We start from the raw sequence: 57,671 nt of genomic DNA, 5'->3' as shown, positions 1-57,671 counted from the left end.
CCAGAGGATCATCAATATCAATCCCTGCATCCAACATTGACAGTGAATTAGCTTTGACAATAAAAGTCGAATTTTCGTTACGAATTAAAAATTCATTTAAATCCAGTGCTTGTTCAACATGATCTTGGGCAGGCGAAGGAAAACCAGCAGCAACACGTTCCGTTGCCAGCGGAATATGATAAATTCGGTCATTCTTAGCCTGCACATTTTGGATTTTCATCGAACTCGTTAAATCGGTACGCGCATCGGTTTTGACATTATTCAGTAACCAGTTTTTGATGAAATCAACTTGGGACTCAGGAACACGAATCACTTTGGTTGGCTCGCTGAATTTTGCCTTACGCCCTGCATTGCTTCTGGCACCGCCATGCTCAAATTCAGTTTTTTTAGACATAACTCCCCCTTACCCAAGTTTAAAGTACTTGCAAATAATTTAACTTGAAAAAGTTACAAATTCAAGTTGACGTACAATAAATTTTGCATAACAATAAATTCCATAGATCAGATTTTGACTTGTTTCACTTAGACACGGATGTAGGACAAACCAAAATTAATGTTTTAAATGAATAACTTATAGTTTTTAATGCAATATTTAAATGTTAAGTTGTTGATCTAATTCACTAATATATTTGATCTCTCAGCAGTTAGGTTTTATTCAAATATTTTTGATGTGGAGACATGAAAAATGAACAATCAACGTGATGCTATTCTAGGTTATGCTGACGAACAACATGCTTTCTTTATTCGCCTGATCGAGAACAACACTGTGCTAGGTGAAAGCTATGGTCTATTTTGCGACAACCAAAATAGTGAAGCAGCAGAGAGTATTATGACCACCCTTTTTCTAAAGAAATCTTTTTGGCTCAATGGTTCGGCATTTAATGACATTGTTAAAGGCTTGAATCCTATTCACTCGTGACAACATTGATAAATTTCATATGACGCTAGCGATATAAAGCGCTTGTATAACGACAATAAATCCGCAAGCTCTTTAGCATTTCTCTCCCACGCTAAATGTATTCTGCAAGTGTTTCTTAAATGATCCAAATAAAAAAACCCGCTTAGACATTCAGCATAAGTGGGTCTTTTTATCGCATTGAATAACAGGATTAAGTTCAAATAAATCTTTTATCATTCACAGGTGCAACTAATCTATATATTTTTCCATCTGCATTGCTTTCAAACAATAGGTCAATATTTGGAAAAATGATATTTCCTTCTACTTCAATATGTTCAACCCGTTTAAAAAAAGGAATATCTTGATCTTCTAAATCATTGAGCTGCGCAACGACAATCGATTCGTTTTCTTCTTGGTCCTTGACGATGACTGTAATCTTATCCATAACAGTTCTCCCAATATGTATAGTTCATAGGACTATGGGAAATTTTCAATAAATTGTCGACTAAATGGTTGTAACAAGAGTTATAAGTATTATCTTTTTATTTTTTAAATCACTAACCTATTGAAATTGACCTTGAAATTATAAATTTCGTTAATATTTAATTAACCAAGCAGTTACAGTTCACAGGTAAACGTATCAAAATGATTCATCTGGCATCTGTCTGAGTTCCAATATCTAGGAATTAATACATTGCTAAACTCTCAATGAAATTTTCAGCCATTTACAAGAGGCTCAGGACAAAATGAGCGCATCCGAATTCCAGCATTAAACCAAATATGACGACACAAGGCATGCTTATAACTGCCTGCCGCTGATCAACTCGGACTATCCTCAGTTTAATTTTGGCCTTTAAACTGCCACATAGTATTTAGAAATTTTTGTTCTGCACCCCAAGGGGTAATATGTGTTTCAAGCACCTGATGCAATAAGCTAAAATCGCTGCCAAGTCTCTGCACTAACTTTTCAACATTATAGCGCTCTACTGCTAAACCACTACATTGTGTTGGGCCATCTTCGGCAAACGTAGACAGAATCATCAATCCGCTTGGCTTCAAGGCATGCCGTACATTTTTTAGATATTGCGCTTGTTGCTCTTCTGTCACCATAAAATGAAATACAGCCCGATCATGCCATACATCGAAAAACTGAGCAGCCAGACCAACTGTACAAACATCTGCAACGAGCCAATGAATTTGACTGCTATCCAAATTCTTCTCAATTAATCTGGTTTGTGTTGTCTTCAAGGCTGTTTCGGATAAATCAAGCACATGTATATTTTTATAGCCTGCCTCGATCAGTTGATCAATTAATAGGGATGCCCCACTTCCAACATCAATAAGTTTTACATCAGGTAATAGATTCTGAGATCGGATCAGTGCTAGTGTTTTATGATCATATTGCTGATACCAACTAACCTGATCGGCTTGTTTAGATTGATATACCTCTTCCCAATAATTTGTGCTCATTTCAGTTCCTTTGCAATACTTCATCTTACAGTAAGTGGTTCACATCAAATAATTCTCCTCTTGTTTCATCATTATTCCAATTACCTATGGTGAACGGTAGCAATGCGATCAATTATTGCAATACCTCGAACATCGCTTATTTCTGTGTCATCACAGTAGGTGAGGCTTTCTGATTTTGAAATTTATCATCCAACTGCGCATAACTTTGTTCCATTTCAGTTTTTTGCTCCAGATATTGTCTGGCATCTTCCCTGCGGTGTATTCCACCCAGTTTTAACGCCTGTGTATCGACCTCATCATCAATATCTGCTTTTTTGGTAGACTGCTTAATCAGTGAATTCTTATTTTTTTCTAATCGTGGGTTTGTAGAAGTTAACTGTTCTCCACCCTTGTTTGCTCGCGTTTCATCTGCACAAACTGCCATGGAGACAATCAGAACAGACATCAAACTTAGTATTCTTCTCATGTCTCTGCCCTAACTATTTTTAATTTTAATGCATTATTTTTATACATTAGCTGAAACCTATAGCTTGAACTCTCCTTCAAAAATTTGCAGAGTGAACTTTATCCTCATAATCGCCAAGCTCAGTTAGCTTATTCTTGTCTACTAAAATATCGCGCTTTTAAGATTCTTGCAAAATAATTCACCTCCTCTAAATACCGCTGATCTGCGTAAATAATCCCCACATTTAAACTGATATTAAAATCGTTGACTGCTACAATTTCCAGATCTGGATTAAAGATAGCATGTTGATCAAAAAAAGGTTTGGGGAAAACTCCCAATCCATCACCATTTAAAATACTATTCAATTGAGCCTCTACCCCAAAAATTTCTTTATTTGCATATAGAGGTAATCTTTGCTCATTTAATTTTTTATTTAAACTTTCTCTAAAGCAACATCCTTCAGGATGTATCACCCAACCTTTTTTACTGCAACGTTCAAGACTGCTATGTTCTTTAACTCCACTCCTCATTGAGACAATCACTAGAGGCAAAGTCCCAATATTCATAAACAGTAACTCATTGGCAAAATGAATATTCGATGGAATCATGACAATGGCAAGTGCTAATTCATCTTCTGCCACTTGTTGAATCAAACTTCGTCCCCATCCACTTTGTATTTCTACTTCGGCCAGATAGTGATCGTTGTTATAATTTTTATAAACATATTCACATAGATCATCTACCAAGGTGACAGGAATTCCGATTTTAATCTTTTCTTGGAATGAAGCCTCTTCTTGTAAATGAAAGTGTTCTAACTGCTGCATCTGCTCAAGAATATAGCGTCCTTTAAAATATACTTTTTCACCCAATTGAGTCAGCTGTAAAGGGCGACTCTTACGATTGAATAGCTTTCCATTGAGTTTTTGTTCGATATTATTAATTCGTTTAGTCACAGTGGACTGATCAATACCGAGTTGTTCAGAGGTAATAGTTAAGGAAGAGTTCTCAACAGCATATACAAAAGTTTCTAGGTCTTTAATTTCTAACACTTTAACATCATTCCATTTCTTGTTTAGATCGCATCGAAATCAGCTCAATCTAACCTCATCGACCTTATACTGACCTCTGAAAGAGATGACACATGGATCATCCCTTACCAGTTTCCTCTGCGATGATTACTCACCCAACGATACATCCCCTGAATATTTGGCATTTTCATGCTACTGAAACCAATCCAGTTCTGAACATCGGAGCTAAATTTCACGTTACGATAAAGTTGATCCCATGACTGGCCTGCACGGACTAAATCCAGTACTTGTTGGTGTAAATCGATAATATAATGACGCAGTGCTATCTGATCGTCTCGCGTTGCAGGACTATAGTGTCCAACATCAATAAAATCGACATCTTGCTTGATCACCCAGTCCAAGGTGTCAATCCATCCCGTGTAGTAAAAGTCTAAGAAATCATTGTACGGCATACTTTTACTTTCACAGACATCGGTACATTGCAGTGCTTTATATTTGGGAAAAAGTACCATGACCATACTGTCAGAATGGCTTGGCGCGACGTAATGTAGTAGAACCTCGTCCCCTCCAAGACTAATTTTCATATCCTGATCAAAAACTCGATCAGGCAATGCTGTTGGCAACTTTTCTCCGACAATCGGTTCAATAGTACGTTGATTGGCAACAATGGTGGCACCATCCGCTTTAAATATCTGACCACCACTGATGTGATCAGCATGCGCATGGGTATAGATCACATATTTTACAGGTACACCAAAACGTTTTTTAATCTCATCTTTTAACCATGTTGATGTACAAGTCATCGCAGGGTCAATCACCAAAGCACCCTCTTTGGTAATCAGGACTAAACCACTGTGTACGGCTAAGCCTGCGCCAGTGGTATGTCGATATAGATTACCTTTAATTTGGGCCAAACTTGTTGGATTATCAGGACAGGAAGCCGCTGTAAAATCGCTTAAAACAGGACGATTCTGATATGGCGACTGATCTACAGAAATTCCATTATCTGTTGCAAAAGCAGAACCCACAGGCAATGATAGCAAGAATGCTACAAAAATTTTATTGCGCCAAAATGCGCTAATTCTTTGATTTTTAAATGTGCCCATCGATACGCCCTGTCTTGATTTTATGCAGATCAATCTAACAATTTCCCCCCTTAGACAAAACCCATAAAAATCACAATATACTGTCCTAAAATTAGCAACAATACGGACTGAAAGCGTCATGCAAAAACTGGATGATCTTTTGTTATTTGCTGAAGTTGTGGAACACACTGGTTTTTCTGCTGCTGCACGCAATCTCGGCATACAACGTTCCAAACTCAGTCGACATATTGCAAACCTTGAAAACAGAATTGGGGTGCGCCTTTTACATCGAAATACAAGAAATGTTGCACTTACACCAGCTGGTGAAGAAGTTTATATTCATGCAAAGGCCTTAAAACAGGCAGCACAAAATGCTTATGCTGTTGCAACGGATCTTGCGGGTGATCCTAAAGGCACATTAAGAATCGGCTGCTCCTCAACTTTTGCCCAAGAAGCGTTATTGCCTCTTCTTGATTTATTCCTGCATGAATACCCAAAGATACGTCTGATCATCAATACATCAGACCACAATATTGATTTGATCAATGCACAGGTCGACTTGGTTTTCCGAATCTCCTCCAAACTACTAAATGACTCCAGTCTCATTGTCCGTCCGATCTGTGATTTACCGATGGTGTTGGTTGCTAGTCAGAACTATATGAGTGACAAGCAAAAGCTTCATCACCCCGACCAGCTCAAGAACCTTAACTTTATCGCCCTTTCAGTTCAAAATAACTTGGTATCCAAAGTGTTTTTAAACGCAAATCATGATCTGCATATGGTTCAACTTGAGCCTTATATTGGTTGTGGCAATATGTCTGTACTTAAATCAGTCGTTCAACAAGGCATGGGGGTTGCTGTCTTGCCTTTGTATTTATGTATCGATGAATTGAAATCAGGTCAATTTGTCAATGTATTTGAAACACACTCAGGATGGTCCCCTCAAGATTCGCTTGTGAATGCACTTATTCCTACACGACAAAATGTATTACTGACAACCAAACTTTTTTTAGATTTTTCAATTCCTAGATTACGGCATAAGCTCGCTGAAGCAGTTCACAATTAAAGAACTTATTACAAACCAATGAATATCAATGTATTACTTTAAAAATCAATCTAGAATACAAATACACTCCCCAAACATATTATAAATAAAGTTAACTGGCGCATCTTCAGGATAAACATCATTATCTTTTAGATAGAAAATTTCCCCACAATCCAAGATGGTTAAAACCTGAGCTTTTCTTTTTAGTATCACCCCCTTTCTTATTATTTTATAGATTTCTTCTGCTTCAATTCTAAATTGATAAAAAAATACAATTTGTCCTGCTTTAAAAGCTTCTGGTTCAACGTTTTTATATTTTCCGCATGTTAAGCAAATCCATTTCTTCATTCTCGGTGCTCTATGCAAGCTCACCTTATTGTATAAAAAACAACCTCAGAAAAATTAACATCAAATATGCAAAAAATTATCATATCGTGAAAATTTCAGCCTTTAGAACTAAAAATTATGCCGTTCAAACAAAATACAGGTGGCTAACAATGCCACCTGTATTTCATTTGGAGCACTAAAGTCATCCGTCTGGGTTTAGAAGGTCTGGGAAATACTGAGTTTATAATCTCGACCTGTACCCGTCATATATTCACCTAAATACATTTTATAGTCTCGATTAAATAAGTTATCGATTGAAAGGTTCAATCTAGGCCCTTTTTCCCCTATAGGTTGCCAATCCGCATAAACACCATGTAGGGAATAACCTTTGGTCTTAGGTAAAGAAAAGGAAGATGCCGCAATCGATTTATCATTATCCGACAAACTCCGATCTTGTTTAGCCACAAAAATTCCGCGCCAGCCCATAGTGAGATGATGTTCAGGCACATTTACCCCCAGTGTTGCTGTTGCCTTTTTCGGTGGAATATCCGTCATCCATGTTTTTTGCTCAAACCATGGATTGACAGGTGAGTTATCACGTTGCCCCCGAATATACGAATAGGTTAAACCCGTGAACCAAGTGGGCTGATTATAGAAAATCTCAGCTTCATAAGCTTTAATGGTATAGTCGGTGACATTGCGGTAAAAACCGTGCTTATAATTTCCATTACAGTCATTGATACTGCCATTACCACCATTGGCATTATTTTCAGCTTGTGCTTTACAAAACGTTGACCGATTACGGAAAATTTCATCACCGCCACGATTGTGATGATAGGTCAAGCGAACTTGCAAATGATCTTCTGTCGAAAAAAGATCATCAAAGTTCATTTCATTCCCTAAACGGATCGCCAACATTTTTTCAGGTAATAAGTAACGACTGGTGGATGGCACCGAGGTCATAGCGGATTGCACATAATATTGCTCGTCTACACGAGGGGCACGCCAAGTTTTACTGATATTGGCAAACCAGGTGAGATAATCTGCCTGCTTCCATGCCAAGGCTAAACGCGGCGACCATCCCGTATAAGTTTTGCTTGAATAATCATGTCCTGCACTGGGGTCATTATAACGGGGTGCTCGGTTCGGATTACCGGTATTGGTAATATGGTCATAACGAAGTGATGGTGTAATCGTGAAATTGGCAACCTGATATTGATCTTCTACAAAGCCACTGAGCATTTGCTGTTTGCCTGAAGGCATATAGTTTGGCTCATAATAACCAAAATTATAATCAGGTTTTTTAGCATTATTCTTATCATAAATGAGCGAATTCTGCTCCATTTTTTGATATTGCGCCCCGACCTTTACTTTATGCATCCCATATTCAGTCGCAATATCACTGATATTACTGAGTTTAAATGCGGTATTGGTATAAGTCACCCAGCTTTCATTGCCCAGTGTTGCAGCCGAGCCACTTACACTTGGTAATCTTTGATCATGCTGGTCAGTCTTTGAATAAGAAACGACTGCTTTCAAATTCACATAGGGATTTGCTTCAGGGTTTAACTCATAGCCCACTGAATAGCTACTATCATTTTGATCACGATAAACCAAACGACGTTTCCATGCTTCCTCATAACCATATTTCTTGATATCTGCCTCAGTGGGCACCGCATCCTGATCTCGCATAGCAGCAAAAGGTTCCCACCCTGTATGCCCACTTTGCATCGCATTCAAACTGATTTTTTGACTGTCTGTCGGATGAAAATTCAGTTTGGCCAAATAGGTCTCTTGCTGTTGCGCTGAATATAAGAATTTAGAACCATCTGGACGTTTAACATCACCACTGTCCCGATTGGTGTAGTAAAACATCCCGTCAGCCCCACCGGCCTCAGTTTTTCCATAGACCGCACCCGTATAGGTATTTTGCCGATTATTGGAGAATCGTGAGTATTTTACAAAGGTACCCACCTTTTTATTCTCATCGAGCAGATCAGTCGCATCTTTAGTTTCTAAGGTCACCTTACCACCGAAGCCGCCATTACCGACTTCAACATTGTGAGGGCCTTTATCCACCGTAATTTTCTTTAAGAGTTCTGGTTCGATAAAAACTGAGCCTTGACGATATTTATCAAAACTTTTGACCGAATCATCCAAAGTAATTGGTACATCCTCAACCCCACCCATGCCGAGAATATTAATGGTTTGCCCGCCTGGTCGTGGTGAGCCTGCTGACCCCACACTCGGCATATGATCCAGCAATTGAGCCACATTGTTGGCTTGGTAACGATCAATGGCTTTTTGATTTAATACGCTCTGCCCAAACTGGATGGTATCTTCTTTCTCCGCTTGCACAACAATGGGGGTCATCTGATAGATTTGATTCTGTGCCTTGGTCTTGAACAATATTTCTTGTACGGTTTGTTCTTTTATCGTAGTACTCACCAAAGCCCCCCCTGTCCTACTATCGGCATAGGCAGATGTGGTCAATAAATTCATAGATAAAACCATAGCCATTACAAGTGGCTTTATTACCATTGTTTGAGAGAGGGATTGAGACATACATCTTCACCAAAAGATAAAAATTCATCAGCAGCCTAAACAGGCCACAAAACAACCAAAAAATTAAATAAAAAACAATAATGTAAAAAATTAACAGCAAAGCTTCGACTTAAAGATTGCAGTGGAGGCCCTCGCAGTCGGTATAAAGAGTGTCAAGCAAGCGTGATGGAAATGGGGTAAGAGAATTATTCATCATTCAATAGCATAAAAGCAATAAATGATATTAATTATCATTTACATTTTTGAATATGTAAATGGATATTGACAAAAAACAGGTTCTTTTTGACAGTTTTGTGTGTTCAGCCTCAACTGAAGCAGCGATTTATATTTCACTATAATGGCGCTTATGTTTCATTATCAAACTTGATAAAGCTTGAAAACTACTAAATCAAACCGTGACTAGAACTTGGTCAACCTCCTGCAACACAAATAAAATTATGAATGATGATTTAAGATTTTTTTCTTTCGATATTGTAAAGGACTCATCCCCGTCCACGCTTTGAATGCTCGGATAAATGAGGTTTGCTCTTGATAAGCCAACAGCATCGAAATATCAAGAATACTTAAATTCAGATCCGCAAGATAATCAAAAGCTAAATCTCGACGTACTTGGTTCAGCTTTTCTTTAAAGGTATAGCCTTGTTGCTTTAATTTTAACTGTAATATACGAGACGGCAAACCAATTTTATGTGCAACATAATCAACACTAATATTCCCCTTCTTTACCGCTTGAATCAGCGTTTTTTGGATCAACTCATCAAAAACATCAAGATGAGGGCGTTTAGAAAGTAATAAGTTTGCTTGCTTCAGTAAAATATCATTTAGTACTGGATCAGCATTGGATACTTTTAGATCAAGACTATTCATTGAGATGTAGATTGCAACTTCTTCACTTTCTAATACAACAGGACATCCAAAAAAATTTTCATAATTATAAAAATTTTTTGTTTTCTCTACACAAAAATCAACCTGATGTACTTCGATAATATTAGGATGAACTAATTGATTTAAAAATACATAGAAAACCCCCATTAGCACCTCATCTATCAGTGCATTATTTTTACTATAAGGATCTACCCCCCAGCTTATGACAATAAATTTATCAGAGACAGACATTTTTGCTGGTTTAGTCTCACAAAAAAGTCTTTGGTATTTTATAAAAAAATTTAACACCTCCAATATATTTTCACAAGACAACCCAATATAACCCAATATACCAAGATGCTTAGGCTGAGCATATTTTGATATTTCCAGCCCTAGTGTTGGCTTGGGATATTTTTGATTAATCTCATCTAACAATTCGGCCCACTCATCAAATGGGATCAACTGATTTGTTTTATATTCGCTCAAATACTTTGCATTTTTAAGATCATTTTTTACACAGAAATAAATCAATAAATTAAGCATCGCACTTGATACTAATTTAACTTGATTAGGATGACTCAACACCATACTACCTACTCTACATCATATCAAAAACCACACCTCCAAGAAGGAATCACAAAACCAATCATGTAAGTATATTATTTAATCAATTTAAAAAATTCACAGTACGTTGATCTTTTACCTCTTTGCATGCAAAACAAAAAAGTATTTTTTTGTGACTTTTGTCACAGATAATGCTAAGAATCTACTTGAAAACTCAATAAAAAAATTATCATTTCAATAAAAAAATTTATCATTTCAAGGAAGTTTTTGAGCACAGAGGGTGATGTCTACATAAAAATGACAGTTAAAGGATATTTGTATTCACATTTCTAATCTCAGTTTTTTAAAAATATTATTAAATCTTTATTTTAAAATTGATATTTTATCTTACCTCTTCATCGATTAAACAAAATTTTTATCATCAAATTGAAACATTGCAAAACCGATAGTAAAATTAAATCGGCATTATTTTTTATTCCCTAAATACACAAAAAATACAGTTACTAAATTTTATAGCTCTTTATTTAGGAAAAATAACTCTATTAGAAACATCATAAAAACCAAAAACAAAATTACAATAAAACTGAATATAAGAGAAAAGCCAACTAAAAAATAAAACTCACTTACTATTTCAAGAGCAAAATTTAAAAAATATAAGAACAAAGAACCATATCCAATATTGGTATTCCATAAACACATCATTAACAAAAAAACCAGATAACTTTTTAGGTAAAACTTACTCACTCCAACTTCATTTTCTCTATTTCTTTTCCGATATTCCGATACTATCGTTTTTTTATATACCACATCCAAACCTTAGTTATATATGATCAAAATAACCATAAACTTTTTCATTTGAAATTTATTAGCATTTTAGACAGTAAAATTGTCTATTTTTACACACAATATGATTTCTCTTCCTGACCTATCGTCCGCTCCTGACTCCCCCAATCTCAACGAACGAAGAATAAGCTTTAAGCCATCATCTCGATCATTGCGCTTCCGATAAACGCTTTTATGCCATCAATAGAGCTTCGCTTTGTTCAACAAATGTTTTATTGTCGTACTCTTGATACATCATAAAATTAGAACAATACGTTCCATTTCTTCTAGATGAAACTTAAAACCAATAAATTAAACTAAACTCAGTTAAAACAATGAATAAGGAGAATGATGATGTTTGATATACGTTTAGCTCATGAAAGAGGTGCCGCACATCATGGCTGGTTAAAGTCGCGCCACTCATTTTCATTTGCAGATTATTGGGATCCAAAACAAGTTGGCTTTTCTGATTTGCTGGTAATCAATGAAGATATCGTTGCCCCTTCTAAAGGCTTTGGGACACACCCTCACCGCAATATGGAAATTATTTCCTATGTATTAGAGGGTTCATTGGAGCACAAAGATTCAATGGGGACAGGGTCAGTCATTGTTCCTGGTGATATTCAATTGATGAGTGCAGGCCGTGGTGTAGCCCACAGTGAATACAACCACTCTGCACAAGAAGAGGTTCACTTCTTACAAATTTGGGTAGTACCCAATGAAGCGAATACTGAACAAAGCTATCAACAATTACATATTTCACCTGAAGATAAACGCGGCAAACTGCACTTGATGATTTCACCCAAAGGTGGTGATAAGACATTAACTATTAAACAGGATATCAATATTTATTCTGGTCTATTCGATGGTGATGAAAGTGCTGAATTCAATATTCCTGAAGGCCGCTATGTCTATCTTCATGTTGCTAAAGGTCACTTAGAGATCAATGGTCACACATTCAATGCAGGTGATGCAGCCCGTATCCGAGAAGGTGGAACCTTGTCTTTTCGCAACGGAGAGCATGCGGAAGTGCTGATCTTCGATATGCGCCCAGAAGAAGTTCCAACGATGCTATAGGAATAGCGGAATTCCTGTACTCCTCTAGTCCCCCTTAGCACTCAGGTTAAGGGGTGACTTATTTGTTATTTGTCTATTTATAAAGACAGAATTGCATCAAGCACAGTGCCTCATACACAAAACATGCATTATTCGCAGCGGATCAGTAATTTATGTTCATAATAGGACATAACGAGTTCCAGTTCGTTCCTTAACTGTTTCTCGGTGTATTCTTTGGATGCCAGTTTCAATAATGCAGGGATGTATTGCTTCTCAAATATCTCAGGATAATCATGGCACAAGACTTGTAACAGTTTTGCTCGCTCTGTCTGAGGGCTATCTAAGATATCCATGAGTGCATTGATTTTCTGATCAATCAAATCAAATTGTTTTCTCGCCTCTGAGTATTCTGCAATTTTATTCGGTTGCTCGCCACAGCCCACCCCTAAAAAAGTTGCTATAAAACATAGGCTTAATATTTTTAAATTCATAGCAATCTAATAAAAATGTTTGGAGAAGTATACTTGATTTTTATTACATTTTTACACTAAGCAACACGATTAATGCTTAGAATGATCTAAGCTAAATATTTTACAAAATCATATAAGATTTTTTCCAATCCATGAAAGTATCGAGTTTAATTTATCTAGCTGGATTAAATACAATTGATCATCTCCATCTCTACGGATCTTGGGACAAGTGATTTCAAAACAGCCATGCTGCTAAAGACAAAATGACGACTGGCCAAATAAACACTGGTACAATATCCCACTTTACCTGTGAAAAATTAGCAGCTTCCAAATATATTCTTTGCACCACCTTAATACCCAAATATAAAGGATTAGTATAAGTTGCTATTTCCGAATCATGCGGCATATTTTGAGATGGCATTAGTCCCCATCTTGATGCTAATCCAAGCACGTGTTCGGATATTAATGAAGGAAACTGCGCCTAAACTTTCCTGATTAAATTTTGAGTCAATATTATTGATACATGAACTAGCCATACCCACAGCTAAAGAATTGTGCCCATCTGAAATTATCTAACTGACTTGTTTAAATCGTCAAAAAAAAGCCACATCTGGAGAATGTGGCTAAAGTATTGCTTTGCTTGCTACGGTTAAACCGTAGTTTTAGATTAAAACACTTAGCTTAATTGAAACTGAATCGTTAGCGTATATATCCCTTTTTGATAAATTTTGAGAATGCATATTGGTAAACTTTTAAAATCCAACTCACCAAGTAATTTCCATATTTCTGCCAGATCGAGATGCCGACCAAATTGAGTAACAGTGCAAGCGTAAATGCCCCGATCATGTCCAAAGGATAATGAACCCCTAAATAAACACGAGACCACGCCACAAACCATGCAAGAATTAAGAAGATATAACCGATACGCTTTTGCTGAGAAAATAGATATGAGAAAGCGATGGTGCTAAAAAATAGCATATGATCACTTGGGAATGATCCACTCGGCGCATGTTCTATAATCGTCCGTCCAATCTCTGCAACAAAAGGACGATGATAATAAAAATAGTTCGAGATGAGCTGACTAACAATAAAAGCAATTAAAGTAAAAATTGTCGCTTTAACAATTTGCTTTTTAACAGCAAAACTCCCTTTTAGCCAAGCAATCAAAAAACCTAAAACCACTAAATATAACAAATCATTAGCAACAAATATCGCAAGCTTTATTGTAAATTCAGACGCGTTTTCAGAGGCATTTATAAAATGAAATAGGTTTAAATTACCTTGCTCTATATTCATATCAGCAACCCAAAAAATTGAAGTAATATAGCATATTGACTAAACAATACTGTTATATCCGCTAAACAATTTTCCAGAACTGATTATATTTCAAATAAATACATATAGTTAGCAGTGTATCGTTTCTGTGATCTTGATTTAATAAACAAATCTAAGAATCAGGAACCTAATAGTTGCCCTATTTCCAAGCTTGAATAACCTCGTTCTTTAAATATTAAAACGATGGCTTTTTTATAGGCTTCGGAGTGCGAACTTTTATATTTTGTGATCAGTTGAATTTCTGTATTCAGTTCAAGATCACTTTTTAAAGTCAATACTTCCGTAGAGATTGTGTCAAAAATCTTTAGATTAAACATACAGGTGCTCTTTAATTAAGTTGTAGCGGCCCGACTACAACAAACACCTGCCTAAGTTCAACTAGACACCCTTTGAACAAGGATTACAAATTTAAGAAATGTCTGCAAGACTCTGTAAAAGAAAAGTGTAAATATTATTCAAGACAAACTTATCAATAGATTGCACCATCAAGTAAATGCTCGCCCAAGCGATAAGAGCCAGCTTTATCTCAAAAAGGACGTTGCCTTGATCTTCTTGGGTGAAATCACTCGTTCCATTTTCGTAGAAAGAGCTCGCTAATGAGTTTTTAAAAAACAACTTTGCACAACAGATCCATTTATTTTTTTTTGTAATTCCAGTAAAAATCAATTTCTTTTATATGTGCTATTCCCGCTTATCTCAGTCCTTCATCTACAACTTATAAATAGATGAAGAGATAGATTATACAATTTCATGATTTTACTTAAAAATATCTTTATAAAATCTTAATCACCTATTCTGAATATGGATCGAATCCAAAATTTATGACCTTGAATATTAATTGCATCATTCATCCGCAGCATAAAAAGTAAACACACAAAATACACAAAGCAACAGATAGAAAAAACATAAAAAATATCCTGAAATTTAACTAGGAAATATTTATAAATCTTAAGCGACTGATAAATAAATACTTAATTAGAATAAGACAAAATAAATTGCTATACACAAGCAAGACAATACGTGATTTAAATCACATATTAAAATAAAAATGAGAAATACTTAACAATCAAATTATTTATGAAAAATATTCAGCCATTCCTTCCAACCAGTCTATTGTTTTTTTTAATTTCAAATCTTTCATATGCACACTCCACTGATTTATTAAGAGAAAAAGCAATTTCTCAGATTAAAAATGGACAAACAGCACAAGGTTTGACAACGCTTGAATTGCTATTACAGCAATATCCTGAACAACAGAAAATTCTAGCTGACTACCTCTTGTCAGCTTCGCAAATCCAAGGCATCCCCCAAACTACTTTGACCCATTTAACACAGCGGATTTTACCAAGCCAATTCCCAGAATATGCTCAGCTCGCAACAGTTAAACTTTTACGAGACCAAAAACAGTTTGCTGATGCATTGGTATTATTAGAAAAGTTTGAACCTTATCAAAAACATAATGAATTACAAGTTTCAATTCTAAAATCTGTATTATTTGCAGAAAATAAACAGCAGGCTGAAGCAGCGAAGATATTAAAAAATCTTGATGCCAAGCATATGAACGCTGAGCAACTTGCCCTCGTCGCATATGTATATCGCCTATTACAACAAAATACTTCTGCCTTACAAACCATTCAGTTGGCTTATGCCCAACAGCCAACAAATGAAACCATTCAAAATGAGTATTTAAATATTTTAATTGCACTTCGCAGTTATGAAATGGCGACCGCTTTTTCTCAAAAACATCATCTCACTGATAAAATTGAGAATCTAACTTGGCAAACTAGAGTTGGAAAATTCTCACAAAACATAAATGAGGCAATCAAACAGCAAAAATATTTATCTGCTCGTGCGGAAAGTGATCAAAAAAGTTTTGAACAACTCGATCAAGTTCTGAAAGAAGGCGAACAAATTGCACAGCAGATTCCAGCGAATCAAGCCATGTTCAATCGTTTCTATTATGACTACCTGTATGCATTGAGTTATCGTGGGGAAAAACAACAGCTGTTCAGCATCTTAAGGCAAGTTCCCTTACCCTCTATTGAGCAAATGCCGGCCTATACACGCCATGCCATTGCAGATACCTACCTTGCAAATAAACAACCAGCCGAAGCTGAGATGATCTACCGTACCTTATTAACTGAAAAAAACTACCCAGATATTAGCCTCTATACCTCCCTGTATTATTCATTGATCGAGCAAGAAAAATATCAGGATGCCAATGTACTCATTCGCTTGACTGATGAACTGCTTCCGACATATGAATACAGCGAAGCTAAAGGTGTCGATAAAAATGTACACCCAGATCGAAATGAATATCTATCTCTGCTTGCTCTAAATATGGCTTATAACAACCGCCTCGATTTATCTGAGCAATATCTCAATGCTACCGTTGCCAAAGCTCCAAATAATGCTCAGTTTTTAAATGACTTAGCCAAAATCCAACGTTGGCGTGACAATCCTCGCCAAGCTCAACTCAGTATTGACCGTTTAAATGGTTTAGAACCTCGCTCAAAATATACACGGATCAATGCCATGCAAAACACTCAAGCACTTGGCGATATCCAAGCTTGGCGTAAGCAAACTGAAGATCTCGTTGAAGATTATCCAAACGATAGCAGCGTCATAAAAAGTAGGCAGGAATTAGATGATCGCAATCACGCGATGATTACACATGAAAGTCGATTTTCACGTAGTCGTTCGGAGCAAAATCAACTCTTACAATCACTCAAGGGGACACGCGATCGCGAATCGAATACCTCCTTATATTCACCTTGGATTGCAGACAATTATCTTCTCTTTATTGAACATCAGAATATTTGGGGAAAATATGCCGATGGCAATCTACAAGAACAGCGCTTTGGTTTAGGCCTACACTGGCAAGACAAAGGTAAAAACTTGGCGCTTGTTGCCTCTCAAAATACTGAGGGTCAGCGCCAAGGCTTCAGAGCGGATTGGTCACATCAACTCAATGACAATTGGCAGTATGCATTATCCCTCAACACCCAAGCCAATATTCCATTACAAGCCATCAATCAAGGTGAAAATGGCGAATCTTATAGCGCTTCGATTCAATGGCAACAAAATGAATCCCGACAAGCCAATGCCGGATATGGCTACACCGATATTAGTGATGGAAATAAACGCCATGATTTTTTTGCAAACTATAATCAACGTATTTTTCAAACTGCCCATCACACCACACAAGCTGGTTTTTCCGCATTTTTAGGAAAAAATCGTTTAGATAACGTTGCTTATTTTAGTCCTAAACAAAGTTATAGCCTCGCTGTCAACTTGAGCCATGACTGGCTGACTTGGCGAAATTACGAACGTCACTTCAATCAAAATTTTTCGATCAATGCAGGGCTGTTCCAGCAACAAGATTACGGCTCTAAACCCATTTTTGATGCGCAATATCGACATGAGTGGCAATTGTCTCGGATCTGGGCACTGCATTATGGCATTGGTTGGAAGCAACATCCTTATGATGGCATCAATGAGAATCAAACCTATGCCCTGTTCGGTTTTGGAGGACGATTCTAATGAAATTTTCTAATATTTTTAAAATACTCTCAGCTTGTGTCATCCTCTTTCCAATCTATAGCTTTGCAGCAGACGAAGCAAAATTCGACACTCATCATTTTGTCAGCCTGACCTTTCATGATGTCCGTGACGATGTCTTGAAAACGGGTGACCGCGATATTTATGCCATTAATACCCAGAATTTAGTGCAGTTTTTTGAATGGCTGAAACGTTCTGAATGGACTCCAATCACCTTAAAACAAATTATGGCCTCTCGGGAACATGGTGTTCCCCTGCCTAAAAATGCAGTTTTGATTAGTTTTGATGACGGCGCCTTAAGCGGATATAGCCATGTCTATCCTTTGGTCAAGCAATATCAAATCCCTGTGGTATTTGCTTTGGTCACCAGCTGGACCGAAGGTAATACACAAGCTGCTTATGAAGCCTACGGTCAAAATAACTTGATGAGCTGGAAACAACTGCAAGAGATTCAAAAATCAGGTTTAGTCGAATTTGCCAGCCATAGTCATGATTTGCATAGGGGTGTACTGGCCAATAGACAGAAAAATGAAAAACCCGCTGCGCTGACTCGACAATATGATCTAAGCAATCAACGCTATGAAACTGAACAAGAATATAGTCAACGGATCTATAACGACTTGGTGAAATCAAAACAGGTGTTACAGCAAAAACTAGGAATAGATGCACTTGCAATCATTTGGCCCTATGGTGCGGTCAATCCACAAGTCACTCAAATTGCCAATCAAGCAGGCTTTCCTCTGTCTTTTAGTTTAGGGACGGAAAAATTAAATGATGCCAATGATGCAACCTTTCAACGCGGCATTGTTTCGAATAATCCAACGGCTGAAAATTTACGTGAACAACTCACGGGTTTTATGGAATATGGTCAACGACAAGAGTATGAACCCATGCGCGGCTTACAATTTGACCTGGCTCAATTTTCACAAGACGATGCCTTGTTTAATCAGCAATTAGGCAGCTTATTAAACAATCTAAGTGCGTTAAAAACCAATACCTTAATCGTTAATGCGTTAGCTAATGATAATAAGAGAAACGATAATCAAGCGTACTTCCCAACCACACATTTAAAACTGGCTCAGGATATTTTAAGTCGTACCCATTGGCAGGCACGAACACGGGTTTTTCATCGGGTGTATGCCCAGATACCGATTTATCCCGATCTGAAGCAGACTCATTTAACAGTCGATTTAAGTAAAGACCTGATTCAGAATAATCCCAATCTGGATGGCATTATTTTAAAAACAGACCAACTCCTTGCATGTCGTTATAGCACCGTTGTGGACTCAGCTTGTCTGGAAAAAGAAGCTCAAATCTTAAAGCTGACTCAGCAGGTACAAGCTGCGGTCACGCCTTATCTCAATCAAAGCAATCTCTTTCATTTAACACTACAACTTTCACTCTCTGATTTAACAGATCAGGGCTTAGAGCAAATTGTTAAAACCTATCTGCCCTTCGTGTCATTACTGAATATTGAGATCGACAGTCTAGATCACCTCCAAACCTATCAAAAATTTATAGCACAAGTTGATCATTTAACTGCCCCACAAAAAGCCAGATTGATGGTCACCTTAGTGAATCGAGACCAAACTTCCGCAAAAGAATTACAGGTCTTGCAACAACAGTTTTTAAACTTACAAAGACATGGAATCCAAAAACTGGTTTTAAGCAATTACCGCTTTGATAATGCAAAAGCGGTGCATGAACAATTATTTACGCCACTGAGCTTAAATGAGAGTCCAATCAGTTATCGCAATCCTTTTATTGATCAGCAGGTCCATGGAGCACAACCATGAGCTTAATGGAAATTCTCTTTTTATTTGCTTTTCTCTATCCATTGGTCATGGCATGGACATGGATGGTCGGTGGTCTATGGTTCTACTTTAAACGTGAATATCAACAAAACCACTTGCCCGAGATATCAGAACAGGGATGCAGCATTATCATTCCTTGTTTTAATGAACAAGCTCAAGTTCGAGAAACCATACGTTTTGCAATACAAACACAATATCCTCAATTTGAAGTTATCGCGGTCAATGACGGTAGCTCTGACAATACCGCAAATATTTTGGATGAGTTGGCGCTTAAACATCCAAGTTTAAGGGTTGTACATCTGGCAGAAAACCAAGGAAAAGCGTTTGCCTTACGTTCTGGCATGATGGTGAGCCAATACGAATATCTGATTTGTATTGATGGGGATGCTTTGCTGCATCCACATGCTGCGATTTGGATGATGCATCAACTGACGGCGTTCAATCAGGTCGGCGCAGTGACTGGTAATCCTCGAATTTTAAATCGTTCAAGTATCCTGGGAAAACTACAAGTCGGTGAGTTTTCATCCATTATTGGCTTAATTAAACGTGCGCAACGAACTTATGGACGTATTTTTACAGTTTCAGGTGTCATTGCCGGCTTTAGAAAAACAGCACTCATGCAAGTGGGCTTATGGTCAGAAGATAAGATCACTGAAGACATTGATATCTCTTGGAAACTCCAACTCGCTGGCTGGGATATTCACTATGTTCCAAATGCGCTGTGTTACATCTATATGCCTGAAACCTTTAAAGGGTTATGGAAACAAAGATTGCGCTGGGCTCAAGGTGGCGTTGAAGTCATCAAAACCTACCTTCCCAAACTTTTTAAAGTTTCAGCACTCAAAATGTGGCCTGTCGCGCTTGAAGCAATTACCAGTATGATTTGGGCATACGTCATTTTTCTGATCATTCTCCTGTTTTTCCTTGGATTAGTCGTTCCGCTGTCCCCAACATGGCAGATTAAATCCTTATTTCCACAGTGGTACGGCGTCATTTTAGCGGTCACCTGTCTGATTCAGTTTTTTGTCAGCTTATTCATCGACAAACGATATGACGCTAATCGTTTCTTGAGAAATTATTTCTGGGTGATTTGGTACCCACTATTTTTCTGGATACTCAGTGCAGCAACCACTGTTGTTGCTGTCCCAAAAGCCTTATTTACACCTAAAAAAAGAGCGAGATGTGTCAGCCCTGATCGTGGGTTTAGAGGAGAATCCGAATGAAGCCCCTCCATTCAAATATTGTTGTTGATGAATCACAACTCGATATTCCTGAATATATTGACCAACAGCAATATGTAAAAAACAAAGGCGCACACTATTTACTTCAAAGCATCGGTTGGGCACTCTGGACACTGCTGTTTTTACCCTTATTGGCAATATTTTTATGGCTATACCAAGGTAAATTAATTAAAAATTATATTTTTGCAGAACAGATCAGCGTACAGATCCATAATTTCTTCTGGTTAACACTGATCGTTGCGATGTGCTGTACCTCTTTATTGTTATGGGCCAGCTATAATTGGTTACGCTACCGCAAGACTGAAAAAACCACAATCAACAATGTTAGTCCATCTTTATTGGCAGAATGTTTTTTCATTCCAATGGATGATTTAGCAAAAATTCAGAATTCCAAAAATATTGTACTGCACTACGATCATAAAGGTCTGTTAGCTGATTACGAACTTAAATAAATCTTCATTCGTTATGAAATAAAAAAGAGGCAAATCATTGCCTCTTTTTTATACAATCCACGCTTCAATTTCAGCAATAAAGACCTGTTTCAAGCCTCACTCAATCATGCCAATAATTGATTCTGCTTGATTGGTACTTCCCTGCTCTACCATGCTTTTTATTATGCCACTGCGATGTGCCAACACAGGGACTTCCATTTTCATGGCTTCCATAATGGCCACCACTTGTCCTTCTGTAACCTGCTCACCCTGCGCAACTTTCCAAGCGCTAATTACCCCATGAATGGGTGCAAGTAAATGCTCAGCTCGTATTTCTGGCTCGGAAGATTGTGCTGGCGTTGTCGTTGTTACTGAACCTTGTGCAAACATACCTGCTGGTAAGCCTAAACGATGTAATTTTCCATCAATTTCAATATAACTGAGCAACATCGGTTGTTGATGGCTTGGAATACCACGCTTGCTTGGCTTTAACTCTTGTTTAAAGTCATTTTCGATCCAGCGGGTATGTACATTAAATTCATCTGTAAAGTCAGACTCATTGAGTACCGCACGATGAAAGTCTAGAACCGAAGCAACCCCTTCAATTTTAAATTGCTTTAAGGCACGTTTGGCACGAGCAATCGCAACCTCACGGGTTGGGCCAGTCACAATCAGTTTTGCCATGAGTGAGTCAAAATGACTGGAGACCAATGAACCCGTGCGAACGCCTGTATCGACTCGCACACCATGACCAAACGGTGCTTCAAACAAGCTCAATACCCCAAAAGCAGGAATAAAACCGCGTGCTGGGTCTTCGGCATTGATACGAAACTCAATGGCATGACCTTGAACTTTGGGTGTCGCTTTAATCGAAAGTTCATGGCCTTGTGCAACACGGATTTGTTCTACCACTAAATCCACCTTTGCGGTTTCTTCAGTAACAGGATGCTCAACCTGTAAACGGGTGTTTACTTCTAAAAATGACAGCTTGCCATCTCTGCTGAGTAAATATTCCACTGTGCCTGCGCCGACATAGTTGGCTGCCTGACAGATGTTTTTTGCCGAGCTTAAGATTTGTTGGTAAGTCTCATCACTAATGAATGGTGCAGGTGCTTCTTCGACTAACTTCTGGTTACGGCGTTGCAATGAACAATCACGTGTCCCCAGCACCACAATATTGCCATGTTGATCAGCAATCACTTGAGCTTCAACATGACGGGGTTGATTCAGATATTGCTCGACAAAACATTCACCACGACCAAAAGCAGCTTTGGCCTCACGTACCGCCGAATCATACAGCTCTTTGACTTCTTCAAGTTTCCAAGCCACTTTTAAACCTCGACCGCCACCACCAAATGCAGCTTTAATCGCAATCGGCAAACCAAACTGTTTGGCAAAATCCAAAGCTTCATCAGCATTGTTGAGCGGGTCTTGCGTCCCGTGAACCAAAGGTGCACCCACCGAAGCTGCTATTTTACGCGCTTCAATTTTATCACCCAGTTTTTCAATCGCGTTTGGTGAAGGCCCCACCCATTTTAAGCCTGCATCAAGCACCGCTTGGGCAAATTCGGCACGTTCAGATAAAAAGCCATAACCCGGATGCACCATCGTGGCTTGGGATTTTTTTGCAATCTCGATAATGGCCGCAATATTTAAATAGGTTTCACTGGCAGTCGCACCAGCCAAGCCCCAAGCCTCATCGGCAAGCTCGACATGCATGCTGCCAATATCGTCATCGGCATATAGCGCGACCGATGCAATGCCCATATCACGGCAAGCATGAATAATACGGACGGCAATTTCACCACGATTGGCGATCAATAATTTTTCAGTTTTCATCTTTTATTCTCAAAATCTGTCAATTCAGCAATTTTTTTAAATTTAATCCAGCAACCCGCAGGAATCTGTGCCACCAAATCCCAATGATGTTTTGCAACCGCAGCAATGACGGGATAGCCACCCGTTAAAGGGTGATCATTCATAAACAAGACGGGCTGACCACTGGGTGGAATCTGCAAAGCGCCAATACACGCACCTTCACTTTCCAGTTCATGGCTAATTTTGCGAGTTAAAGGTTCAGCACCTGACAGTCTAAGTCCAACGCGATTGCTTTCATTGGTCACCAGCCATTCCTGCTGACAGAGTAGGTCTATACTGTCTGGTTCAAACCAATTAGTGCGTGGGCCCATCACAATATCGAGCTCAACCAGATCACCGACTTTGGGCAGATTTAGTTGAGCCACTTCGTTAATGCTGATATTGGTGACTTTGACCCGCCCCTGATAAATGGTATCACCAAGTTTTAGCGGTTCTGGCCCTAACACAGCCAAACTATCAAATGAAGCACTGTCTAAAACAGGTTGAACCTCAATGCCACCACGAACGGCAAGATAGTTTCTCAGCCCCGCTGTAGGCGGCTGAATGTGAAACTCATCACCGTCATCCAGATCAATGAGCTGATAACTGGCAAAATCTGCAGTTTGACCATCGGCAAATTTCACGCGAATTTTTGAGATGGCGCCTGTCACTGCAATCACAGCAGCATGCTGCAGTTTGGCCTTTAAGCCACCATTTAAAACTTCAATCACGGGCGTATCAGTTGGATTACCTACAAGACGATTGGCACTGTGCATCGCAGATACGTCCATTGCCCCTGCAATACCCACCCCTAGCTTGGTCTGGTTAAAACGTCCTTCATCTTGAATCAGCATCTGTAAACTGGGCGCAGTGATGCTAAACAATGGCACCGACTGTTTTGGCTCAACTGTGCTCGTGATCTGCTGCGGTATATTCACCGTTGTCGGACGATGCGTGACATCTTTAAAATGTACCGTCATGCCCGGCAACAAGAGCGCTGGATTTTGACGCTCTAAATCCCACATTTTTTCTGAAGTAGTACCAATCAGTTGCCAGCCACCCGGACTGTCTTTCGGATAAATACCAGAATATCTCCCAGCCAAGCCTAACGAGCCTGCAGGTATTTTTTTACGCGGAACCGTTAAGCGTGGAATATCGGTAAAAGGTCGGTCAGGACTGCTCATATAAGCAAAGCCCGGCGCAAAACCAATAAAAGCAACATTCCACATGCTTTGCTGATGTTTTCTAATCACATCAACAACAGACAGCCCTTGCAACTCAGCCACCTGTGCAAGGTCTTCACCATCGTAACGAATCGGGACTATCACTTCTTGACCACTACGCTCAAATCCAGCATCAACTTTGAGGCTCTGAATTGAAGCAACCAGCGTCTTAAAGTTGGTTTCGATCTCGTTGAAAAAAACCAAAATTGTTTTGGCAGCAGGGACTAGGTCTTTAATTCCATTTAATGGCCTGTTTTGCAATGTATTGTACAAGGCCAAAGTTTCTTCTAGGCTTGTAAGCTCAATCAGAAAACAATCAACGTTAACTGATAAAAAACGCATTGGCTTATCCTTTTTAATGGTTGCTTAGTCCAATTAGCCCATCCACGCGCGGTCAGGAATGTCGGTAATCAACATATGGCCGGGTGCATGGCTAATTGCAAAAGGAATTTTAGAGTTCATGACTGCCGCTTGTGGAGTGACTCCACAGGCCCAAAACACGGGGATTTCACCTGCTTCGATCCGGGAGGCTTCACCAAAATCAGGCTGATTTAGATCCCGAATGCCCAAGCCTTCAGGATATCCAATATGTACGGGTGCGCCATGCACACTCGGCATACTCGCTGTAATTTTTACCGCTTCACTAATTTGATGTGACGGAATAGGTCGCATGGAAACCACCATATTGCCTGAAATACGCCCTGCGGGCTGGCACTGAATATTACTTAGATACATTGGCACATTGGTCTTATCCTGAATATGTCGTACCTCAATCCCCGCTTCTTGCAGAGCAGTTTCAAAAGAAAAACTACAACCAATCAAGAAAGTCACCAAATCAGGATGTGCATGATAAATCTCGCTCGCATCGGTCACTTCATCGACCATTTCGCCCTCTTTCCAAATGCGATAACGCGGGAAATCAGTTCTAATATCTGAGTCTGCAGCAAGCTTGGTTGCATAGATGCCTTCTTCGAGCACATCCAACACTGGACAGCTTTGCGGATTACGATGTGCATAGAGCAAAAAGTCATAGGCCCACGCTTTCGGTACCGAAATCATATTCACCTGCGTCATACCCGCAGCCATGCCTGCTGTCGGCTGATCAAAACCAGCACGGATTTTTAAGCGTGCATCTAAAGCGGCTTCAAGCTGAGCTGGGTCGACTTTAATATCCTTATACATGGTGCTCATCCTTATACTTTATTTACAAACGGGCGGATTTCAATCTTGTGTTTTAGTAGTTCGGCTTTAATCGCTGCTGACATTTCTAAAGCGCCATCGGTGTCACCATGTAGGCAAATGGTGTCAGCCTGAATGGGAGTAAATACACCATCAATTGACTCTACTCCACCATTTTTCAGCATGGACACCACACGACTGGCCACAAATGCTGAGTCGTGTAAAACTGCACCGTCTAAACGACGAGACACCAGTGAACCATCGCTGTTGTAAGCACGATCTGCAAATGCTTCCGACACCACTTTTAAACCCGCAGCACGTGCCTGCTCGACCAAGTTTGAACCTGCCAAAGCCACTAGAACCAGTTCAGGATGATACATTTTAATCGCATCAATCACTGCGGCTGCCTGAGCTTGATCATGGGCAATGGTGTTGTAGAGTGCACCATGCGGTTTAACATATTGCACTTTTGAACCTGCCACTTTTGCTAAACCATCCAGCGCTGAAATTTGGTACAGCACATCAGCAATCAATTCGTCACGTGACACATCCATATTACGGCGACCAAAACCAACTAGATCTGGATAAGACACATGTGCACCGATCGTGACACCCAGTTCAACGGCTTTACGCACTGTTTTTAAAATGCCAAGCGGGTCTCCTGCATGAAAACCACATGCAATATTGGCACTGGTCACCACAGGCAAAATCTGATCATCATTGCCCATTTTCCATGAACCAAAGCTTTCGCCCAAATCACTATTTAAATCTACAAACATGGCATCATTCCTTTATCAATTCACGATCATCTGGCTTACAGTTTAGTCAAATAGTTAAACACGGTTGTAAACGACATATAGCCCATCCACCACGTCAACACACAGGTTAACGCACCCAGAATAATTAACCATTTTGGATAATTATAATTGCCCATCAAGTCTCTACGGCAAGCCGCAACATAGACAAAAATGGTAAGTCCGATTGGTAGAACTAAACCATTAAACCCACCAACAAAAATCAATAGACCGGCTGGCGTTGCACCTAATACCACATACAGTAATAAGGCCAAGGCAATGAAGCTAATCGTGGTGTAATTGCTTTGCTTTGGCGTTAAGTTCTTTTTAAATGCAGTGAAGAATGAAACCGAGGTATAGGCTGCACCAATGGTGCTACTGATCCCTGCTGCCCAGAAGATCAGGCCAAATAATTTATAACCGAATGTCCCCGTAGCGTAATGGAATGCCTGTGCGGCAGGATTGGCATTATGACTGGCGAGATCAATACTTGCTCCACTGACCACCACACCCAAGAATGCTAGAAACAGCACATAGCGCATGATGCCAACCACCACAATACCTTTGGTTGCAGCTTTGGCCACTTCATCGATATTTTCGGGACCAACTGCGCCTTTATCCAGTAAACGATGTGCACCTGCATAGCAGATATACCCACCAACCGTGCCACCGACAATGGTGGTAATAATGGCAAAATCAATTTGGTCTGGTGCAAAGGTTTGCTGTACCGCTTGTCCAACAGGTGGCATTACAATCACAGCCACAATAATGATCAGGATGATTTTCAGCAATCCCAATACGATCATACTTTTATCCATCGCAAGCGTGGCTTTTCTTGAGGCAAAAATCAAAATCGCCAAGGCACCACTGAGGATACCGCCCCACTTGGTATCCAAACCAAATAGCGCATTGAGACCTAATGCCGCGCCTGCAATATTTCCGATGCTAAAGAAGAAACCGCCTAGAATCACCAGAAACGCGAGCAGATAACCACTGCCCGGTAAAGCCTTATTGGCAATATCGGATGCACGCATTTGCGTGAGGGTCACTACACGCCAAATGTTTTGTTGCACCACATAATCAATCAAAATTGAAACTAAAATGGCAAACCCAAATGCGGCACCTAACTTCACCGTAAATACAGCGGTTTGGGTTAAAAATCCAGGCCCCATTGCCGAAGTTGCCATCATAAATATTGAGGCGACGATGGCCCATTGGCGATCGGATAGAAAAGAAGACTTCAGTAAAGACATATTTATGCGTTCCTCATCCATTTGAGCTCAATAACGCGATTTTTAACTTGATCCAAGAGCATCATTTTATTTACAAACAATCTGCTTTAATCCTTTTAAATCAAAAAGATTCCCTGTTCTCCCACAACGCGATGGGTAATCAAATCTTCCATTTAGAATAAGAACATAAGCAAGCCAGCTGGACAATACGACTTTTTACAGAAAAAATTTAAAGTAAGAATATGAATTTATTAATTTTTTATTTTTAATATTGTTCAATATAAATTTTACTTATCACATTCCATAAGCTGCTTTTATGGCTTATCCAACAAATGACCTTGTTCTAGAGCAAAGCAATACACTGTAAAGTAAGTGAAGCAGCTTCTATTTTTTGATGTGTTGATTCAGCCTTTGCATCGCACTTTCCGAGACCATCACGGCGACATCGGTTAATTTCTCTTTTAAAGCAACATCACTGCCTTGAATATAAATCGAGGTAAAGTGAAAGGTCTTTAACTGAATTGGCGTATTTAATATTTCTAATCGACCATCGGTAATTTCTTTTAAAGCGGTTAAGGTCGGCACCACAGCGATTCCCAAACCTTGCTCAGCCAAACGTAACAGTGTGGCTAAAGAATAACTGGTGATCGAAAGCGGCTCATCCAGCCCCTGTTCCTTCATTTTGGCTTTCAGCTCTTTATAGGGATAGGTAATTTTTGGATAGGTTAAGATCGTATGCGACATCAGGGTTTTCAATGACATTTGAGCAATCCCTCCTTTAAATGAAGGTGAAGCCAAGAAGCTGAGTTCAAAATCACAAAGTGCCTGTTCAATACATTCAAAAGCTAGCGTCGGCCCGAGTAAAAAGGCCATGTCAAGATCGCCTGTGCGTACACCTTCTTGTAAATTCGGGGTCAGATCAACCACAATTTCCACCGAAACTTTGGGAAATTCTTGCTGAACTTTCTCGATATATTCGACCAACCATGTGTAGACAATAGTTTCCGAAACGCCTAAACGAATTATGCCAGTCAAATGCTGATTTTCAGTTAATTCTGCGATGAGTTCAGTTTCTAAACGCATCAATTTTTCAGCATATTTAAATAAGGTCATGCCCTTATGCGTGGGTTTCAGTTGGCGAAAACTTCGATCTAAAACTTTAAATCCAAGGTCATTTTCAATGGCAGTGATTTTTTGTGAAACTGCTGGCTGAGTGGTCTGTAATTTTGTCGCTGCCTTATTAAAACTATTCAGCGTCACCACCCAGTAAAATGCTTCCAGATTTTTTAAATTCACGTTTCATCCTGTCTTAAAAAACTCCTCTCTTTTATAGTATGAAAGGTATTTCCATAATTAAGCTAGCAACATCAGCAGTTTTTTATGCAAGCCGCCTAGCATCAGAGCAACAAATACTCATTTAATCGTTTGAAATAAAACAAAATATAATATTTATTTTTAATCAATTATTGCACCAGCGGTCATGTTTACAACCGTTGCGGTCATTGAGTTCGCATGTTCCGAGGCAAGGAAAGCAACGGTTTCTGCAACTTGTGAAAGTGTCGGTAGTCGCTTTAGCATGGTGCCCTGAGCAGCACCTTCAAGCCATTGCCCTATGCTGAGCCCCATGGCCTGTGCTTTAGACTCAAACAATTCACGTGTATAAGAACCCGCTTGAACCGCATCAACAATTGCATGCGAGCGCACACCGAGTACCCGTATATTTTTAGAACCTAACTCACTGGCAAGCGCCTTAATAAACGCTTCAATTCCAGCACAGCCCACAATATGTCCTAAATGTCCCGGTATTGCCATCCGAGCTGATGGTGCCACAATTGAAATGATGGTTCCGCCGCGCTTACCGCCCATATAAGGAACCACAGCTTTCGATATATTAAACTGCGTCGTTAGAAATGGATTTATTCCCCCAACGAACTCATCAAGGTTTAACTCCAAAAGTTCTTTACCCTGATTATGTATAAAACTGGTCGCATTAATGACGATATCGAGTCCATCCGTCGCTTGGGCAATTTGAGCAACTGCCTCACTGGTTACTTGGCTATCTAGCACATCAACACTAACGGTATGTACCACACCTTTATGTTTTTGCAGTTGTGTCGCAATGTTTTGTAGTTTATTTAAATCTCTTGCGCATAAATAAACATGTGCTCCTTCACGAAGAAAAACCCGCGCAATCGCAGTGCCAATTGCACCGCTGCCTCCAAAAATTACTGCTACTTTTCCCTTGAGCAACATACGGCATCCTCTTGTTATTGTGCGCCATAGTTAGGTTATGACACACAATAACAAGTGATGCAATTTTATACAGATTAAAGTTTGTATGGGTTTATGGGAGATGAACAAAAATAACGTCTAAATCTTGTTTTGGTACAAACTTGGTTTTGCTCATTTGAAATTGAGTCGGACTAATTTTGTTAACTTTGCCATCCCAACAAAATGAAACCAGTTCGTCTTTATCACGCTCAATCGTTAACTTAAAGTTTTCAATAGGCTTTGCCCAGTTAGCACCTGTCGTCAAAATATAACCTAACGCACTAAACGGCGAATGTTCTGCCTGTGCTTTTTTAAGGCCCTGCTTAAACTGTTTATCTATGCAAAATTGCTGGCTATCTTCGTCTGGTGTGAGACCCACAGACCCGCCCACCAAAGGTTGATATTGATGCTGAATTTTGGTCAATGCATTGGCTTTAAAGGTTTGCTTCCAACTATAAATCACTTGAGATGACCATGGAATTTCATCATCTTTTTTAAAATTCGCCAAAATTTTCTGCATTTTTGGCTGCTTACATTGCTTTAATTTATCTACATAATAGGCAGAGTCATCATTGTTGCGAACCCAGGGATTAAGCATCTCTATTTGGCTAAAACCACATTGTTTAAATAGATCTGTTGCATCAATCAGCGGCGACTTTTCATCCTTTTGGATAAAGGTGCGCACATGCATTTCTGGTTTTATATTTTTACCATCAACAATAATTTTAAAGCTTTTTAACAATGCTTCGGTATGGGCAAAATCCGCTTCAAAGAAGTTATCAATACGCGGTAAGGGAAATAAAATGGTTTCCGTCACATCTTGAGAACTTAAATTTTTATACAGATAATCCACCTTAATCAGCTTTTTACTAATAAATAGCTCTTCACTTTGCATCGCAATCTGCGCATTTTTAATATAGGACACTCCACCCGTACCGACATAACCGGTTGAGTCATTAGCGAGACTATAGCTTGGTAGCTGAATCAAAATAGCAGAAATAAATAAAATATTTTTCATTATTAAGTACTCAGTTTAATACTGTAATTATCAAGACAATGATAGCGGCTCAAGACTCCGGCTGTTAACTTATTCCACTTAATTTTGCATCGAAGTAAAATCATATTAAATCTTTGACTATGCATCATAAGCATTTAAAAAGAAAAAGTTTTCATGTAAAACCCTACCATTCAAAATCTATGATTTTATCGTAAATGGCTAACTGTACATTGAATATACATACTCTCATTTCACCACCCTTTTTTTCAATAACTCAAATTTGTTACCATTGCATCACTAGAAAGGCTTGAAGCCGCTTTATACTATGGATGCAATTCTCTACGTTTATTTAGTTGTCATCATTATTTGAGTGGCATCCATATTCACAAAAACTGAAATTGGTTCAATCACCAAAAGTAAATATTATTGATTTTTAAAGAGTTTAATACGCATGAATAGCGCTGAAATCATGACTGATCTTTCATCACATACGCCGATGATGCAGAAATACCTTTACATTGATTTATAAAACAATTTTTCACTAATTTCTAAAAACCTATACAACAACCTACACTTTTCCAAAATCATTAAAACAGCCTACACCGCAACCTACCCACCATTTTTTATGCCCATCAAATAAGCAATCAGATTGAATCATTAGATGAGCTGAATCATAAATTTATTTGACTCATTTAGTGAGTCGAATATACACTACAATCTACTCACTCCCATTCTTCACTCTTTCAGAGGATGACCAAATATGTATGATGACTGGATTTGGAAACAGCCTTACTGGACAAGCTTTACATGGAAAGATGAAAATATCCTTCCACTCACCAGACATATTCATCAAAAAATTGGAATCCTGATTGGACAAAGTCAGCATAATCCTGAAAAAGAATACCTTACCCTAGACAACCTGATTGCCAATCTTGTCTCATCCTCAGCAATTGAAAATGAAACTCTGAATGTTTATTCGCTGCGTTCATCTCTGGCAAAACGCCTAGGTGTATCACTGGAACAACCCTATCCAAGCTCAGAACGTTCAGATGGTCTAGCCAATATCATGTTGGATGCCTTAAATAATTTTGAACAAGACTTATCTGTTGAAAGATTATTCCAATGGCATCAATGGTTATTTAATGAAACTGACTGGACGATGCAACGTATTCGGATAGGACAATTACGTGGACATGAACCTATGCAGGTTGTATCAGGGCGCATGGATTACCCTACTGTACATTTTGAAGCTCCACCACGAGATGGTTTAGAGCAACGTGTAGATGAATTTATTCAGTGGTTTAACACAGGTAGAACCAATACCCTGCTTGACCCACTCATTCGGGCTGGCATTACTCACCTATGGTTTGTGACACTCCATCCTTTTGATGATGGTAATGGACGTATTACACGTACATTGACTGACTTGGCTTTAGCTCAGATGGATCAACAAAGTATCCGTCTATATGCTATGTCACCTGTCATCCTGAATAAGCGTAAGAGTTATTATGAAATTCTTGAAGCCACTCAAAAAGGTAATTCTGATATTACAGATTGGTTACTTTGGTTTCTAGAGGCACTCAATGAAAGCCTTGAGCAAACATTAAAGCGTATTGAAAGGACGCTTCGAAAAAGTACATTTTGGCAGGTTTTTTCGGAAGTGGATTTACAGGAGGGGCAGCGTAAAGTTTTAAACCGACTGCTTGATGGTGGGGAAAATGGCTTTGAGCATGGAATCAGTGCTTCACAATATCAGAAAGTGGCTAAAGTTAGCCGAGCAACAGCAACTCGCCATCTGACTGATTTATTGGAAAAAGGCTGTATCATAAAACTTGAAGGTGGTGGGAGAAATACAAGGTATCAAATCCAAAATTTAAGGGTTTAAGTAATTCTAAACCCTTACTACAGCCCCACATAAAACTTCTCAATCAACTGTCGTGTTTTCACTAACAAATTGGATAATACACTGTCCCGCTCAAAAAGCTTGATCTTGTAGTTTGGCAACTCTTTCATTTCTTCTTTTCTTGGTAAGCGTTTATTGAATTCATAATTATCTAACACTTGCTTCATTACTTCAGGCTTTATATTTTCTTGTTCACAAAAGTGCTGATAAGCTTGCTCTTTTTCCGCATCCCAAAACTGAGCAAAAGCCACTTGTACGCTTTGCCCATTGATCATTTTCGGCATGTTTTCTTCGATGAACTTTTGTATCAAGTCTTGCTTGTCATGCAAGCTAATATCACTGCCAATCAGGTCATGTACTTGGGCTTCGTATTTCTTACGCTGCTCATCTGTTTCAGCATTCACTGCCATCTGTAACAGTGTCAGGATATAACCCACATTGATACGATCACTGTGCAGCAAATCCAATTGAAAATCGACATCATCCAGCACCGAGACTTTTTCTTTCTTGGTGGTTTTTCGAATCGCACGACAGAGATCAGCATATTTAGATGCAAAATTCGCAAAGTGCTGTTTATCTAACTTTGTCAGGTCTTGATCGTACTCTATAAAAGTCTGCAATTGAGCGTTGTAACGCATGACCTCACGAAACGCTTTAATAAATTCAAGTTGTTCATCTTCTGTGACTAAGTCATCTACTGTTTGATAGTCAGGCGTAATACTGAGTAGCTTTTCAACGGCTTGCTCATAATCTTGTTTGATTTCATCAAAGCTAGGGACAAGAACGGTCTTCCGTGCTTCTTTATTTGAAAATAATGCTAATGCTTCATCTGTAGCACGTTTTAGGTTACGGAAGCTAATAATATTTCCAAATGGTTTTTTATCATTGTAAACACGGTTAGTCCGTGAAAAAGCCTGAATTAGACCATGATATTTAAGGTTCTTATCGACATACAAGGTATTCAAAGGCTTTGAGTCAAAGCCTGTGAGGAACATATTTACGACCAGTAAAATATCAATCTGCTTTTTCTTTACCCGATCTGCAATATCACGGTAATAAGCATAGAATCCATCACCAGAGTTATAATTTGTGCCGAACTGAGCATTATAATTGGCAATATAGCGATCCAATTTATCACGACTAGACTGATTTATTTGGTTCGGAGTATCCGTTGATTCTTCTTGAATCAATCCATTTTGGTCATTGTTCTCAACAGCTTCATTCGCACCGTAGGAGAAAATAGTCGCAATGGTGAGAGGTTTAAATAATCGACCTTGCGCCTCATCTTGTTGTTGCTTCTCAGCTTGTACCTTTTCAAACAGTTCATAATACTGCGTTAGGGTATCCACTGAACTGACACAGAACATCGCCGTAAACTCACGGTTCTTGGTTTTAGTGTCATGCGTATCAACGATATAACGAGCAATCATTTCTAATCGCTGCGGATTATCATAAAGCTCTTTGGTATCTATCCCTTCAACATCTTCATCATAGTCAAGGTTGTTCTGCATACCTTTAGCAGTATATTTGCCACGATAATCTATTTGGAACTGCAATACATTGCGGTCTCGAATCGCATCCACAATCACATATTGATGCAAACACTGATTGAATAAATAATCTGTGGTGAGTTTCAAACCTGCTTTGGATTGACTATTTTCCTCAAAGATCGGTGTTCCCGTGAATCCAAACATCTGTGCATTACTAAAGAACTTTTTTATGTTTTGATGGGTATCACCAAATTGACTACGGTGACATTCATCAAAAATGAATACGACTTTTTTGTCTTTTAGATAATTGATGTGTTCTAAATATCGGTCTGTGCTAATCGCACGATTCAGCTTTTGAATGGTGGTCACGATAAGCTTGTCATGGCGTTGATCGAGTTGCTTCACTAAAGTATGTGTGCTGTCTGTGCTATCCACACTCTCAGCTTTAAAGGCATTAAACTCGCGTGAAGTCTGGGTATCAAGGTCATTACGATCCACCACAAACAAGACCTTTTCTACATCAGGCATTTTCATGATGAGCTGACTGGCTTTAAATGATGTCAGTGTTTTACCTGAACCTGTGGTGTGCCAGATATAGCCGTTTTGCTCTGAATTCTGTACATGGGCAATAATCTTTTGCACGGCGTAAATTTGATATGGGCGTAACACCATCAAACTTTTACTGGTTTCCAGCATTACCATGTATTGAGTCAGCATGTCTGTAAGATGCTTATGATTTAAAAATGCATCAGCAAAATCGACAATTTCATTGATATGTTTATTGGCAACATCTGCCCACGGAAAGGCAAACTCTATCCCTGTCGTACCGTTTGAATAGTAGCGAGTATTTGCGCCGTTACTGATAATAAAGAGCTGAATAAAACCAAACAGCCCTTGCCCTGCCCAATACGCTTCACGAATATAGCGTTGCGTCTGATTGAAAGCTTCGGCAATTTCCATGCCTCGTTTTTTCAATTCAATTTGAACTAAAGGCAAACCATTGACCAAGAGCGTGACATCAAAACGGCTGGTTCGACCATTAAAATCACGATGATCTACCGTGATTTGATTGGTGACTTGGTATACGTTTTTGCTTGGGTTATCCGATAAAAAGAAAATGTGCTTACTTGAACCATCATCAAATTTAACAGGAAACTGGTCACGTAGATTTTTAGCTCTTTCAAATACAGTGCCTGTATTGAGAAAGCTAATGACCTGCTTCCACTCAGTTTCTGATAATGGTGCAAGTCCGTTGGCACGTTCAATTTGTGTTTTGAGATTTGACAGTAGTTGGCGTTCATCCTTGATGGTAACGGTTGCATACCCTAGCCCTTGCAATTGTGCAATCAGTTCATTTTCAAGTTGATATTCGCTTTGTACTGTCATTTCATCCTCTACTCTCTAAATTCTTATTCGATTTATATTCAATATACTGATTTATCTTAAATTTTTTTCAACTACATCTAACAAACTTGCTTTCTCCAAAATTAAATCTCGAATCGCTTCAAAATTATTTTCAGGTGCTCGCCAATAGATACATAACCAGCGTTCAGTACCACCTTTATATTTTTCAATTTTCCAGTTGAGGTAGCGTGAATCATCATTGCATTTCAAAATAGAAAATGCTTGTTCCTCTAATGCTTCAGGTAAATTCAAAATGTAAGTTGTCACATCAAATACTGTTTCACCTTGATGCTCTTTAATAAATAAAGTGGTATTTGTTAAGTTATTCCACGCATGGTTATAAAAACGAATTCCGCCCCATGTTTCATACTTGTTATAAGCATCATAATCCTCAATCGATTGATTAAGTAGTTGGCTAATATTGTCTACAACTTCTTTAATCGTATTGGTTTTAAGTTTTTGTAACTCTTGAATCTCTTGATAATGATCAAAAATAAATTGGATACGGTTCATATCTAGATTCTGTATACGATAATAACTTTCAAGATGCAGCAAAAACTCACGCGCAAACAAATTCCATTTATTCATGGGATTCGTCATCATTTGTTCTGCAAGGTAAGGTCGGATAGCATTCACCAATTGTTGGTAGGAAATACCGAGCCAATTTGGGGCTTCACTTTTACCAGAGATACTGAGTATCAAGCCAAGGATAGTTTTGCCTTTTGAGCGTGTTTGAGCATATTTCACATAGTCATCAAATGGATTGTTTTGATGATGATAAATTTTTGCTTCTACCAAAATGAGATGAGTATCGGTATCAATCATTAGGTCGATACGATTACTATTATGTGTAACGCATTCTCGCTCCAAATTTTCCACTTGACCTAAACTAGAATTCTCTAGGGTGCTGATTCCCTCAACAACATCACTAAAGCCTTTCCAGAACACCTCTCCTAACTCATGGGATTCTTGAGGGTTTAAGAAAAATTCAAGCAATTCAGTGGTGGGATTTTCGTAATGGTTACGAATCGCAGTATCGAAAAAAGTTTTTTCTCGTGGTGTCGCTTTAAACTTTTTTGCAGAATCTAAAAGTTGTGTGAAATGTTCAAAAGGTGAAGTTGCTAAATTCACTATGTCCCCCTACACAAACATCTGCTGCAACAAGCCTTTTTTCCACTGTTTAGCTTGTTCAATTTGTTGTGCAACGACTTCTATTTTTTGGTCGATGGCAGATAGGAAATTGGCGATTTTGGTCTGTTCCTTTAGAGATGGAACTTTTAACTCAATATTTCCAATGGAAGTCGTATTAAGACTAGGCACACCTGTAGCTTCGTTCAGATTTAACCAATTCACTAAAAGTAATTGTTGAAAGGCGAATTTAGGTAGTATTTTTTTACCTATTTCCGTATAAAACAATGTATCTACAGTCCAAAATTTACCTGATATAAATTGAGGTTTATCTATCGTACCTTTGCGACCAATCAGAATACTTTCCCCGTCATAAAGGTATGAGTCAACATAGCGCATAATGCCGCCAGTACCTAAAACAGGAATGTCACCATCATCTAATTTCTTGTGATCTTTACCATATTTAATTTTAATGACCTCTTTAAATTTTAATTCCTCCCACTCCCCAAACTCACTCCCATCATCCGCTTTAAAACGAACCTGTTGACTAAACAACTTCTGCATCATGCCTTGTTTATACTGGCTGAGTAATTCATGTTTTTGAGTCAGTTGGCTAATCTTTTCATCGACTGCGGAAAGAAAAGAGGCGATTTTGGTTTGTTCTTCTTTAGAAGGTTTATTAATTTTTAAATCTTTCAATTGAGAAGAATACAGGTGAACAACAGAGTTACCCTGAGCTAATTGAGCAATTTCTAATTTTTTTGCTGAACTCAAATAGTACGCGAGCCATTCACCATTTTCGTGATGACTTAAAATATTTAAATCACCACTGAGAATAATATCATCACGCAATACACATGATGCTGTTGCAATATCAATTTGGGTTTCACCTGATGCTGGAATAATTACATCACCAGCTTTGCTTAATACACATTCAGATTTTGATACATTGGTTTTAGATTGAATATGATCAATTACCTGACCATAAGTTGTATAAAGTTCACCATACCGAATACATAAATTAATACCATCTTCTGAGATATCAGCTTTAGATATTCCCTTACCTTTTGAAAAGGTAGCTAAATTCTTTAGGGTTTCTTGCTTCCAATCCCCATCAAACTCTTTAAATCTTAACTTCGGTGCAGCCATTACTTCACCTCCGCAAACGGCGAAGCAATCCCTAGCTCGGCGCAAAACTCACTAATCACCGCATCGGTCTTTTGGCTTTCAACTTCCAAAGCCTGCAAGGCTTGAGCAATTGCATCAAGGTCAATCTCATTCTCAGCTTCAAAAGTATCCACATAACGCGGAATATTCAGGTTAAAGTCGTTGTCTTTCACTTCTTTTAAAGTCGCCACATGCGCATACTTTTCAATATTCTGACGGTTTTCAAATGCCCCAATAATATTGTCCAAATGCTCAGGCAATAACTTGTTTTGATTCTTCTGCTTTTCAAACTCGTTGCTGGCATCAATAAACAAAATATTGTCTTTATGCTCACGGTTTTTCTTCAACACCAAAATACAGGTCGGAATAGACGTGCCATAGAAAATATTGGCAGGTAAACCAATAATGGTATCAATCACATTGAGCTGTTCAATCAAGTACTGACGAATTACACCCTCACTCGAACCACGGAATAAAACGCCATGTGGAAGCACTACCGCCATCGTGCCGTGCTCATCCAATTGATGCAGCATGTGCTGAACAAATGCCATATCCGCTTTAGAACTTGGCGCAAGTTTGCCATAAGCCGCAAAACGCTCATCCTGTAAAAATAACGGATCAGCAGACCATTTTGCCGAAAATGGCGGATTGGCAACCACCGCATCAAAACGCTTGTCCAAATGCTGCGGGCGAATCAAGGTATCTTCTTGCTTAATATCGAACTTGGCAAAATGCACATCATGCAAAATCATGTTCATACGTGCCAAGTTGTAGGTAGTACGGTTCATTTCCTGACCGTAAATCATGTCGACATCTTGCACTTCACGCTTTACACGTAGCAACAACGAACCAGAACCACAAGTCGGATCATAGACTGAACGTAAACGAGTTTTACCTTGAGTTACGATCTTCGCCAGTAAGGTTGATACCGTTTGTGGCGTATAGAATTCCCCTGCTTTTTTGCCTGCACCTGATGCGAACTCACCAATCAGGTATTCATAAGCATCACCTAAAATATCTGATTCAGTATTTGAAATATCAAAATCAATATCGTCTAAATGACTGAGAACCTTTGCCACAAGCTCATTACGATCACTCGCCGTATTTCCGAGCTTGGTCGAATTTAGATCAAGGTCTTCAAACAGATTGGCAAAGTCATCGGCAGAGTCTGAACCCAGCGTACTTTGTTCAATGGCTTTTAGCGTTGCAGCCAAATCATCTAAAATAAATTCGCCTTTACGACCACGTTCAGCAAGCGTATGGAATAGTTGCTTTGGTGTCAGCGCATAGCCGACTTCTTCAATGGCATTCTTTTTAATTTCTTCGATATATGGCACATGCTCAGCGTTATTCTCATCAAGCTCTAAAAAACCAATATCTTCGCCATCAAGTAATTCATTAGCGAAGCTAACTGCTTTTTCAGATAAATATTTAAAGAAGATAAACCCAAGAATATAGTCACGAAACTCATCTGCACCCATTTTGCCGCGTAAGGTATTGGCAATATTCCATAGTTGTTTTTGTAGCTGTTGCAGTTGTACTTGGGTCATTGTTATTAAAGTCCGAAGAGAAGAATGAAACGTGAATAGTTTACCGAAATTTAATTATTTTTCAGCAACATTTGAAAGGTGAAAGACATAATTTGTCGTGCTTACAATAAAGCTTTTATTCAAATCAAAAATCATGGTTTAAAGCTAATCCTCAAGTGATTGGCTAACAGATCTATCCATCAAAGATTTTGAATTATACTTTCTTAAAAGTAGATCAAAAAAGATAACCCCAATTTCTTCAACTTCTGATTATCTTAAAGAATATTGCCCTAAACCAAAGACACAACCTTTTCCTGTATGCAACCATTGCCCCAAATATAAATAATAATATAATTCATCAGATAAGCCTGTGAGTTCAATCGTTCCTCTTAAACCATCAAGATCCATCCGCTGTTTTTGACGATTCGAATAGCGAGACCATTTCACCCACTCAACATCAAACTTGCCATCAACCAATTGGATATCCTTAAAAATCTTTTGTTTCAGTACATCATTTACCGTTAAATCACTATAGATCTCTGCGATTGTCAAATAGCGTCTAAAAATGGCCCAGCAAAAGGTTTTTACATCAAAATTCTCAACTTTTAAAAAGTTGCCCTGATGTTGTAATCTCACATGAGTTACGAGACTAAGTCGACACGAAGATTGTGGTGCAATCAATAGTTTGGGGTGATCACAAATAGAAAAACTCTGGAATTCAGCCTGAATACCGCCATTTGATAGTTGTGTTCCAAAGCCAATTGCTAAAGCTCGCTGCCAAGCGAATTGAATCATCATCAATTGTTGATGAGCCATCTCCCCAATTAACACCATATAAAATCTTGCTACCTGCCCAGATTTTAATAAACCAGGCAGTCCATGTGCTTCTATGATAAAAGGTGGCGGGATATCCTGTACTCGCTCCTGTGTTTTTAGCTCACGTTTAGTTGGATCAAAAAGCTGTCTATATAAGCAGCTTTCTATAGGATTACATTTACATATACCTTTATTACGTTGGGCAGTAAGACAAGCTATACTCTTCAGTGCATGACCAAATGCTCCACGTAAAGTGGAACCTGCATAATCAGGTAACTGCATTGCTGTAAGAACTTTAAATTGGATTGTGTAACGTGTGATTTTAAGGGTGGACATATAAACTCTTTTTTAATGCAAAGCTTTGGTTACTTTCTCTAGAACAAAACTATATCCTTGCTTTTGCATAAAAATACGATGATGTGGATCTAGATCACACTCCCAAAGATTACGATCTTTGTACTGTTTTTCTTGCAATGGCTTAGGATCTAAAGACTTTAAAGCATGCTTACAATCATTTTCAGTATAAGAAGCTAACTCTGCAATACGCTCATTGATAATCTGTAATATTTGAGGCGATAGACTTTTGGTACTTACTTCAAAAGTATCTGCATAAATCACTCGCTCAGAAATGCTATCTAGTAGTTTTTGCTGATAAATTTGTTTATAACCACTGTGCCATAGTAACTCCCCCCATTCTGACAACACGACAGTTTGTTCATCAAGTTGAAACAGTAAACTATCTGGAATCTCTTTCCAGTCATTTCTTTGAACAGGTAAATCATTACTTAAACGGCGAAATACATATAAATGGCGATGAATGATATTTTCATCTAATAAAAACGGTAGCTTTGGGATATATAATAATTCCTGACTACTTTCAAATAGATAAAAAGTCTGATCGGCATAAATCGTCGATAACGCTTGGAGAAAACCATTTAACCCCTTAAAACCACCCGTTAAATTGAAATAGACCGCATAACCATTTGCCCTATATCCATCAAAAAGCTCTGCTAACTGTTTAACAAGGCTAGATAAGGACTGCCTAAATCCCTGTAAAGATGCAGTGTTAAGTCCATCTGAACTAATAACTTGTGTTTGACAGCCTCTTTGTTGCAGCCATAATGCAATACTTTCTGCTGTAAATTTCCCCAAATAAGTATCAGTTGCTAAGAGGTAATATATATCCTGACTATTTAGGATATGTTGAGATTGCCAGCTTAATAAGCTATTTAATTCAGCACTATTTTTCTGGGCGTTAGCTTCGTCAGCCTGTAAGAGTAATTGGCGGCGATGTTCAACATGCTTTTGTAAGTTTAAAAAAACATCAGGTTCAATATCCTGTTGTTTGTGATTACTATACTTACTAATTAAACGGCGAAGATCATCACTAATTCCGCCATTTGTAAGTAAGCTTGTGCCACAAGTGTTTAAAATTAAAGAAGGCATCATCATTCCTTATTGCGGTAGAGTCTGCCACAAATCTTTTGCCGCACCTTTTTTCTTACGATCAGCACCGACATGGTCATAAACTGATTGAGCAACTGCTCGTAATTTAGGGTAAGACTCAGGAGGCCATTGTACCGATTTTACAATAATATCTTTTAGTGCTTGACCTAAAGGGTTGCCACCAATCCCCCCTCCTTTGGGTGATTTTACAATCTTTTCTTTCAACTCATTAATAAGCTGGTCATATTCAGGTAAGTCTTTTTTCATCTGTTCCTGAATAAAATCATTCAATTGATTTACTAATTTTCTTTCTGCTTCTTTAAAATACCCATAACCGCTCGATGCTTTTGCCCCTAAACCATTCTGGAACAGCGCGTTTTCCAAGAGCTGTTTAGCGAAATCTACCCATTGCTTATCGCCCTCAATAGCAAAATAGAAACTCCCCTGAACTGCTACTTGTTGATTCGGTACTGGGCTATCAAAATCTGTGGCTTCCGTTTGTGCTCCTGTATAATACTCCTGATGATGCACCGTCACGATTTCTTTCACAAAAGGTTTCTGCACACTTGTTTTAGGAATCCACCATGCATCATGCCAAATTAAATAACCAGCAGTATCATTGAGCAGATTCCCTTCACCATCATGTAATGGATCGTCATCCCCATGACCAAATAAAATTGTTAAATATTTAGAATCTAGCCGTATTGCCTCAGCATATTGACGTACTGCACCTTTGATACTAGAACCTGCAATCATAGGGAGACCATAGGTATGATGAGTAATCACCCCCGTTTCAATACTTCCACCAATATTTAACCCTGTGAATAATCGTCCATCAACTGTTGCAACAGTCGTTGCAAAAGTACTTGATCTTGCTCCCGTAAATTTTAACCAGCGCTCAAATGCAAGTTCGTATAATTGTGACGGCTGTACACTTGTAATCGTATCAATCAATACACTTTTTAATGGTTTCTCACCAGAACCTTCGTATTTAGCCAATTTACGTTGCAATAATAAACCTGCATGTGAGGAATCAACTGTTATGTGATCAAATAGCTCTTTTAGTCTATCTCTCATTAATTTTGCCATAACATTACCCCTCCAATAATGCTTGTGTATAGCGTTTTAACCATGCTGAGGCATCTAAACTTTTACGTGTAAGGTATTGATATTCTGTTACCGTAGAGCCAATAACCTGCGTATGTAAAGAATCTGCATTTTCAATTTCTAATACATGCGCTAAATCTGCTAAATATTGTAGATGTTCGACTTTACCCTTGCCTTGTAAAAATCCCACCGCTTGCGCCAAACCTGCTTGCAAAATCATGGTCGGAAAAGTTAATGCTAATGTACGGTATTTCTTTTCAATTTCACGACCTTTAACATCATTAATTTTAGGATAAGCTCTAATTGCATATTGTTGTGTACGAATTGTCATTCCAAACTCCCCAATTTATTCTTGAACAGCATTTAAAAGAAAACGACACAAACCACGCCCTACCGTATGCTTACCACCAAGCTGTAAGGCTGTTTCACCGACTGGTAACAAATTTGACAAAGCTTTTGCATCTAAACCAGAACGATCACGAGCTTGGCTAATCCCCATGACTCCCCATAACACACTATCTGTTGGCAAATTTTCTTCTGTCCATAATGCGCCATCTTTCACAATACGAGTTTCTCGCTCAATACGAATTCGAGTACGAACTTCAGTTGCTGTGTCAGCTAAAAAGGAAAAAGTATCATCAGGTAAAATAACAAAGCGAGCTTTAAATGCTTGCTGCCAATCTGCACTATCAGGATATAAAGCTTGAGCTATTGCTTCTGCCCAACCATCTGCACTATTTGTTGTATCTGTTACATCAATATCCAAATCTTCTAATGCAACTTTATTACCAAGTTTTAATACAGTAGCCTGAGTCACAATTGCATTATTCGCTACAAGCACATCCAAAGCATTAAGCTGTAAATCTCGTTGATATTGCTTTAAAATAAAAGGACAGGTTGCATAAGCGACTGTACCTGCAAATGAGCGAATCGGTAAAATAAGAAGATGAGCATCACCAAAAGCAATTGCTCCTGCAAAACTCGCCTCTTGTTGATGGTACGGCCCAAATAAAGTATGAACTTTCTCTTTACCTAATGGTTTTTCCCATTCATCACGCAATACACCTTTTAACGATGAACCTGGAACTAGAGGCAGATTTGTTGCTTTAGAACGAGCGATCGGCAAATCGACTACCCCAACACCTTGCCCTGTTCCTACATGTAGTGCTGATAATGCTTGTAAATGAAAAATACGTGATTCCATAATCTATCCTTAATCTTAAAAATTATTGTGCTGACCATGCTGTGATCATCGTTAAACCAAAGCCATCTTTTTGATCTTGTAGATCATCTGTCAAATTTTTGAACCAGAAGTGATCAATATCTTGCTGTGTCAATGTGCCTGACAAGATTTCAAACCAATATACTGAACCTGCGGCAACCGCTTTACGCATTGCTTTAGGTTTCCATTGCTGTAAATCCCACCCCGAAACAGGTAACCAACGATCAACTGCAACTGCTTTTAAAGCCACTTGAATATGAGGACTATTTGGTAATGTTCCAATTAATGTCTCTTGATCGAGCCATGCTGGTAAATATCCATTTTGGAATATTGAAGGAGTAAGTAATGTGAGCTTAAAACCTTTTTGTAGCTGAACGTTCTGATGCAAATTTACATCCATATCTGGAAAGATAGCGTGTTCAACTTTTTTAAAGTGAGATAAACGTCGCTCCCCTCCAAATGTTGCTAATCCTTGTTGTAATTCGCACTCCGCACCAACCACAAAAACCAATCGTGAATTTGACCATATCGTGTTTGGTTCTGTTGTTATTTTTTGATGCCCTAAGTCTAAACCTGCTGTTTGAAATAAATATCCATCATCACTCGCTAATGAATCATTATTTAATGCAACATGAGTACGAATATCAACAGGAATATTTTTTAGTCCATTTTTCTGAATATCTCGAATATCTAAGGCATTATCATTTTGCCATTTAATCAAATCATCGAGTGACCAATATTTAATGCCAGACTCTGGCTTACCTTTAATATGATCTTGTTCCATTTGCACAGGGATTAATTTTTGATGCAAATCACTATCACAATCTTGATCAAATTGTTTTGGAATTAATCGAATAAGCTCTGTAGCTTGCGTATCTTTGTTCTTAAAGAATACTGCATCACTAGGTTTTGGCACTAAAAGCGTAATATGATGATTCTCATCTTGTTTCGCCAATAAAGCTCCCGCGCAAGCGATATCACGTAATTCTTTTACCTGATCATCTGCTAAGGTTGCTCGTTGCTCGTTATTTCCTTTAAAACCATTCTGATTTTGTTCAAGCTTCAAAGCTCGAATCAAACCCGCTGCACTTGAAGGCAAAGGAAATGTCGCATCATCTTGATAAGCCTGTGTTCCAAATGGCTTACCTGAACGAAATACCAATGGTGCAAGTGATTCAATGAAATAATAGTGTTTTGCCATTGTTATTCCTTAATTAAATCTTGATTGGTTTTGGCTGCTAACCAACGTGCAATAATCAACTCATTTGCTAATTGATTTAGATCTTTGACTTGCTGAACACGTTTTTCCAAATCTTGTTTAGGAATCGCCTGACCGTGTGCTGTTCTTGCTTTATCAAGCATTCTGTTAAATTCAGCTTGTTGAATCTGATGACCATATTGATCACTTAGAGCAAATTGTGTTTGTAAATGAATAGCTCGAGTATCATAAGCAATACGGCTTGGTAACTCCTTATTTTGATAAGCTTTAACCCAATTTTCTAAGGCCTGATGAGCTTGGTCTTCAATGCCCTCATCATCTGTCCAACGTAATCGTAAATCCGTGGTCGCACCTGAACGAACTGCTAAAGTTATTCCCAGCGCATTTCGTTGTTGATCCTGGGCTTCATCATTACCTTTTGCTACTTTTTCAGCACGTTTTGCCAACTCTCGAATGACACCTAAAGGTGTCATATGATGGACAATCGCCAAGCCAACAGAGAGTGTTGGTGTCTTAATCTTTTGATTGGGCTGAGCTTGTTGTAATTTATTAACAGCAATTTGCAACTCTTGATTAAATGTTTGACTAAGAGATTTGGCACATGCATAAGCTTTATATAAAGGTACGAATCCTAAAACATCATCTCCGCCTGCATAGATACAATGCCCATCATAATCACGCATTTTCGTAGAAACACTTTCTGCAAATATAGATAAGGCTTTGGTGATTTCTTTATGTTGTGTCTCATTCTGAGCAGTATCAAGTAACTCGCCCATACGATCGCCATCAGCCAGTAATAGCACACCATAAGAACATGGCTGACTACCATTTTTCCAAACATCAGCATTTTTTAGCGTTTGCTTAAATGTATTGAGCGCTTGAAAAGCCTCTTCAGCTTCAAAATCTTGTTTACGTTTTTTATCAGCTTGAAGGATTTCTGCATCTAAACGTGAAGGATAAAGCAGTTGAGCGTCAAAAGGTAAGTTTGCATATTTGCCATCATTCCCTGTCACTCGAGTTGCTAACTGTAATTTAATTAAGGGTTCATAAGCTTTGTTAATAATGCTTTTTTGATTCGCTGTTAACGCCTCAATCCATGCATGCGCGGCAACCCGAGTAAATGGTGTAAATTGTTCAGCGTCCCCACCTAAACGTTTGGCAACACCTGCACAGTCTAACTGTTCAGAATCAGACAAACCCAATTGACTACGTAAACGATAGCTCATGTTATTTTCTTCAGGGAGTACGGTTTCTCTAGCTCCATCCAAAGATGATTTTGGAATCATCAAACCATTCTCAAATGCATGACTTGCACTTGCTGTAAAATCACGAGTCGCTTTCCGAGCAGCTAAAACTTGTGCAGCCTTTTCACTGGCTTTTTTATAACCATTAGATCCTATTTTTGCCCAAGCAGCTTGTGTTTCAACATAGTCATCTATCTGTTTGTCCCATATTTTAGAACGTAATTGATGTCGATGTGATAATTTATCAAACGCTATTTCTGCAACCTCTTGGAAACACTGTTTCGCTTCTTCACTTGCTTTTTTAGCTAAATCAGCAACACTTTCTGAGTTTTCAGCATTTACAATGACTTGAATTTTATTTCCTACAGAAAATACACTTCCAGCTTTTAAATCTTTATGAGGTTGTTCAGTATAAGGAAAAATCATTTCTGCTTTCTGATCAGATAAGTACTTTGCAACTGCTTTAGACATTTCTGACAGTAACCAAGAACCACTCCATAAATCACGACTACGGCGAGCAACTGCAATAAACCCCTGTACAGGTCCAACGGAAATAATTAATACATAACGATCCATAGTTATTTCCTTAATTTCCAAAATAATTTAAAAATGCGCTTAAAGCATCTGTGCCATCTTGAGCATGGATCGGTCTTATATTTTCAGCCTGAGCTCGATCCCAGTACTCAACATTAAAGCTACGATTCCCCTGAATTAGCTTAAGCTGTAAATCATTAACATGTTGATGTGGTAAACGTAATGCTGCTGCTTGCCAACCCCGCCCATTAAAATAGGGTCTTAAAATAAGTGGGCTTGCCATTCTTTCTTCCAAACCACCATTTACAATAGGTTGTAATAAGCTTTGAGCGGGTTCATCCGTTCGACTATTTCCATCATCTTTAAATTTAAAAATAATTGGCAATCCAAAAGCCGCACGAGGAAAGTAGTCACCTTGTGTTACTCTTCGGGCATGTCGGTCTGAACGCTGATTAACTGTATTACGAATAGCATCAGGTTCAGACCAACGGCTACGTCCTGGCTGATGTGGTTCATCACCTTTATTTCGCCCAACCTCTATTTTCTGCACACCAACACTATGACCCTGACGAAAATCTTTTAATTGATCAACCGAGTCTTTCCATGCTGTATAAGAACTATTACTTTGTGGTCTTAATATAAGTTGACAGCCTATAGCTTGTGCTTCTACTGCTGTAATAGGGGTAATATGCTGACCAGTCACTTGAACCGCACCTAAACCGCGACGAGTTCTAGCTCCCAAACCGCCAAAGTTTGCCCACCAACGAATCGCTTCCCAAACTTGATGCGTTTGTTGTTCATTTATATTTTTGGCTAAAGCTAAATGTAATTGCCAAGTTAACCCAGCTTTAATCAATTCTTTAGGTTCTTCTTCAATTCGATCTGGTGATGTTTTTCCTTGTGCTGGAAATAATACATATGGCACATCTGCCCAATCCTTTGGATAAGGCAAACCCCTATATCTATTTGTATTCTGATTTCTTCTAAACTCAGCCCACTTTTCAGAATCAGATTTTGAAGTGTTCGTGACCTTTAAAAATACCAAACTCGCATGAACTTCATTTCCAGTCCCACCCCAAAGTCGAGATTCTGCTTGACGAATTGCACCGAGATCACCATTAAAACCCCAGTCTGCTTTATGCTTTGCCAACAATCGCCACCAAAAACGCAATTGCCCACGAATAGTACTAACACGAATAGGCATCTCTTTATCAATGGTTGCAGCTTTTACGCCTCCTCCATATAAAGGTGTGACGAGTTCACAGTGTAAAGTGTGCCAATGTAAAGCTCGCAATTGGTTTATTTGGTTTATATCTGGAACAGAAATGTTGCTATCCAGTGTTCTAATTTTCATAATGTTTATACCACTATTCCTTAAAATATAATTAATCTTTTAATACGATGGTAATATCCTTGGGAAATTCAAATAAATTTGAATTATTACTTTTTACAGGCATTATTCTATTTGCTAAAGCCAAACCTAGTTTTTCAACTAAGGTTTTATTTAACTTAGACTTTGTAATTTCAAAATATTCCTTATCTACAATTACGTCATCTTTGGCTTTTTGCTTTCCATAAAAGTGATTATATTCATCTGACCATTCCTGAAAAAAGGTAATTTGATCTTGTGTAGCAACTTCATCCCTATCACTCTTCGGTGCTTCAATGCCTATCTTTTGATTTATTTTTTTATCAGCAAACCAATGTAACATTGCAAAATACTGTGGTGATAATCTAATTAGCTCTTCATCATTAATTTGAAATTGACGCTTACCATTTTTGGTAAATAAAGTTAACTTAATTGGTTCAAATGACTTATTAATTTCATTGACAATATCGCTAAATTTTTTCCCATGTTCAGGGTTTAATTGATGTTTAGGTAATATTGCATCTCTCATTCGAACAAAAGGAATATTTGCTAACCATACTTTTGCATTAAAAGTATCTAATTCTAGTTCTTCTAGTATCTCAGTATCATTCTGAATTTTTTTAACAAAAGTCTTAATCTTTGTTTGTTCAGGTTGTTTGGCTGGATAATAAAAGCCTCGCAAAGTTTCATATTCAGAACTCACTAGGACATGGGACATTCGATCTTGTGGACGCCCATAAAGAGACAATGCATAACCAGCATAAAAGCCCATTGTTTTACGACCACCAGCGATTGATACATATACGCTAGTTGTATCAACCTGAGTCAACTCACGAATTTTTTTACAAATTGCATTTGCAGCATGTTCATTATCTGAAGGCGTTTTTAAATCACTTAATGGCAGGCCTTTATCATCAACTATAGTGAATAGCTTACTTTCATCAAACTGAATAAAAGGTAGTTGATATTCATGGCACATCTTCTGAAAAATACCTGTATTTCCCAATAGAGTTTCCTTAATTTTTTTAATACCATCTGTCGTTGTTAAGATTTGAACTTCATCAGGAATCCATTTTTCCTCATTATCAGGATCACATGCCAATGCCCATACTGTTTCAGTAATAATCTGGGGTGTCATACCTGTGACAAGAAATAATACATTTTTTGCCATTTTTTAAGTCTACCTAAATAAATTTATAAATTTTTTAAAAATCAAAGATTTCATGTAACAAGTGCAATGTTTTTAACATATTTTAACACTTGTTGAAATAACTGTGAGCTTGTTTGATTTGTATCAAAACATTGAATCTGAATGTTTTTTAATCCAAATTCATTTTTGCACTTAAAAAGCTGTGTGTATGCGTGCTTAGTCTGTTGTAAACGCTGAACTGTTTCATCATATAAACCATAATCACGTTGACGATTTTGGAGTCGTTGGCTAGCTGATTCCAATGAAATATCTAAATACAGCACTAGATCAGGCATAGGTACTGCATATTCTTGTGCCAAGATTTGCTGAATATAGCCATGAATATCGTGTTGATAAGACTGCCAACGAGTCACTATGCTGGTCAAAATACTTCGATCTCCTAGAACTAAAGGCTGATTAAAGTTCGTCTGCAAAGCATGATAATTCGCTCGTGCTGTATATAAAGCTGACATAAAATCATCATCATGTTGCCAGTCACTATAGGCTTGTTCCCACCATTCATTTTGAGGCATTGGGCGAGTCGGGTTAAAAGTAGAGAATTCAACTCCCTCTTTATTCAATTGTTGGCTTAACTGTGCCAGTAAAGTACTTTTACCCGCACCTTTAATCCCCTCAATCGCGATATACATAATGTCCAATACCTTTAGGTTAGTTTGATAACTTTGCACTAATTCGATTTGGAAAAAGCTGTATGACTTCAATATCAAAGTGACGTGAGCCTATCTTGACTTCTTCAGCAAGATCACCAATTTGTAAATGCATAATTTTTGTTGCAAGTGGTGCGTTATATGCTAAATGTCGCTGTGGGATATTGGTTTCATCAAAACCACGGATTTCCCAAAACTCATTTTGTACAGAATCATCAGCCAGATCATAACGACGTAAATGCACAATGCTACCAATCTCTACCTGATGGAGATTTCGCATAGCATCATTAATTTCAATGATTTTCATCATATCCAATCGATCAGTCAGCATTTTCATGGTGTGATTTAGATTAGCTTCCATTTGTTGCATACGATTAAACTCAGGGTTGTCATGCCACCCATCTCCAGAAAGCTCAAATGCAACTTGACGATGATCACGTACCTGATCGTATTCTTTTTGCTTTTCAGCAAGTTTATGCAGTAATTGTTGGTAACCCACTTGAGTCATATAAACAAGCATATCGGCTGATGTATTCATAAATTCCTCATTTATTCTGTGATCAATTATGTCGCTATTCTGCAAAATTAACGGGAACCGCAAGCTTGTAAAATTTGCATAAAATACTGATGGTATTGTTGCAAATCATGCCAAGTCGTTTTTGAAACTTCTGTTATCAAACCTTTTTTGAGCTCGTGGCGATGCTGTACGACAGGCTCAATAATTTGCTCTGGACAATGAATTCGACATACTACTTTCAAAACCTGATGTGGCTGGTGATTTGTTAAATCATAGCCCTGCTGTAATAACCACATCGTAACTAGGCGAAAGAGTTGGTCATAGGTATTGAGGTAATCTATTTCTCGTTGTTGCAAATACAATAGTCCTTGCTGCTCTTGCTGTAGTCGTTGCAACTGTTGTTTAGGCTGTACGACAGCAATGCGTCCTTGTTGTTGTAATTGTTGCAAAATAAGTTTATGCGGCATGGGCATAAGTCTCCGTATTAAGGTGAGATAAAAAATGCTGTAAAGATGTATGTAACTGGACCACATTAATCTTTGGTGGCTGAATATTCGGATCAATGCCTTGATGAATTGGAATAAGACGAGTTGTGCCTTGTTCAGTCGGTGCACTGCACATGATGGTGGCAACCAATTGATCGCCATGATTGATGATGCGATGCAATTGACCTTTTGGCATCAAATAGCTTTCACCTGCCTGATTGATACGGACATAGTCAAGCTTTAGGTGGTTTTGTCCTATCTCTTGTTTAAATGCGGCATCCTGTTTGTTTGCCGCATAGTACTCAAACTCTTGGAAAGGTTGCCCTTGAATATCATCTTTCCAAATTTCACTGGTCAACTGACCCGCTAGAATTAATGAGGAAAAGCTCCAGCGATGATCATGAATATTTTCTTCACAGGATTGACCTGCGAACCAAATATGTAGACGCAATTTATAACCACGATCGAGCAGCACAACTTTTAAAAAACCATTGCCATGTTGATATGAACGTGCAGCTATTTCATTTAAACTAGACTCATCTGCTAAAAGAGCCTGTAAAAATTGGCACAGTTGTTCTTTAGAAAAGTGAGCAGATAACCACTGATTTAAGGCAACAGTCGCATCTGCATGTTGTAGAAAATATTGGTCAAGCTGATTTTGATACTCTTGTAATAATTGTTGAGCTGTATTGTTTTGCATGACGCTTTACCTTTTTCTAGTTGGTAAAGCTATTAAATAATTTTTCTTATAATCACTTGTTATTTCACAAGCTTACATTTTTTATAATAAGCTTCCTCGAGCATGAATTAAGCTTACACCATCCAAAACCTTTTCTCCTACATATTTAGCAGTAACCAAAGCAGATGAGTAATACAAACGAAGATCATCTTCCGCTTTTATAATCTTTTTTAAACGCAAGCAAAGCTTCTCAAATTGCACTAAATTTAAATACAAATAAAAAACGGAATAGTTCAATGCAATACCTAACATAGATAAAATTTGGTGGACTTTCGCTAAGCGCTTTGGATCTCGAATGTCATAACAACAAATCCAATGATAGGTAGGCATATTCACCATAATTATGCTTGATCAATTGTTTTTGCCCATTGCTGGGTATTTAAACGGATATATTTTTTCCATACTCTAAACTGGCGCTCCCATACTGGGTAAAAAAGTGCTCGCCCCTGTTTATTTAAAGTACAAGGGTACTGTTCAGAATGAGAAAAATGCTGTGATTGCAATGTATCACTTAATACTAGATCTAATACCCACTTTTCAACATCCGTGCGGATGCGTTCAGTCAAATCACAGGCTAAAGAATGACGGCCATGTACAGGCTCATGGTAAAAACCAAGCATTGGGTCAAATGCATGAGCATATAAAGCTCGAGTACATTCGGCATAAATAAGACTGTAACTTAATGAAAGTAATACATTGATTGGATCGAGTGGCGGGCGACGATTACGACCTTTAAATTTACACCAATCAGGTGCAATCAACTGAACTGCATAAAATATTGTTTTTGCTGCCGCCCCCTCCAAACCACGAAGCTGATCCATACGGTTGCTTTGTGGTATCAATTGCATGATATTTTTAAATCTTAAAATGATTTGCTCAAACTCTTGATCCGTAAAATATTGCTGTTTATGCCAAAAGTGTAGTAGTTTGAATTGCTGAATACTCTGCGCATAAATCAGTTGTTTAGCATAACCCAGACGTCTTTCATCTTGATCAAGTATTTCAAACTGTTTTATTTTACGATGAACAATACCACTTGAAGGTGGAATATATTGGGCATGATGTTCACATGAGCGAGGGTCTAAGATAATGACTGCAATACCACGACTAGCACAAGCTAAAAGCAAGTGACTGCTTAAAATTGTTTTGGCGCTAATCACAATAGAGGATAAATACTGAAATGCAATCGACAAAGGTCGAGCTAGATGAGCACTATGAACTAGTATACGTTCACGATCGACTTCAATTTGTGTATCTTTCCGATCAATATATAATGTTTGCATGTCTGAGCCTTTTAAGTTTGATTAGCCAATGTATAAACAGTTTGATTGAACTATTCTTTTCGCCTGCCCAAAGAACACTGTATGTTTATGGTTTGGATATATTTTGATGAGAAGGATTCGTTTATTCTCTTGTACTGTTAAATCTTCTAACTGCCCCATAAGCTGTTGTTTTTGATCATGACTCAACCAACATTCAAATACTGATTTTTGTTGATGGATACCAAAAGCCAATAATGTTCTAAAAACTTTTGAACGGATTTTATCGCAACTGATATCGTACATTCCTAAATAATGGTGCATGATGTCTACTCATCGACCTTAATAAAAATAAAGTTAACCCCGTAATGGAAAACAATGATCAAAATGCAAGCTTATGATGTAAAACTCACCCACTCAATTTTGCTTTCTAGGCTTGAAAATAGAGTCTTAAACATATATCAAAAAAAATGTGAAATATTTACAAATACATCAACTTTACTGATACATAATTTGAAATATTTAACCCCTGTAAGCTTTTGCTTTACAACAAGAAAAATAAGCGCTAGAGTCTGAACAGACTTCCCTGTTGATAAGGGATTAAGACCTAATTTAACAGCTAATGCCGCTTGAGACAGTGTCTGAACAGACTTCCCTGTTGATAAGGGATTAAGACTTTGTAGCTCAACGCACCCAGAGCCAAGTTTCTCGTCTGAACAGACTTCCCTGTTGATAAGGGATTAAGACGTTGTGGTGAGCGAACTTCGAACGATATGTACCGTCTGAACAGACTTCCCTGTTGATAAGGGATTAAGACGCAATGTTTATACAATCTAATAACTGACTAACGTCTGAACAGACTTCCCTGTTGATAAGGGATTAAGACGTCTTTAATTCCGTGATACTTTTTACTACTTCCGTCTGAACAGACTTCCCTGTTGATAAGGGATTAAGACAAACACATAGTAAAGAATTACCATTAGTTTGAGTCTGAACAGACATCCCTGTTGATAAGGGATTAAGACTACAGCAGCATATGATGTTGCAGGGAATGACATGGTCTGAACAGACATCCCTGTTGATAAGGGATTAAGACGGTTTGTCAGCTTGGATTGCTTTAGCCACTTGTAGTCTGAACAGACATCCCTGTTGATAAGGGATTAAGACAATACTAAATTGTAAGTTTTATCGGCCTCTAACTGTCTGAACAGACTTCCCTGTTGATAAGGGATTAAGACTGAATCTAAGTTAAAGTCCATAGCAGTTTCCTCAGTCTGAACAGACTTCCCTGTTGATAACGGGTGAACAGCGTAAAAAAACGATGAATATCGTTTTAGCTGTGCAAGACGAGAGCTTTGCTCGAGTTAGACGATGATATAACGTGGTATCATTTACATGATGCTTCCCTGTTGATAAGGGATTAAGACGTATATTCATAAACCAAGGTTTAACCTCCTCATGCGTCTGAACAGACTTCCCTGTTGATAAGGGATTAAGACGTATACATAATCTAGTTCAGGGATCATCACATGTCTGAACAGACTTCCCTGTTGATAAGGGATTAAGACGAATAAAATTTCGTGATAAGCTGTTTCACCATTGTCTGAACAGACTTCCCTGTTGATAAGGGATTAAGACACCATATCATCACGCAATGGGCCTTCGAATTTGAAGTCTGAACAGACTTCCCTGTTGATAAGGGATTAAGACTTTATGATGATAAGCAAGAATTAACGGAGCTAAAGTCTGAACAGACTTCCCTGTTGATAAGGGATTAAGACTTATAAATCCATTCATCACAAACTATAATCTCAAATGTCTGAACAGACTTCCCTGTTGATAAGGGATTAAGACTAAAGATATCTTTGCGATCAATCCCGAAGAAGTCGTCTGAACAGACTTCCCTGTTGATAAGGGATTAAGACATTATCAAAGTTTTGTACTACTGGTTTTGATATAGTCTGAACAGACTTCCCTGTTGATAAGGGATTAAGACCGGTGGAATACCTATCCGTTAAAATCGATGGATATGTCTGAACAGACTACCTTGTTGATAAGGGATTAAGACCAAGAATATTGCTTAGATGAAATTTGCAGCATCGGTCTGAACAGACTACCCTGTTGATAACGGGTGAACAGCGTAAAAAACGATGAATATCGTTTTAGCTGTGCAAGACGAGAGCTTTGCTCAAGCTAGACAATGATATAACGTGGTATCATTTACATGATGCTTCCCTGTTGATAAGGGATTAATTTTGCAAGCTTGTATTACACGATGGGCAGAAAAAATTCACGTTAAATAAACCAATCTTTTTAGAAATAGATTGGTCTTATGCCTTATCGTCATTGTGATACCTTTATAGAACAAGCCTTAAATCAAATTACTGATACATCAGATTTTATGCAATTCTATAACGAAAATTTAACACTCTTTCGACATCACGTGCATGACAACTATTTAGTCCTTGCTGAGCGTCTAAAAAAAGGAACAGGCATTATCCAGTCTTCTAGCGACATATTAAGCTATATGGTCTTGTATGGAGGATTCTTATATCAATGCTTTGACCAAATAACACAACAATTATTCAATGAATACCATCCTTTAAAAAAAGATGCTTCTCCAATTCATATTGTCGATTATGCTTGTGGTCAAGGATCAGCTTCTTTAGTTTTGATTGACAAACTTATGGCGGAGAATAAAGCGATAAACAAGCTTCACATCACACTAATTGAACCATCTCATCACAGTATGGAACGAGCAAAAAAACTGATTCATGCAAAAGCAATGCATTATGGAATTACGCTCACTCTAAAATGCTATGTTTGTTCTTTTGATGCTCTAGATCAAGACTTCTTAGCACATGCTGCCCATCACCAGATTTTTCATTTATTTGCCAACATTTTAGACTTATATAGTTTTGGCGGTTTTAATCTAAATGCTTTAGTGACCAAAATGAAAGTGATTCCAGCTCAACACAGCTTAATTGCCATGAGCACAAGACATCCAAAATCATTTCAATCAAATGATACGCTAGGTTTTAATGAGCTACATCGTTTGATATCCCCAAGTAGTCTCCTCATAGCAAAAGAGTTATGTATACCAAATATTGTATTTTACAAACATAGCTCCAACTTTCGTCGAATGGTTACTGAGAGCAAAAACATGATCGTTTATGCATGCCAATGGACACATGAGGGATAAACATGGATGACCTATTTGCTGATGAAGTCGTTGCACCACTTTTTGGTCAATATAAAAGTTCTTTTCATCCTAGTGGACAAGGTTTCATTATTCATATTGAAAACGGACAATTAATCTATATTCCTCAATTTATTCCACAAAAAATCGCAAATAGAACCCTTGACGTTTTATTAGAGAATAATTTATACGCTTGGCAAACAACCCAATGGGCAAATATCAACGACCTTAAAAATATTGTGTGGAAAAATATCCAATGGAAACAAGATTCAATTAAAATCTACGGTAAGACTCATCTTTTACCACGCCTCACCGCTTGGTACGGAGAGGCAGGTAAAAGTTATACATACTCTGGAATTGAATCACATCCTCTCGCATGGAATAAACCGCTATTGTGGTTGAAACAACAACTTGAGGCTGTCAGCCAATCGTCCTTTAATAGTGTATTACTAAATTGGTATCGTGATGGCCAAGATCATTTAGCTTGGCATGATGATGCAGAGGCAGAGTTAGGAAACAATCCAACGATAGGTTCTTTAAATTTTGGAGCAAGTCGACGTTTTCTATTGCGCCGTAAGGACAATCATAACGATAAAATTGAACTTTTATTAGGTCATGGCGATTTGCTTATTATGGCAGGTGAATTACAACAATACTGGCAACATTGCGTCCCTAAACAGACAAAAGTTAAAAATAGCCGTATTAACCTAACTTTTAGATACATCCACCCATTATTGCCATGAAGTGTTTTTTGGATACCATCTATTCTGAAAAAATTTAAAATATGGGGCTTAGGAAGTTAAAGAGGGTTGTTACGGAGTAGTTTAAGCAAATCAAGGTATAAATTACCATGCCGATGATTGAATCGATATTCCGTTTCTTTAAGATGCAAATAAAACATCTTCTTGTCAATTCCATTAAATTTACTGAGCCGTTTTTTCGCATAGCCCCAAAAGGATTCTATACCGTTAATATGACGTTCCCCACAGGCAAATTCATTGTCCCCGTGATTTACTCTTAAGTGCTTATCAAAGCCAATATCAACTAAACCATCATACCCCCTCCATCCATCTGTATTGATGACTGAATCAAGTTCTATATGCCCACGGATAATCCCTTGCAGCGTAGCTTTTGAGCAATCCGGTACAATTTCCGTGTACACATTTCCGTCCCGTTTGAGCAACCCAAACACAATGGTTTTTCCTGATGCCCCACGACCTCGCTTACCACGAACACGGCGAGCACCAAAGTAAGATTCATCCAGTTCAACGATGCCATTGAAGGGAGATATTTCTTCACATTGGACAGCAATCTTTTTACGCAATTTGATATAAATTGTATTAATGGAGCGGACAGAAATATTGGTAAGTTTAGCAGTATCAGATGCAGTAAAATCTATGGCAAAAAAGCGAATGACTTGCCTGAATTTTGCTTCTGCGATTCTTGAACGGGAATAATATCTA

Annotated in this window: 52 protein-coding genes and 2 CRISPR repeat arrays (1 of these 54 running past the window's edge); of the genes, 10 read left to right on the top strand and 42 right to left on the bottom strand. The window is 38.3% G+C overall.

Annotated elements, in window-relative coordinates:
• Positions 1-394, bottom strand: the 5' portion of a protein-coding gene (locus Aba26S_RS09210; protein WP_005243105.1) for a LexA family transcriptional regulator. 218 nt of this gene lie to the left of the window's left edge; 394 of the gene's 612 nt are visible here — the first part of the coding sequence; its start codon is at positions 392-394; its stop codon lies off the left edge, out of view.
• Between the two features lie 291 nt (positions 395-685).
• On the opposite strand from Aba26S_RS09210, the gene Aba26S_RS09205 reads away from it, so the two are divergent.
• On the top strand, positions 686-919 hold the full coding sequence (locus tag Aba26S_RS09205; protein WP_005243107.1) for a hypothetical protein: 234 nt from the start codon (positions 686-688) through the stop codon (positions 917-919).
• Between the two features lie 196 nt (positions 920-1,115).
• Here the strand turns inward: Aba26S_RS09205 and Aba26S_RS09200 are convergent, their stop codons facing one another.
• From Aba26S_RS09200 to Aba26S_RS09180, 5 genes are all read right to left on the bottom strand, one after another.
• A complete protein-coding gene (locus Aba26S_RS09200; RefSeq protein WP_005243109.1) occupies positions 1,116-1,343 on the bottom strand; it encodes a hypothetical protein in 228 nt (75 codons plus the stop codon).
• 395 nt (positions 1,344-1,738) lie between these two features.
• Complete coding sequence (locus tag Aba26S_RS09195) at positions 1,739-2,368, bottom strand: class I SAM-dependent methyltransferase (protein WP_043971579.1); 630 nt, start codon at positions 2,366-2,368, stop codon at positions 1,739-1,741.
• 136 nt (positions 2,369-2,504) lie between these two features.
• Complete coding sequence (locus Aba26S_RS09190) at positions 2,505-2,834, bottom strand: hypothetical protein (RefSeq protein ID WP_005243114.1); 330 nt, start codon at positions 2,832-2,834, stop codon at positions 2,505-2,507.
• A gap of 128 nt (positions 2,835-2,962) precedes the next feature.
• A complete protein-coding gene (locus Aba26S_RS09185) occupies positions 2,963-3,862 on the bottom strand; it encodes a LysR family transcriptional regulator (protein ID WP_043971576.1) in 900 nt (299 codons plus the stop codon).
• 104 nt (positions 3,863-3,966) lie between these two features.
• Positions 3,967-4,947, bottom strand: coding sequence for an MBL fold metallo-hydrolase (locus tag Aba26S_RS09180; protein ID WP_043971574.1), 981 nt, complete (start codon positions 4,945-4,947; stop codon positions 3,967-3,969).
• 118 nt (positions 4,948-5,065) lie between these two features.
• Between Aba26S_RS09180 and Aba26S_RS09175 the strand changes: the two genes are divergently transcribed.
• Positions 5,066-5,992 carry a LysR family transcriptional regulator gene (locus tag Aba26S_RS09175; protein WP_043971571.1) on the top strand — a complete coding sequence of 309 codons (927 nt, stop codon included), beginning with the start codon at positions 5,066-5,068 and terminating at the stop codon, positions 5,990-5,992.
• Positions 5,993-6,037: 45 nt separating this feature from the next.
• Here the strand turns inward: Aba26S_RS09175 and Aba26S_RS09170 are convergent, their stop codons facing one another.
• From Aba26S_RS09170 to Aba26S_RS09160, 3 genes are all read right to left on the bottom strand, one after another.
• Positions 6,038-6,319 (bottom strand): hypothetical protein, encoded by a 282-nt coding sequence (locus Aba26S_RS09170; protein WP_005243123.1) that lies wholly within the window; start codon positions 6,317-6,319, stop codon positions 6,038-6,040.
• Between the two features lie 195 nt (positions 6,320-6,514).
• Positions 6,515-8,863 carry a TonB-dependent hemoglobin/transferrin/lactoferrin family receptor gene (locus Aba26S_RS09165; RefSeq protein WP_043971568.1) on the bottom strand — a complete coding sequence of 783 codons (2,349 nt, stop codon included), beginning with the start codon at positions 8,861-8,863 and terminating at the stop codon, positions 6,515-6,517.
• 435 nt (positions 8,864-9,298) lie between these two features.
• Positions 9,299-10,315, bottom strand: coding sequence for an AraC family transcriptional regulator (locus Aba26S_RS09160; RefSeq protein ID WP_043971566.1), 1,017 nt, complete (start codon positions 10,313-10,315; stop codon positions 9,299-9,301).
• 1,152 nt (positions 10,316-11,467) lie between these two features.
• On the opposite strand from Aba26S_RS09160, the gene Aba26S_RS09155 reads away from it, so the two are divergent.
• Positions 11,468-12,190, top strand: coding sequence for a pirin family protein (locus Aba26S_RS09155; protein WP_005243131.1), 723 nt, complete (start codon positions 11,468-11,470; stop codon positions 12,188-12,190).
• Between the two features lie 128 nt (positions 12,191-12,318).
• Here Aba26S_RS09155 and Aba26S_RS09150 read toward each other — a convergent pair whose 3' ends face one another.
• The 4 genes from Aba26S_RS09150 to Aba26S_RS21390 all read right to left on the bottom strand — a co-directional run bounded on the left by Aba26S_RS09150 (position 12,319) and on the right by Aba26S_RS21390 (position 14,291).
• A complete protein-coding gene (locus Aba26S_RS09150; protein ID WP_005243133.1) occupies positions 12,319-12,660 on the bottom strand; it encodes a hypothetical protein in 342 nt (113 codons plus the stop codon).
• Between the two features lie 214 nt (positions 12,661-12,874).
• Positions 12,875-13,060, bottom strand: coding sequence for a hypothetical protein (locus Aba26S_RS21395; RefSeq protein WP_043971564.1), 186 nt, complete (start codon positions 13,058-13,060; stop codon positions 12,875-12,877).
• Positions 13,061-13,338: 278 nt separating this feature from the next.
• On the bottom strand, positions 13,339-13,935 hold the full coding sequence (locus Aba26S_RS09140; protein ID WP_043971562.1) for a phosphatase PAP2 family protein: 597 nt from the start codon (positions 13,933-13,935) through the stop codon (positions 13,339-13,341).
• A 158-nt stretch (positions 13,936-14,093) separates the two neighbouring features.
• The gene (locus Aba26S_RS21390; RefSeq protein WP_005243137.1) at positions 14,094-14,291 is read right to left on the bottom strand and encodes a hypothetical protein; all 198 of its coding nucleotides are present in this window, start codon (positions 14,289-14,291) and stop codon (positions 14,094-14,096) included.
• Between the two features lie 760 nt (positions 14,292-15,051).
• Between Aba26S_RS21390 and pgaA the strand changes: the two genes are divergently transcribed.
• Genes pgaA through pgaD form a run of 4 tightly spaced genes read left to right on the top strand, consistent with a single transcriptional unit; the run spans position 15,052 to position 21,042 of the window.
• Positions 15,052-17,517 carry a poly-beta-1,6 N-acetyl-D-glucosamine export porin PgaA gene (pgaA, locus tag Aba26S_RS09130; protein ID WP_043971558.1) on the top strand — a complete coding sequence of 822 codons (2,466 nt, stop codon included), beginning with the start codon at positions 15,052-15,054 and terminating at the stop codon, positions 17,515-17,517.
• A complete protein-coding gene (gene pgaB, locus Aba26S_RS09125; protein WP_043971556.1) occupies positions 17,517-19,331 on the top strand; it encodes a poly-beta-1,6-N-acetyl-D-glucosamine N-deacetylase PgaB in 1,815 nt (604 codons plus the stop codon). The genes pgaA and pgaB overlap by 1 nt, the downstream gene beginning before the upstream one ends.
• Positions 19,328-20,572, top strand: coding sequence for a poly-beta-1,6-N-acetyl-D-glucosamine synthase (gene pgaC / locus Aba26S_RS09120; RefSeq protein ID WP_043971554.1), 1,245 nt, complete (start codon positions 19,328-19,330; stop codon positions 20,570-20,572). The genes pgaB and pgaC overlap by 4 nt, the downstream gene beginning before the upstream one ends.
• A complete protein-coding gene (gene pgaD, locus Aba26S_RS09115; protein ID WP_043971552.1) occupies positions 20,569-21,042 on the top strand; it encodes a poly-beta-1,6-N-acetyl-D-glucosamine biosynthesis protein PgaD in 474 nt (157 codons plus the stop codon). Before pgaC ends, pgaD begins: the two co-directional genes overlap by 4 nt.
• 96 nt (positions 21,043-21,138) lie before the next feature.
• Here pgaD and Aba26S_RS09110 read toward each other — a convergent pair whose 3' ends face one another.
• The 8 genes from Aba26S_RS09110 to Aba26S_RS09075 all read right to left on the bottom strand — a co-directional run bounded on the left by Aba26S_RS09110 (position 21,139) and on the right by Aba26S_RS09075 (position 30,595).
• Complete coding sequence (locus Aba26S_RS09110; RefSeq protein WP_043971550.1) at positions 21,139-22,860, bottom strand: biotin carboxylase N-terminal domain-containing protein; 1,722 nt, start codon at positions 22,858-22,860, stop codon at positions 21,139-21,141.
• A complete protein-coding gene (locus Aba26S_RS09105) occupies positions 22,857-24,443 on the bottom strand; it encodes an urea amidolyase family protein (RefSeq protein ID WP_043971548.1) in 1,587 nt (528 codons plus the stop codon). The genes Aba26S_RS09110 and Aba26S_RS09105 overlap by 4 nt, the downstream gene beginning before the upstream one ends.
• 33 nt (positions 24,444-24,476) lie before the next feature.
• Positions 24,477-25,292, bottom strand: coding sequence for a putative hydro-lyase (locus tag Aba26S_RS09100; RefSeq protein ID WP_096911453.1), 816 nt, complete (start codon positions 25,290-25,292; stop codon positions 24,477-24,479).
• A 2-nt stretch (positions 25,293-25,294) separates the two neighbouring features.
• Complete coding sequence (locus Aba26S_RS09095) at positions 25,295-26,059, bottom strand: LamB/YcsF family protein (RefSeq protein WP_043971542.1); 765 nt, start codon at positions 26,057-26,059, stop codon at positions 25,295-25,297.
• Positions 26,060-26,094: 35 nt separating this feature from the next.
• Positions 26,095-27,348 carry an NRAMP family divalent metal transporter gene (locus Aba26S_RS09090; RefSeq protein ID WP_096911452.1) on the bottom strand — a complete coding sequence of 418 codons (1,254 nt, stop codon included), beginning with the start codon at positions 27,346-27,348 and terminating at the stop codon, positions 26,095-26,097.
• A gap of 342 nt (positions 27,349-27,690) precedes the next feature.
• Positions 27,691-28,602, bottom strand: a complete 912-nt coding sequence (mumR, locus tag Aba26S_RS09085) for a LysR family transcriptional regulator MumR (protein WP_043971538.1) — start codon at positions 28,600-28,602, stop codon at positions 27,691-27,693.
• Positions 28,603-28,761: 159 nt separating this feature from the next.
• Positions 28,762-29,559 carry an SDR family NAD(P)-dependent oxidoreductase gene (locus Aba26S_RS09080; protein ID WP_043971535.1) on the bottom strand — a complete coding sequence of 266 codons (798 nt, stop codon included), beginning with the start codon at positions 29,557-29,559 and terminating at the stop codon, positions 28,762-28,764.
• Positions 29,560-29,650: 91 nt separating this feature from the next.
• A complete protein-coding gene (locus Aba26S_RS09075; RefSeq protein WP_043971534.1) occupies positions 29,651-30,595 on the bottom strand; it encodes a DUF4424 family protein in 945 nt (314 codons plus the stop codon).
• Between the two features lie 739 nt (positions 30,596-31,334).
• Here Aba26S_RS09075 and Aba26S_RS09070 point away from each other — a divergent pair.
• The gene (locus tag Aba26S_RS09070) at positions 31,335-32,459 is read left to right on the top strand and encodes a Fic family protein (RefSeq protein WP_043971532.1); all 1,125 of its coding nucleotides are present in this window, start codon (positions 31,335-31,337) and stop codon (positions 32,457-32,459) included.
• A 17-nt stretch (positions 32,460-32,476) separates the two neighbouring features.
• Here Aba26S_RS09070 and Aba26S_RS09065 read toward each other — a convergent pair whose 3' ends face one another.
• From Aba26S_RS09065 to cas2 (Aba26S_RS08970), 20 genes are all read right to left on the bottom strand, one after another.
• A complete protein-coding gene (locus Aba26S_RS09065) occupies positions 32,477-35,353 on the bottom strand; it encodes a type I restriction endonuclease subunit R (RefSeq protein WP_043971529.1) in 2,877 nt (958 codons plus the stop codon).
• A gap of 51 nt (positions 35,354-35,404) precedes the next feature.
• Complete coding sequence (locus tag Aba26S_RS09060) at positions 35,405-36,502, bottom strand: PD-(D/E)XK nuclease family protein (protein ID WP_043971527.1); 1,098 nt, start codon at positions 36,500-36,502, stop codon at positions 35,405-35,407.
• 9 nt (positions 36,503-36,511) lie between these two features.
• Positions 36,512-37,648, bottom strand: a complete 1,137-nt coding sequence (locus Aba26S_RS09055) for a restriction endonuclease subunit S (RefSeq protein WP_043971524.1) — start codon at positions 37,646-37,648, stop codon at positions 36,512-36,514.
• Positions 37,648-39,216, bottom strand: coding sequence for a type I restriction-modification system subunit M (locus Aba26S_RS09050; protein WP_043971521.1), 1,569 nt, complete (start codon positions 39,214-39,216; stop codon positions 37,648-37,650). The genes Aba26S_RS09055 and Aba26S_RS09050 overlap by 1 nt, the downstream gene beginning before the upstream one ends.
• A gap of 249 nt (positions 39,217-39,465) precedes the next feature.
• Positions 39,466-40,347, bottom strand: a complete 882-nt coding sequence (cas6, locus tag Aba26S_RS09045; RefSeq protein WP_043971519.1) for a CRISPR system precrRNA processing endoribonuclease RAMP protein Cas6 — start codon at positions 40,345-40,347, stop codon at positions 39,466-39,468.
• A 12-nt stretch (positions 40,348-40,359) separates the two neighbouring features.
• A complete protein-coding gene (locus Aba26S_RS09040) occupies positions 40,360-41,457 on the bottom strand; it encodes a putative CRISPR-associated protein (RefSeq protein WP_043971516.1) in 1,098 nt (365 codons plus the stop codon).
• A 9-nt stretch (positions 41,458-41,466) separates the two neighbouring features.
• Positions 41,467-42,546 carry a type III-B CRISPR module RAMP protein Cmr6 gene (gene cmr6, locus Aba26S_RS09035; RefSeq protein ID WP_052500218.1) on the bottom strand — a complete coding sequence of 360 codons (1,080 nt, stop codon included), beginning with the start codon at positions 42,544-42,546 and terminating at the stop codon, positions 41,467-41,469.
• A gap of 4 nt (positions 42,547-42,550) precedes the next feature.
• Positions 42,551-42,895, bottom strand: a complete 345-nt coding sequence (cmr5, locus tag Aba26S_RS09030) for a type III-B CRISPR module-associated protein Cmr5 (RefSeq protein WP_043971514.1) — start codon at positions 42,893-42,895, stop codon at positions 42,551-42,553.
• Between the two features lie 15 nt (positions 42,896-42,910).
• Entirely contained in the window at positions 42,911-43,768 is an 858-nt protein-coding gene (gene cmr4, locus Aba26S_RS09025; RefSeq protein WP_043971511.1) for a type III-B CRISPR module RAMP protein Cmr4, read from the bottom strand.
• 22 nt (positions 43,769-43,790) lie between these two features.
• Positions 43,791-44,987, bottom strand: a complete 1,197-nt coding sequence (locus Aba26S_RS09020) for a type III-B CRISPR module-associated Cmr3 family protein (RefSeq protein WP_043971510.1) — start codon at positions 44,985-44,987, stop codon at positions 43,791-43,793.
• Between the two features lie 2 nt (positions 44,988-44,989).
• Positions 44,990-46,825, bottom strand: a complete 1,836-nt coding sequence (gene cas10, locus Aba26S_RS09015; RefSeq protein WP_043971508.1) for a type III-B CRISPR-associated protein Cas10/Cmr2 — start codon at positions 46,823-46,825, stop codon at positions 44,990-44,992.
• 10 nt (positions 46,826-46,835) lie between these two features.
• On the bottom strand, positions 46,836-48,137 hold the full coding sequence (cmr1, locus tag Aba26S_RS09010; RefSeq protein WP_052500217.1) for a type III-B CRISPR module RAMP protein Cmr1: 1,302 nt from the start codon (positions 48,135-48,137) through the stop codon (positions 46,836-46,838).
• Between the two features lie 31 nt (positions 48,138-48,168).
• On the bottom strand, positions 48,169-49,323 hold the full coding sequence (gene csm6, locus Aba26S_RS09005; protein ID WP_052500216.1) for a CRISPR-associated ring nuclease Csm6: 1,155 nt from the start codon (positions 49,321-49,323) through the stop codon (positions 48,169-48,171).
• A gap of 50 nt (positions 49,324-49,373) precedes the next feature.
• Positions 49,374-49,991, bottom strand: coding sequence for a dTMP kinase (locus tag Aba26S_RS09000; RefSeq protein ID WP_043971506.1), 618 nt, complete (start codon positions 49,989-49,991; stop codon positions 49,374-49,376).
• 19 nt (positions 49,992-50,010) lie between these two features.
• Complete coding sequence (locus Aba26S_RS08995) at positions 50,011-50,547, bottom strand: hypothetical protein (RefSeq protein ID WP_043971504.1); 537 nt, start codon at positions 50,545-50,547, stop codon at positions 50,011-50,013.
• 47 nt (positions 50,548-50,594) lie between these two features.
• Positions 50,595-50,993, bottom strand: coding sequence for a hypothetical protein (locus tag Aba26S_RS08990; protein ID WP_043971501.1), 399 nt, complete (start codon positions 50,991-50,993; stop codon positions 50,595-50,597).
• On the bottom strand, positions 50,983-51,711 hold the full coding sequence (locus Aba26S_RS08985) for a hypothetical protein (RefSeq protein ID WP_043971499.1): 729 nt from the start codon (positions 51,709-51,711) through the stop codon (positions 50,983-50,985). Before Aba26S_RS08985 ends, Aba26S_RS08990 begins: the two co-directional genes overlap by 11 nt.
• A gap of 81 nt (positions 51,712-51,792) precedes the next feature.
• The gene (gene cas2 / locus Aba26S_RS08980; RefSeq protein WP_096911469.1) at positions 51,793-52,080 is read right to left on the bottom strand and encodes a CRISPR-associated endonuclease Cas2; all 288 of its coding nucleotides are present in this window, start codon (positions 52,078-52,080) and stop codon (positions 51,793-51,795) included.
• Positions 52,081-52,091: 11 nt separating this feature from the next.
• Positions 52,092-53,033: a CRISPR-associated endonuclease Cas1 gene (gene cas1 / locus Aba26S_RS08975; RefSeq protein WP_043971493.1), complete on the bottom strand. Its 942-nt coding sequence runs from the start codon at positions 53,031-53,033 to the stop codon at positions 52,092-52,094.
• A gap of 21 nt (positions 53,034-53,054) precedes the next feature.
• Entirely contained in the window at positions 53,055-53,333 is a 279-nt protein-coding gene (cas2, locus tag Aba26S_RS08970; RefSeq protein ID WP_043971491.1) for a CRISPR-associated endonuclease Cas2, read from the bottom strand.
• 246 nt (positions 53,334-53,579) lie between these two features.
• Positions 53,580-54,318: direct repeats of the CRISPR family, unit length 24 nt; unit sequence TCCCTGTTGATAAGGGATTAAGAC.
• A gap of 81 nt (positions 54,319-54,399) precedes the next feature.
• Positions 54,400-55,148: direct repeats of the CRISPR family, unit length 37 nt; unit sequence GTCTGAACAGACTTCCCTGTTGATAAGGGATTAAGAC.
• Between the two features lie 193 nt (positions 55,149-55,341).
• Here cas2 (Aba26S_RS08970) and Aba26S_RS08965 point away from each other — a divergent pair.
• Both Aba26S_RS08965 and Aba26S_RS08960 read left to right on the top strand, forming a co-directional pair.
• Positions 55,342-56,211, top strand: a complete 870-nt coding sequence (locus tag Aba26S_RS08965; protein WP_043971488.1) for a hypothetical protein — start codon at positions 55,342-55,344, stop codon at positions 56,209-56,211.
• Between the two features lie 2 nt (positions 56,212-56,213).
• Entirely contained in the window at positions 56,214-56,951 is a 738-nt protein-coding gene (locus Aba26S_RS08960; RefSeq protein WP_043971485.1) for an alpha-ketoglutarate-dependent dioxygenase AlkB, read from the top strand.
• 56 nt (positions 56,952-57,007) lie between these two features.
• Here the strand turns inward: Aba26S_RS08960 and Aba26S_RS08955 are convergent, their stop codons facing one another.
• A complete protein-coding gene (locus tag Aba26S_RS08955) occupies positions 57,008-57,649 on the bottom strand; it encodes an IS1595 family transposase (RefSeq protein WP_043971627.1) in 642 nt (213 codons plus the stop codon).
• Between the last annotated feature and the right edge of the window lie 22 nt (positions 57,650-57,671).

The sequence above is a fragment of the Acinetobacter sp. NBRC 110496 genome, from assembly GCF_000876115.1.
GTDB lineage: Bacteria > Pseudomonadota > Gammaproteobacteria > Pseudomonadales > Moraxellaceae > Acinetobacter.
The sequence above is the reverse complement of the archived record's forward strand: the minus strand, read 5'-3'. Positions and strand labels throughout refer to the sequence as shown.

Bases quoted from the DNA above. Each gene is read 5' to 3' on its own strand.
- Aba26S_RS09065 (WP_043971529.1), bottom strand. From the start codon at position 35,353: ATGACAGTACAAAGCGAATATCAACTTGAAAATGAACTGATTGCACAA.
- Aba26S_RS21395 (WP_043971564.1), bottom strand. From the start codon at position 13,060: ATGCCATCTCAAAATATGCCGCATGATTCGGAAATAGCAACTTATACT.
- Aba26S_RS21390 (WP_005243137.1), bottom strand. From the start codon at position 14,291: ATGTTTAATCTAAAGATTTTTGACACAATCTCTACGGAAGTATTGACT.
- Aba26S_RS09000 (WP_043971506.1), bottom strand. From the start codon at position 49,991: ATGTATATCGCGATTGAGGGGATTAAAGGTGCGGGTAAAAGTACTTTA.
- cmr5 (WP_043971514.1), bottom strand. From the start codon at position 42,895: ATGACAATTCGTACACAACAATATGCAATTAGAGCTTATCCTAAAATT.
- Aba26S_RS09105 (WP_043971548.1), bottom strand. From the start codon at position 24,443: ATGCGTTTTTTATCAGTTAACGTTGATTGTTTTCTGATTGAGCTTACA.
- Aba26S_RS08985 (WP_043971499.1), bottom strand. From the start codon at position 51,711: ATGCAAAACAATACAGCTCAACAATTATTACAAGAGTATCAAAATCAG.
- cas2 (WP_043971491.1), bottom strand. From the start codon at position 53,333: ATGCACCATTATTTAGGAATGTACGATATCAGTTGCGATAAAATCCGT.
- Aba26S_RS09190 (WP_005243114.1), bottom strand. From the start codon at position 2,834: ATGAGAAGAATACTAAGTTTGATGTCTGTTCTGATTGTCTCCATGGCA.
- Aba26S_RS09100 (WP_096911453.1), bottom strand. From the start codon at position 25,292: ATGAGCACCATGTATAAGGATATTAAAGTCGACCCAGCTCAGCTTGAA.
- Aba26S_RS09180 (WP_043971574.1), bottom strand. From the start codon at position 4,947: ATGGGCACATTTAAAAATCAAAGAATTAGCGCATTTTGGCGCAATAAA.
- cas1 (WP_043971493.1), bottom strand. From the start codon at position 53,033: ATGCAAACATTATATATTGATCGGAAAGATACACAAATTGAAGTCGAT.
- Aba26S_RS09050 (WP_043971521.1), bottom strand. From the start codon at position 39,216: ATGACCCAAGTACAACTGCAACAGCTACAAAAACAACTATGGAATATT.
- Aba26S_RS09090 (WP_096911452.1), bottom strand. From the start codon at position 27,348: ATGGATGAGGAACGCATAAATATGTCTTTACTGAAGTCTTCTTTTCTA.
- Aba26S_RS09110 (WP_043971550.1), bottom strand. From the start codon at position 22,860: ATGAAAACTGAAAAATTATTGATCGCCAATCGTGGTGAAATTGCCGTC.
- Aba26S_RS09020 (WP_043971510.1), bottom strand. From the start codon at position 44,987: ATGGCAAAACACTATTATTTCATTGAATCACTTGCACCATTGGTATTT.
- pgaA (WP_043971558.1), top strand. From the start codon at position 15,052: ATGAAAAATATTCAGCCATTCCTTCCAACCAGTCTATTGTTTTTTTTA.
- Aba26S_RS09055 (WP_043971524.1), bottom strand. From the start codon at position 37,648: ATGGCTGCACCGAAGTTAAGATTTAAAGAGTTTGATGGGGATTGGAAG.
- Aba26S_RS08995 (WP_043971504.1), bottom strand. From the start codon at position 50,547: ATGAATACATCAGCCGATATGCTTGTTTATATGACTCAAGTGGGTTAC.
- cmr1 (WP_052500217.1), bottom strand. From the start codon at position 48,137: ATGAAAATTAGAACACTGGATAGCAACATTTCTGTTCCAGATATAAAC.
- Aba26S_RS08965 (WP_043971488.1), top strand. From the start codon at position 55,342: ATGCCTTATCGTCATTGTGATACCTTTATAGAACAAGCCTTAAATCAA.
- Aba26S_RS09205 (WP_005243107.1), top strand. From the start codon at position 686: ATGAACAATCAACGTGATGCTATTCTAGGTTATGCTGACGAACAACAT.
- cmr6 (WP_052500218.1), bottom strand. From the start codon at position 42,546: ATGGCAAAATTAATGAGAGATAGACTAAAAGAGCTATTTGATCACATA.
- Aba26S_RS09070 (WP_043971532.1), top strand. From the start codon at position 31,335: ATGTATGATGACTGGATTTGGAAACAGCCTTACTGGACAAGCTTTACA.
- Aba26S_RS08990 (WP_043971501.1), bottom strand. From the start codon at position 50,993: ATGCCGCATAAACTTATTTTGCAACAATTACAACAACAAGGACGCATT.
- Aba26S_RS09040 (WP_043971516.1), bottom strand. From the start codon at position 41,457: ATGCCTTCTTTAATTTTAAACACTTGTGGCACAAGCTTACTTACAAAT.
- cas6 (WP_043971519.1), bottom strand. From the start codon at position 40,347: ATGTCCACCCTTAAAATCACACGTTACACAATCCAATTTAAAGTTCTT.
- pgaC (WP_043971554.1), top strand. From the start codon at position 19,328: ATGAGCTTAATGGAAATTCTCTTTTTATTTGCTTTTCTCTATCCATTG.
- Aba26S_RS09165 (WP_043971568.1), bottom strand. From the start codon at position 8,863: ATGTCTCAATCCCTCTCTCAAACAATGGTAATAAAGCCACTTGTAATG.
- Aba26S_RS08960 (WP_043971485.1), top strand. From the start codon at position 56,214: ATGGATGACCTATTTGCTGATGAAGTCGTTGCACCACTTTTTGGTCAA.
- Aba26S_RS09080 (WP_043971535.1), bottom strand. From the start codon at position 29,559: ATGTTGCTCAAGGGAAAAGTAGCAGTAATTTTTGGAGGCAGCGGTGCA.
- Aba26S_RS09075 (WP_043971534.1), bottom strand. From the start codon at position 30,595: ATGAAAAATATTTTATTTATTTCTGCTATTTTGATTCAGCTACCAAGC.
- Aba26S_RS09170 (WP_005243123.1), bottom strand. From the start codon at position 6,319: ATGAAGAAATGGATTTGCTTAACATGCGGAAAATATAAAAACGTTGAA.
- pgaB (WP_043971556.1), top strand. From the start codon at position 17,517: ATGAAATTTTCTAATATTTTTAAAATACTCTCAGCTTGTGTCATCCTC.
- cmr4 (WP_043971511.1), bottom strand. From the start codon at position 43,768: ATGGAATCACGTATTTTTCATTTACAAGCATTATCAGCACTACATGTA.
- Aba26S_RS09155 (WP_005243131.1), top strand. From the start codon at position 11,468: ATGTTTGATATACGTTTAGCTCATGAAAGAGGTGCCGCACATCATGGC.
- csm6 (WP_052500216.1), bottom strand. From the start codon at position 49,323: ATGGCAAAAAATGTATTATTTCTTGTCACAGGTATGACACCCCAGATT.
- pgaD (WP_043971552.1), top strand. From the start codon at position 20,569: ATGAAGCCCCTCCATTCAAATATTGTTGTTGATGAATCACAACTCGAT.
- Aba26S_RS09150 (WP_005243133.1), bottom strand. From the start codon at position 12,660: ATGAATTTAAAAATATTAAGCCTATGTTTTATAGCAACTTTTTTAGGG.
- Aba26S_RS09095 (WP_043971542.1), bottom strand. From the start codon at position 26,059: ATGTTTGTAGATTTAAATAGTGATTTGGGCGAAAGCTTTGGTTCATGG.
- Aba26S_RS09175 (WP_043971571.1), top strand. From the start codon at position 5,066: ATGCAAAAACTGGATGATCTTTTGTTATTTGCTGAAGTTGTGGAACAC.
- Aba26S_RS09195 (WP_043971579.1), bottom strand. From the start codon at position 2,368: ATGAGCACAAATTATTGGGAAGAGGTATATCAATCTAAACAAGCCGAT.
- cas10 (WP_043971508.1), bottom strand. From the start codon at position 46,825: ATGGATCGTTATGTATTAATTATTTCCGTTGGACCTGTACAGGGGTTT.
- Aba26S_RS09160 (WP_043971566.1), bottom strand. From the start codon at position 10,315: ATGGTGTTGAGTCATCCTAATCAAGTTAAATTAGTATCAAGTGCGATG.
- Aba26S_RS09200 (WP_005243109.1), bottom strand. From the start codon at position 1,343: ATGGATAAGATTACAGTCATCGTCAAGGACCAAGAAGAAAACGAATCG.
- Aba26S_RS09140 (WP_043971562.1), bottom strand. From the start codon at position 13,935: ATGAATATAGAGCAAGGTAATTTAAACCTATTTCATTTTATAAATGCC.
- cas2 (WP_096911469.1), bottom strand. From the start codon at position 52,080: ATGCCTACCTATCATTGGATTTGTTGTTATGACATTCGAGATCCAAAG.